Origin of the sequence: Pseudomonas sp., assembly GCF_040514055.1 — a bacterium.
Lineage (GTDB): Bacteria > Pseudomonadota > Gammaproteobacteria > Pseudomonadales > Pseudomonadaceae > Aquipseudomonas.
Genome location: NZ_JBEVDL010000040.1, coordinates 1 through 47,304 on the forward strand (window position 1 = coordinate 1; position 47,304 = coordinate 47,304).

Below are 47,304 nucleotides of genomic sequence, written 5' to 3' on the forward strand. Positions count from 1 at the left end.
CGGCCGTGGAGGTGCTGTGGTGGAACACCACGCTGGATCGACTGGAACGCAGCAGCGTACCGGCGCGCACGTTCGAGGTGGCGGACAACCCCAGCCTGCTGGAGCCGACGACACTGGCCTCGCCCAGCGAACCGCTGGCACTCGAGCAGGCCGAGCTATGGCCCTGGCAGCTCAGCACTGCGCTGTTCGCCTGCACCAGCCTGCTCGGCTTTGTCCTCTGGTGGCGGGCTCGGCAACAACCGGCGGTGCTGCGCACCGCGCAGCAGGGGCCGAGCCCGCGCACCTTGCTCGACGACCTCCGGCGCGCCTGCCTGGCCAATGACTCCCAGGCCACCCGCCAGGCGCTGGATGCCTGGGCCCGCCCGCAGCCGGAAACCCTGGCCGACATGGCCGCGCGCTTCCCCGCCCTGTCGGCGGCCCTGGACGGCCTGAATGGCGCGCTGTACAGCGAAGCCGGACAGTACTGGCAGGGCGAAGACCTGTGGGGGGCGATTCGCGCCTTGCCGCCCCTGGAAACCGGTCAGGAGCTCGCCCAGGAACCCAGCCCCTTGCCGCCGCTCTATCCGCGTTGAATACTGGAGCGACCGCCGCCACCTCGGGATCGGCGACGGGATCCGAGGTTCGAGCCGTGAGGTCAGTCGTGCAGGAGAAAAGCAAGCGCATCGCACAGTTCTGGCGCGCCCCCGAGTTGTCCTTCCTCGAGGCGCGCGCAGTGGCCGACGGCCGCGCGTTTTCCCATGCCAAGCACGCCCACGAGACCTTCTCCATCGGCGCCATCACCGCGGGTCGCAGCACCTACCTCAATGGCCGGACCCGGCAGACGGTCGGTGCCGGTACCCTGGTGCTGATGAACCCGGGCGACACCCACGCCTGCAACCCGATCGCCGACCAAGACTGGTCCTACCTGATGTTCTATGTCGACAGCCACTGGTTGCGAGGACTGCAGGAAGAGCAGGGGCTGCAGGTCGGTCGCGACATGCGCGCCTTTGCCAGCACCCTGAGTACCGACGCCCGGCTCTACACCGGGCTGTTGCGGCTGTTCCAGGTACTCATCGCCGCGGACAGCGATACACTGCAACGACACAGCGCCGCGGTGGAATTTTTCAGCCTGCTGCAGCAAGGCCTGGATCCGGCGCCACTGGATCCGGACAGGGCCAGTCACAAGCTGCTGCGCGCAGCGGACTTTATCCACGAACACTGCCTGGCCTCACCCCGCCTCGAGGATATTTGCCAGGCGGCCGAGCTGTCCCCGTCCTACCTGATCCGCGCCTTCAAACAGCACTACGGCATGACGCCCCACGCCTTTCTGCTCAATCGCCGTATCCAGGTCGCCCGCACCCTGCTGCGCCAGGGCGCGCCGCTGGCGGACGTGGCCCTGGAGACCGGTTTTGCCGATCAGGCGCATTTCCAGCGGGCCTTCAAGCAGTTGCTGGCCGCGACACCCGGGCAATACCGCAGCGCCTGAACGGTCGCCGTGCCGTCCGCGTCGGCTGGTCACGGCCACAGCGAGCTCAGCTCCACAGCAGATAGGCCGCGCAGCCCACCAACAATACCGCCATGAGCCGGTTGAACAGCCGCACCCCTTGTGGATTGTTCAAGTAGGCCCGCAGAAAGGTGCCGACATAGGCCCAGCAGGCGATGGAGAGGTAACAGATCACGAAGTAGATCAGGGTGAACTGCCAGACCAGCAGCGCTTCGCCGTCAGAGGCAAAGGCGCCCATCCCCGCCACCGAGGCCAGCCACGCCTTGGGGTTGAGCCACTGCATGGCGGCACCGCCGAGCAGCGACGGGCCCTTGGCATTGTCATCCTCACCCAGGCGACCGTCGTCCGTGGCCAAGCGATAGGCCATATAGAGCAGAAACGCCACGCCGCCCCACTGGATATAGGTCGTCAACAGCGGCCAACGCGCCAGCACCTGGTTCAGGCCCAGCCCGGTCAACAGCAGCAGCAGGGTGAAGCCGAAAGTGGCACCACTGACATGGGCCATGCTGGCGCGCAAGCCGAAGCGGGCACCGCTGCTCAGGGCGACGATATTGACCGGCCCCGGGGAAATGGAGGCGGCCAGCGCGAACGCCGCCATGGAAAGCCATACAGTCAGGGTCATTGGAAGTCCTCTCTTGGTAATGACGAGGTTCCAGGGTAAAGGCCACGCACCGAGCGGTATTGAAGAAAATGCCCCTGGCGGTTGCGCGCGCAGGTGACCAGGGCTGGCTACAGTCAATGCGGTCGCGCAGTCCCATCAAGGAGCAGTCCATGAGCCAGCCCGATCTAACCGTTCGTTTTGAAGGCCTGGAAGAAGCCAAGCCGGGAGACAATTGCTACGACCCCAAGCAACCCTGGTATGTCCATGTCACGGTGCTCAACGCCAAGTACAAGGATTCTATCCAGGGTGGGCTCGACCCCAACGATCCCACAGGGCCGGCGGCGGCCTGCAACCTGATGTTGCAGGTGATGAAGGGCAAGACCCTGGCCTCGGGCGTCGCCTACAGCACTTACGTTTCGGTCATGGCCCTGGATGGCTATCCGGCCCAAGGGGTCTTTGAGCTGGGCCTGTCGATCCAGTTGCCGCTGGCGGTCAAAAAGGCTGAGCTGGGCACCCTCTTCGCCTTCCGCATCGAAATCGACAGCGGTAAAACCGTGCCGGAAAGCGAGGAAGGCAACAATGTCTTCGTCTGGGAAAAGGGTACGCCACCGCCACTGTTCAAACTCGGCAGCGGTGAAGTCAACCCGGCCCCCCAGCCGGACGAGCACCTGGCCTTTATCGACACCGCGGCCGTCAGCAGCTCGGAGAAGCAGCTCAAGGTGCAGGTTCAGAACCTCGGTTCCCTGCCCTCGCAGCCCATGCCGGTCTACCTGCGGCTGTTCGACAAACCCACACCGGGCACTCCCGTGGGGCGCTCCTATCTCGGCGCAATCGGCCAGGTGCCGTCCCTGGCGCCGGGCAACAGTCTGTGGATTCTGCTGGAGTCGGACACGCCCTTTGTCCATCCCCACGCGCCAGCAGTGCCCCGCCGCTCGCGACGTCCGGCCCAGCATATACGGCTACGCCGCGGCGCCGGTAACGTAGGCGGGCTGGTGGAGGTGCAGGACTACCGCCTGGTCGACCGAGGCGATGATTTCGACGTGCTGATTCCCTTCACCCTGGCCTTCTACCATGGCTTCGGCACGCTGGGGTTTGGCGGTCCCGCCATTGGCAGCCGGAAGGGCCCGATCCGGATTCCGGGCAAGGGATAAACCTGGCCTGCCTGCTCACGCATAAAAAACCGCGGCCAGGCCGCGGTTTTTTATGGAGCCAGGCTGAGGTCAGTGGGCGAACAGCGAGTTGCCCACCTTGCCGGCCAGTTTCTCCGGCTTGATCAGGAACCGCGCCAGGGCCGGTAGCAGCCACAGCGCACCGAACATGTTGACGATAAACATAAAGGTCAGCATCAGCCCCATGTCGGCCTGGAACTTGATCGCCGAGAACATCCAGGTCGCCACCCCGATGGCCAGGCACAGGCCGGTGAACAACACCGCCTTGCCGGTGGATTTCAGGGTCTGGTAATAGGCTTCCTGCAGGGTCATGCCAGCGCGCAGGAAACTCTCCAGGCGGCTGTAGATATAGATGCCGTAGTCGACACCGATACCCACCCCAAGCGCGATCACCGGCAGGGTCGCGACCTTGACGCCGATGCCCAGCGCGGCCATCAGCGCGTTGCCCAGCACCGAGGTAAGGATCAACGGCAGCACGATGCACAGGGTCGCCGGGAAGGAGCGGAAGGTGATCATGCACATCACGCCGACGCACAGGTAGACCAGCGCCAGGATCAACAACTCGGACTTGCTGATCACTTCGTTGGTGGCCGCTTCGATACCGGCGTTACCGGCCGCCAGCAGGAACTCCAGGCCGTCCTTGTTGTGCTCGGTGGCGAAGGTCTGGGCGGCCGCGACTGCACGCTTGAGGGTGGCGGCCCTGTGATCCTCGAGGAAGACCAGCACCGGCGCCAGGGAACAATCGGTGTTGTACAGGCCATCGGCACGGGCGATGGAGTTGTTCAGTACGTCCTGGTTGCGCGACAGGGTTTCCCATTTCAGGTTGCCCTCGTTCATGCCCTTGATCACCTGCTTGGAGACGGTGACCATGGAAATGGCCGACTGCACCCCCGGGGTGTTCTGCATCTTCCACATCAACTCGTCCATGGCCGACAGGGTGCGGAAGGTCGAGCAGCCCTCAGGCGCGGTTTTCACCATCACCACCAGCACATCGGAGCTGGTCGAGTAGTTCTTGATGACGAAATCGTTGTCCTTGTTGTAGACCGAGTCAGGACGCAACTCCGGTGCCCCCTGGTCAAGGTCGCCGATCTGCAGGTTCTGCTGCTGGTACCAGAAACCGCCGATGCCCGCGGCCAGGGCGATCACCACCGAGATCGGTGCCACCACCGGGTGGGCGAAGTTCGACAGCAGACGCCAGAACGGGTGGTCGCGCACCGCATCGCGCTTGCTGCGCTCGATCGCCTTGCTGCTGATGCCGACATAGGAAATCGCCACCGGCAGCAGGATCAGGTTGGTGAAGACGATCACCGCCACACCGATGGAGGCGCCGATGGCCAGCTCGCGGATCACCCCGATATCGATCAGCAGCAGGGTGATAAAGCCCACCGCATCGGCCAGGATCGCGATCATGCCGGGCAGAAACAACTGACGGAAGGTACGCCGTGCCGCGGTCAGGGCGTTGTCCGCCTCACTCGACTGCAAGGCGATGCCGTTGATCTTCTGCACCCCGTGGGAGATGCCGATGGCGAAAATCAGGAACGGCACCAGCATCGAATAGGGGTCAAGCCCGAAGCCGACGGTGTGCATCAGGCCCAGTTGCCAGCCCACCGCGATCAGCGTGGTGAACAACACCGCCACGGTGCTGCGAATGCACCAGGTGAACCAGTAGAGCAGCACGAAGGTGATCGCCAAGGCCGCGCCGAAGAACATCACCACCATGATCAGGCCGTCGATCAGGTCGCCGACCTTCTTGGCGAAGCCGATGATGTGCACCTGGACGTTGGGATTCTGCGCCTGGTACTTGCTGCGGATCTTCTCTTCCAGCTGGTGGGAGAACTCCTGGTAGTTCAATTTGATCAGCTTGCCCTGGTCCTTGGGATCCGGGTAGGCCTCCAGCAGCGGCACGTCGACGATGCTGGACTTGAAGTTGTTCGCCACCAGCCGGCCGATCTGCCCGGACTTGAGCACGTTGTTGCGCAGCTCCTCGAGGCTGGCGGCGCTGCCGTCATAGGTCTGCGGGATGACTTCGCCGCCGGCGAACCCCTCTTCGGTCACCTCGGTCCAGCGAATGCTCGGGCTCCACAGCGACTTCAGGCCGGAACGGTCGACACCGGGAATGTAGAACACCTCGTCGTTGATCTGACGCAGGGTCTCCATGTACTCCTTGGCGAAGATATCACCGTCCTTGGACTCCACCGAAATCCGCACGGTGTTACCCAGGTTGGCCAGGTCGTTGCGGTGTTCCATCATCTTCTGGATAAAGGGATGGGTCAGCGGAATCATTTTTTCGAAACTGGTCGACGGGCGCACCTGGGTGGCCTGGTAGAACAGAAACACACTGACCAGCAGGCAGATCAGGATCACCGCCGGCCGGTTGTTGAAGATCAGGCGCTCGAGAAAAGTCGCCTTGTCCTGGTGATGGTTACTCATCAAACACTACCCCGGCTTATTATTGTTCGCCCAGTTTGGCGCCAGTCGGTGCGGCGGCGTGCACGCCACCCTGCCCCACCAGGATCAGGTTGCCCTTGCTGTCGCTGCTCACACCGGCCAGGGACAGACGATCGGGGCGGTTCAGCACGCTAAAGCTGCGACCGTTGTCGCTGCTCTTGAGCACGCTGCCGCCGTGTCCGACCACGACCAGGCTGCCGTCGCCCAGCAAGGTACCGTTGGCCAGGCCGAACTCCAGCGCGCCACTGGTCGTCTTCAGCGCGATCGCCTTCCAGCTCTGGCCAAAGTCTTCCGAGCGAAACAGGTTACCGCGCAAGCCATAGACCACCAGGGTCTTGGCTTCGGCGGTACCCAGCACCCCGAACAGGGAACCCTGGTAGGGCCCCTTGAGGGTTTCCCAAGTCTGGCCCCAGTCGGCCGAGCGGAACATGCTGCCCATCTCGCCGACGGCGAACAGGCCGGCGTCCTTGACCGCGCCGATGGCATTGATGTGGTAGCCGTCTTCGTTATCCAGACGATCGCTGGCATCGTCCCAGGTCTTGCCACCGTCGGTGGTGGTGAACAGGCCGCCGTAGGCGCCGACCACAAAACCGTTGGACGCGTCCTTGAACCAAACATCCAGGAAGGGGGCACCCTCCTCACGTTCGAGGTCGCTGAACTGCTGGGTCCAGGTGGCACCGCCATCCTCGCTGGCGAGGATTTGTGCATCGTGGCCGACCGCCCAGCCTTTTTTATCGTCGACGAAAAACACCGCGGTGAGCAGTTGGGTAGTTGGCACCTTGGCCTGCGACCAGGTCGTGCCGTCGTCGTCGGAGTAGAGGATATGGCCGCGATCACCCACCGCCACCAGGCGTTTGCCGGCGTGAGTGATGTCCAGCAACAGGCCTTGGGCCGCCTTGGGCGACTCGATGGAATAGGTGCTCGTCGCCGGCTTGCTGTCTGCCGCCTGCACGGTCGACACCAGGCTCAACGCCGACAGCAGCGCACAACAGGACAGCGCCTTGACCAGTGGAGAACGCCTGAACGACAGCGGAGCGCCTGAGACCTTCCCCGCATGGCCGGACTGGGTGCGCCACAGAACGGGCTCACTCATACACCTTTCCCCCTTTATTGTTATATGGTCGGTCTGTCATGGAGCAGACCGCCTATGCTATCCAGCTTTGGAAAGACCTGACAATCGACCTGACGTTATGTTTTGTTACGCCAAACCCGCGTGATTGACAGGTTATACAGGATTCACATGGACAAAGGCCGCTACCAGGGTAGCGGCCTTTGTTTAATACCACATCGGGCTCATCGTGTACCGCGTCGGCGCAGGGCGGCAGGCTTGAAATAACCATCGTCGGGAATCGCCTGGCTGAAGTCGACCGTGCTCGACTCCTCGCTGTCGAGGTTCTGCACGTGGTAACGACGCGCCTGCAGGTCGTGGAACACGTCCAGCGCCGACCAGGTGGTGGGCAGCTCATAGAAGTTCTTCAGGTAGGCCAGCGACACCCGCCACAGCTCACCACGTCCGTCGTACTGGTCGACCACCGCGGCCTGCCAGCTGTCCTCGTCGAGGAACAGGGTGCGCTTGGAATAGATATGCCGGGCGGTGCTTTTCAGCGTGCCCTCCACCACCCAGACCCGGTGCAGCTCGTTGCGGGTCAGCGCCGGATTGAGGTGCCCGACCTTGAGCAGGTCGTCGTACTTGACCCCCGGCGCGGATACCTTGTAGTTGTTGTAGGGAATGTAGATTTCCTTCTTGCCCAGCAGCTTCCAGTCATAGCGGTCCGGCGAGCCGTTGATCATGTCGGTGTCGTCGGCGGTGCGCAGGCCGTCGGCTGCGGAAATCGGCGTGTCATACGCCAGGTTCGGCGCACGGCGCACCCGGCGCTGACCGGCGCTGTAGGCCCAGGCCTGGCGCGGCTCCTTGACCTGATCCAGCGTCTCGTGTACCAGCACCGCGCCACCGGCCAGGCGCGCCGGGCTTTTGGCGAAGGACAGGTAGTAGAACATGACGTTGTTCAGGTCGGCGTACGAACCCTTGGGATCATAGAACTTGAACAGCGCCTCCTGTTGCGAAGTCACCAGGCTGAAGGCACCGTTGCGCTGCACGGCCACCTCGGAGGCACGGCGGACAATGTAACTGCCGCGGTAGCGGGCGATATGGTTCCACAGCGCTTCCACGCCGCTTTGCGGAATCGGAAAGGGGATGCCGCCGTAGGCGTCGGCAAAACCGTTGCCACCGTCGAGCAGTTGCGCGCTGCTGGCGTTTTTAAGGGTGTTGTCGTACACCCACTGCGGCGCCGACCCGGAGCGCCGACTGGGGTAGATCGGCATCTGATAGGTGTCGGGATAAGATTTGAACAGGGCGATCTGCCCCGGGGTCAGGTTGGCCTGGTATTGCGCCAGGTTGGCCTTGGTGATGGTGAACAGCGGCTTGTCGTCGGCGAACGGATCCGGGTGCTGCTGTCCCGCGGTCTTGTACGCAGCCGGGGGCTGGGTGATGCCGCCCGTCCAGGCCGGAATGGTACCGGCGGCATTGCCGGCTTTTTCCGCGCCAAAGGGCGTCAGGCTGCTGCCCAGCTTGGCCGCGTCCTGGGGCGACACGGCGGCCAGCGTCGTGGTGGACAGGGCCAGCGCCGCGGCGGCGCCGATCAGCCGGTAGGTGTTGAACATGGTGATTCTCCGTGATCCAGCAGCCGCCGCCGGAAACCCTGGCGACGGCTATCGGGTGAGTCGTATTAGAAGGAGTACTTGACGTTGATGCCGACGTTGTCGCGGTCGCGGCCACCGTCGTTCTGCCCGGCGCCGTAGAATTCGGTGTATTGCACCTCGGCTTCCAGGCTGTTCAGGTAGGCGGCGCGCAAGCCCAGGGTATAAGCCTGGCGACCCTCGATAAAGTTGCCGGTCTGGTGCGAGTTGCCCTTGAAGTCCTCCTTGTACACGGCAAAGGGCGACAGGTTGACACCGGCATAGACATCGTTCCAGGTGCCCGAAAGTAACAGGGTGTAGCCGTAGGCGTCGCGGTTGATCTGGTCGCCGCGGTCATAACCCGACACATAGGAGCCGTTGGGCCGACCGGCATAAGCCCGCTCGTTGCCCTGGTAGTCGGTGTAACTCAGGCGGCTGCCGCGCACATGCTCCGAGGCGAGTTCGGCCAGACCGAACAGCGAGTCGAAGGTCAGGCTCGGACCGAAGTTGTAAATGGTGCCCAGGGACGCGTTGAAGGCTTCCACCCGCTCGACGTTATGGATCTGGTCGCGCAGGCTGACCTGGCTACCACCGATATTGATCGGCCGGCCAGCCGCCAGTGGAGCGGCCTGGCCCAGCAATTGACCAAGCAGGTCGTTGGTCGCCGCCACGCCGATCGGCAGATTGGGTCGGTAGGCCAGGTCGCCGAACACCGACGCCTCGCCCAGGGTGGTGTTGAAGCTCAGGCCGAACATGCGGATGTCTTCGGCGTATTCCCGCCGTCCGGTGACCTGGTTGGCCACGTCGACCGCCGCCGCGCCGTTGACCAGTCCCAGCACGGTTTCCGCCAGCGGGTTACCCGCCGCATCGGCGGCGACCAGCGCATCGTAATCAGGGAACAACCCGCCGAGGCTGGCCAACTGGTCGATGTCCAACCCGGCGTAGCGGCTGTTCAGGTCGGCATAGATGGTCGGCTCCTTGGCGTGATAATTCACGAAGTAGAAGCCGAATTCGGTGGAGTTCAGTTCCTCGGCGATATAACGCAAGGCGAGCCCGTATTGCCCATCATTTTTTGCGTTCAGGTCCGTACCGATATCGGCCACCTTGAACACCCCACGGCTGTCGAGGTATTGGGTGCCCTGGATACCGGCGAACTGGCTGCCCACCGGAAACAGCCCCAGCACATTACCGCCATTGACCAGGGTGCCATAGGCGCTCTGGAAGCTCTCCGCACCCAACGCACCGACCGTGGTATAGGCCGTGTTGCCGCCCTCGGCGAACAGGTCGGTTTCGGAAAAGAAGGTCCCGGCCGGATCGATCGCGGTCTCCTTCCAGTTGAACTGGTAGAAGGTCTCCAACGACAGGTTGTCGCTCAGGCCGATGTTGAAACTCAGCGCCTCGACCGGCACCAGGACTTCCTTGAGTTCCGCCCCGGGCAGGCGGAACTTGGCGGCGTCCAGCGGGTTGGTGGTGTTCACCCCGCCGCGGTAGAACACGCCCTCGCCCCAGTTGAACACCTGCTTGCCGACGCGCACGGTGAGCGGCATGTCGGCCACGTCCCAGTTGCCATAGACATAGGCATCGAGGATTTGCGCGTTGCGCCCGGCGGCATGCCGGGTATCGCGGGTGAAGCGATCGTTGTCCGGAAAGCTCTGGCTGGGCTGCTGCGGGCTGTTGTTGTCGTTGTAGTCGTTGCGCTTGTCCATCAACTGGGTGTCGTAGAACGCCGTGCCGCGCACGAACAGCCCGTAGTTCTGGTAGGTCGCCTCGAGGTCCGAGGTGAACTTGTAGACTTCCGACACCAGGCCCGTATCGAAATTGCGGTTGCCGTCGTTGGTATTGATGTCGTCGTTGCTCTTGTCTCGCCCCTGCACCCGCCAGAGCTGGCCGTACGACACCGTGGTGTCGAGCGAACCGCTGACCTCGCCATCCAGGTAGCTGAACTCCACCGCTTGCGCCGGCGCGGCCAGCAGCAGCGGCAGCCAACCGACCAGGAGGAAACCGGCGCGGGCCGGGGCGGTAAACAAGGCGTGATGACGGGGCATGCTGAGCATCAAAAGGCTACTCCAGGGATACAACGGGTCGACGGGCCAGCGCGACACGCGCCCGGTTCATCCGTAGGGATGACGACTTATTATTGGAATGATCGGGATCGGCCCACGACGAGACCCGGAACTGGCCGGAAACCCCGTCGCGACACGACGCACTGGCTTATTGCAACCATGGTGCCAACAGCGGCGCTATCGCCGCCTGGGCAGGGACGATTTATGCCGCCCGGCGCGGCACTTTATGACTGGTCATTCACTGAACAACCGGAGCGGGATTCAGCGGGAAAACTTCCGAATCCGTCCTACGATCTGGCGCACTTGGTCAGTGCATTGTCCGGTCGCTTGGGCGGGGGCTGGCGCAGCGGCGATGCCCCCACGAGCAGCCAGCACGACACCACACTTGTCGCCCCGCCAAAAAGACCGGTTTTCAGCGCCATAGGTAACGAACAGCTGTTACCCGAGGGGGCCGGGTAACAGTTCGCGCCATTCGCCGGGGTTAGGCCAGACTCTTGCTGACCACCTCATAGACGTCGCTGGACAACTCGCCGGACGCGAGGATCCGCTCCAACTCGGCCTTCATCAAGGCCTGCCGAACGCCGTCATACTTGCGCCAGCGGGTCAGCGGCGCCAATTGCCGGGAGGCGATCTGCGGGTTCAGCGCGTTCAACTGGATCACCAGGTCGGCCAGAAAACGGTAACCGGCGCCGTCGATCCGGTGGAAGTTCACCAGGTTCTGCCCGGCAAAGGCGCCAATCAGGGCACGCACCTTGTTGGGGTTTTTCAGGTTGAACGCCGGGTGCGCCATCAACGCCTGCACCCGCTCCAATCCACCCGGCAAGGCACTGGCGGCCTGCACGCTGAACCACTGATCCATGACCAGGGGATTGTCCTTGAAGAACTCGGCAAAGGCCTCCAACGCCTTGGACCGCTCCGCCTCGAACGGCGAATTGACCAGCACCGCCAGGGCGGCCAGGCGCTCGGTCATGTTGTCGCACGCCTCGTACTGCTCGAGTGTCGCCGTCAGCACCTCGGGGCGAGCGCTGAGCATCAGGTAGGACAGCAGGATGTTCTGCAGGCTGCGCCGGGCAAAATGCTCGGCCTCGGCGACATAGGGCTGCTGGCGGGACAGGTCGCGATACGCCTGGTAACGCTGCCACAAAGGATCGAACAGGGCAGCGGCCAGTTCACGGCGGGCAAAGTCACGGGCGGCGTGGATGGCATCGACATCCGCCACCTCGCTGATCTCGGTTAGGTAGGCCTCACCGGGCAGCGACAGCATCTCGGCGACCATGGCCGGGTCCAGGCGGCTGTCGCCCAACACCGTGCCCAGCGCCTGCACCAGGCGCTGGTCCAGTACCAGCGACTCGCCCCGCTGATGCTGGCCGATCAGTTCCTGCAACACCTGCACCGCCAGTTGCTGGCCGGCCTCCCAGCGGTTGAAGCCATCGCTGTCGTGCTGCATCAGGAACATCAACTGGTCGCGGCCGTAGGGGAAACACAGCTTGACCGGTGCGCTGAACCCCCGCAGCAGGGACGGCAGGGGTTTTTCCGCCAGGCCGACGAAGGTGAAACTCTGTTCGGCCTGGTCCAGGGTCAGCACGCGCTGGGTGCCCAGGGCGCTGGCCTCGCCTTCCAGGCGCAGCGGCAGGTCGCGGCCCTGGCTGTCCAGCAAGCCGAGTTCGACGGGAATGACAAAAGGCAGTTTTTCCAGCTGCCCCGGGGTCGCCGGGCAACTCTGCACGAAGTCCAGGCGGTAGCTGCCGGCGGCCGCGTCATAGTGCTCGGTCACCGCCAGACGGGGCGTACCGGCCTGGCTGTACCAGCGCTTGAATTGACCCAACTCGACCGTGTTGCTGTCTTCCATGGCGCGAATAAAATCGTCGCAGGTCACCGCCTGGCCGTCGTGGCGCTGGAAATACAGGTCCGAACCGCGACGAAAGCCCTCGGCCCCCAGCAGCGTGCGCAGCATGCGCACCACTTCGGAGCCCTTTTCATAGACGGTCAGGGTGTAGAAGTTGGAAATTTCCATAAAGGCGTCAGGCCGCACCGGATGGGCCATGGGGCCGGCGTCCTCGGCGAACTGGTGGGTCCGCAGGTAGGCCACGTCCTCGATACGCTTGACCGTGCGCGAGTTCATGTCGGCCGAGAACTCCGCGTCTCGGAACACGGTGAAGCCCTCCTTGAGCGACAACTGGAACCAGTCGCGGCAGGTCACCCGGTTACCCGACCAGTTGTGGAAGTACTCGTGGGCCACCACGGCTTCGACGCGCTGGTGGGCGGCGTCGGTGGCGGTCTCGGCACGGGCCAGCACACAGCTGGAATTGAAGATGTTCAGGCCCTTGTTTTCCATGGCGCCCATATTGAAATCGTTGACCGCGACGATCATAAAGATGTCCAGGTCGTACTCACGGCCATAGACCTCCTCGTCCCAGCGCATGGATTTCTTCAGGCTGTCCATGGCGTGCTGGCACTTGTCGACGTTCTCCGGCTCGACATAAATGCGCAACGCCACCTCACGCTGGCTCTGGGTGGTAAAGCTGTCCTCGATCGCCCACAGGTCACCCGCCACCAGGGCGAACAGGTAAGCCGGTTTCATAAAGGGATCTTCCCAGGTCGCCCAATGCCGGCCATTGTCTTCCGGGCCGCTGGCGATCGGGTTGCCGTTGGACAACAGTACCGGGTAGTCCTTCTGCGCCGCACTCAAGGTGGTGGTGAAGCGACTCATCACGTCCGGGCGATCGAGGTAGTAGGTGATCTTGCGAAAGCCTTCGGCCTCGCACTGGGTGCAGAACAGCCCGCCGGACTTGTACAGCCCCTCGAGGGCCGTGTTGCTCTCCGGGTGGATGCGCACCGTGCTGTCCAGGGTGAAGGTGTCGGCCGGTGGCGTCAGGCTCAGATGGTTATCATCCACCCGGTAGTCGCCGGCCTGCAGGGCACGGCCATCCAGGCTCAGGGACAACAACTCGAGCTGCTGGCCGTCCAGCACCAGCACTGGCAGGCCAGCGCCACGCACCGGGTTGCGGCGCATGACCAGTTGCGCATGGACCAAGCTGTGGTCCTCGAACAGCTCGAAGGTCAAGTGGGTCTCGTCGATCAGGTAGTCCGGCGCCTGATAGTCCTTCAGGTAGATCATCTTCGGTTGTTCGGTGCGCATGGCTTGTGGCCCTTATGTTGGGTGAGACACGGCGGTGGGTGGGGCCGTGAACAGATAAAAGCCGCGCTGGCACAGCGGCTCTCTTCAGGCGTTACTCATGCACGGCAAGCTGGTACGCCGTGTACTTGCGAATGTTGATCACACCGGTATCGAACAACAGGTACTGCCCCTTGATGCCCAGCAACGTGCCCTCGGCAAGGGGGTTCTTGTCCAGGTTGAAGCTGTTGATTTTGGCCGGATAGCCCTGGATCGGGTAACGAATTTCGATGGGCTGCGCGTCGTTCAAAGGCTGAATCGCCTGTAAGCCAAAACGCTGCTGCAAACCCAGCAGGCCGTCGGCGCAATGCTCGAACAACTGCGCGCGCACCGCCGTCAGGTCGACCGGCGGCGCATCGCCCTTGAGCAACACCCGCCAGTTGGTCTTGTCGGCCACCTGGCTGCGCAGCAGGTCCTCGACGAAGCCGGACTGCTGGCGCGTGGCCACGCGCAGGATCGGCAACGCCTGGGTCGCGCCCTGGTCGATCCAGCGCGTCGGCACCTGGCTGGCGCGGGTGATGCCGACCTTGACCCCGGAGGAATTGGCCAGGTAGACCACATGCTCGGTCATGCAAAACTGCTCGCCCCAGGCCGGCTCGCGGCAAGTCCCGGCGTCGTAGTGACACCGCTCAGGGCTCATGATGCAGAGGTCACACTGGGCCAGCTTGCTCATGCAGGGGTAACAGTAACCCTGGCTGAAGCTGGTCTTGGTCTTGCGTCCGCAATGGCTGCAATGGATCGCACCCAGGTATTCCAGGCGCAGCGTCTTGCCGATCAAGGGATTGACCGGCACCTCCTGCTCGCCCAGGCGAAACGCGTACTGCACCGGCTCGCCCAGGCGCGCCGCCATCTTGCTCAGGGCACCGCGGCCCAGCTCGCTCATCGAAAGACGACCATCAGTGCAGCGTATCCGAGGTGGCGAAGAGCAGGTTGGGGATCGGCTCGGCCTTGGAGGCGCAGGCCTGCTCGCCCATATAACCGGTGCGCTGGTCCTCGGGCAGGTTCTGTAGCTCCCAGGCGATGACGGCCTGCAAGCTCAGCTCCTTCTGCTCCAAGGTCAGCTTGCGGCCATCGGGCCATTTGCCGATTTCCACCGCCAACTTGAGGTTGTGGTAGATCTCGGGGGTGATGTTCTCGATCATTTCGGCAAAGGACGACATGGATGTCTCCAGAATCAAAACGCCAGTTTACCGAGCTTGCCTTTGATCCGCACCGGCTAGCGACCCGTTGACCACGCAAAAAGCGTTCAACCCAAACTTGATCCCCGCCCATGCGCCGGCTGAAAACGCGCCATGCACTGCAGCACAACCCCTCCATTCAGATCACTAGAAGTCCTTGGACAGGCGCACTTGGGACAGCTCCCTCTCCAGCGACTTCCTGAATAATTGCGGACCGGCAAAGCTGTAGAGTACGAAACCCAACCACGCCCACTCAATAGCGTTCGCCAGCAGCGGCTGATCCTGCTGAGTGACCGCGATCACAGTTATGCGGTAGACGACGTACATCGCCAGTAACACCACAATGGCGCGAACAGCTCCGAGCTCCTGCATCCAGGAATTCCAGCGCCACCACCAGCCTAGGAAAATATTGCTGCGCGCCTTGATCGCTGCAATGAGATAGAGCGCGGCTACATCATTGGCGTTCTCTTGCAGCGCCCAGACACCGTGCTCTTGCGCTGACTGCAGCGCTCCTTGCCGGAGTAGCAGGTGCCCCATGGTGACTAAAGCCCCCGGGTGGTTCGGCTGTATCGTCAGCGCCTGCTTGGCGAAGAACTCGGCCTTGCCCACCTCACCCCGCGCGCGGTGGTGCTCGGCCAAAGCAGTCAGCGTTTCAGGACTCTCAGGCTCGAGCTGTAAAGCCCTGGACAGCAGCGGCAAAGACTTTCCGGACCGCCGCGAGAGCCCGTAAAGCTCGGCGAGAGCCCGATAATAAGACGCCTGCAGCGGGTCCAGATCAAGCAATAACAGCAGGTGGTGCTCTGCCTCCTTGAACCTGCGGGCGGCCATCGCGGCGCGAGCCGTTGCAAAATGTCCTAACGCAAGACCGGGTTCCAACCTGAGTGCCTGTTGCGCCTCCCATCGGGCGGCGTGCAGGCGTCGCTGGCTAAGCAGACACAGTGAGAGCAAGGCATGAGCTTGAGCGCACTCGGGATCGTCACTGAGCAGCTGCTTCAGGCTACTGATAGCACCTTCAGTATGACCCGCGTCCAAACGTTGGTACGCAAGGGTTAATAGATAGGATGGATTCATCAACTCACAACCAGATACCAAAGGGGAGAAGACAGCAGTCCCAGTACCACCGGACGCAATACAAAAGCGCCGACCAGCATCACCGGCAAGCCAAACCGACTGAGCACTCCCCCATAATACCGGTAGAGCTCAATCGTTTCGCTTTGCAAGCTGAAAAGGGCATACCCCAGGCTAAGTTTCCACACGACCAACACCAGCAAGGCATATGGCAGCACGTTCTCAGACGGGATATAACCAGCCTTCAGGCCGTGCAACAAACCGAGGCCAAGTGCCAGACTGCCTAATACCGCCGTAGTGACGAGCAGAAATTCACGTTTTTTAGTCGGGCTACCTACCGCCACCGCGTTAAGGGCGAGCCATGGAAAACCCAACCAGGCACCGGCCAGCATCAACGCCAACAGCGGCCATAGCGGCTCCACCGCAAGCTTGGCCAATACCCCCGGTTGCGGCTCATCGCGAAGCCGGTAGACAGATCGTCCACCACTCATCGATTTTTCTCATGTCGCTCGAGAAAGGCCAGCACGTCATCGTACTGCCCTCCCTCATTGGCATAACGCGCGTAGTTGCGCGCAGTGGTTAACCACTCGAGCGTCGTGGGACGAACCTCCTTCAACGCGCCCTTGAGGTGGCGATCCGCCAACGGCTGCTCAATACCGGCGGCGATGGTCTCTTCGATAGCTTCGTCAACGCCGGTTTCAACCAGCTCTTTAAGGTCGGCACCGGAAAAACCCGAGGTGTTTTTCGCCAGAAAAGCAAAGTCAATATTTGCTTCACAGGGCCGACCGACCACCAGCAGCTTGAGTAGGCTCTCGCGGGCGGCGCTATCGGGCGGCGGTACAAACAGGACGCGGTCGAAGCGACCAGGGCGCCGAAATGCCGCATCAACGGACCAAGGCACATTGGTTGCCGCGAGAATCAGAACCCCGTGGTTGGCCTGGGAAAACCCATCCATTTCAGCAAGAAACTGGCTCACCAGTTTGGATGACGTAGCTTCCCGCGTATTGGAACGTTTTCCGCCCAGAGCCTCGACCTCGTCAAAAAATAGAACTGCAGGTGCATTGGCCCGTGCTTGTTCAAACAACGCGTGAAGCTTGCGCTCCGCTTCACCAATGTACATATCCAGCACATCAGAAATCGCCACGTTGAAAAAACGGGCGTTGCACTCCCCCGCAGTAGCCCTGGCCAGCATCGTCTTGCCGCAACCTGGAGGGCCGTACAGCAGAATACCGCCGCCCACCCGCTTGCGAAAACGCTGGAACAAGCCAGGCTTTTGATAGGGCAAGATAATTTTCTTGTGAATGGTTTTCTTCAGTTCATGCAAACCTCCGACATCGGCAAAGGTCAGCCGCGTTTGTGGGGGTTCAAGCAGCCGCCGTGCTTCCAGCTTATCGGTATCGTCGTTGGAAATGACCCGCAGCCGCGGGCGCCCCGAGGCGCTGGAATAATCCTCGGCGCAAGCGCTCAAGCGCCTGTGCAAGGCTACATCTTCCAGTCCGGGGCTACGCTCAAGTACCGCCAGGTACTCGGCCAGCCCCTCCTCCATCCGCTCCAGATCAGCCAATGCCTTGGCCCTGAGCATGCCCAAAGCCGGGCTGTCGCCGGTCGCCCAGCGCATGGCCCGAGTGGGCTCCCCCGCGCCAAGGCACAACGCCGCAGCCAGCTCCCGAGCTGGCTCCCCGCCGGCGAACAACGGCGGATCTTCCGGCAGCCATTGCAGCGCTCGCGCGTACTCGCCGCGTTGCAAGTAACCGCCCAGCAAGACCGTCAGCAGGGCGATATTTTCAGGCGTGGCGTGCAGCGCTGCCTCCAATTGTTCGAGCGTCGAATCGTCCATTGCGTACGCAATCACCTGTAGTTGAATTGAGGTTCGAGTGGGTCAAACCGAACTCGGTGTCACCTGTCGACCCGAGGGGCGCCTCGCTATCGCGGCGCCTCTGGTCGTTCCACCTCGACCCAGACGAACTTGGCCGGATCGAGGCGAGTTTCCTGGTCCAGCCGATAGGCCACCAACTTGCCGTACATCACCGCGCTGTAGTCCAGGCAGGCCAGGTTCGGCCGGATCGGCGCCGGCTTGCCGCGCCGCCAATAGTGGCCAACGAACAGCAAGGGTTCGTTGGCCCCGTAGACCAGCAACTGCTCCTTCTCCAGTTCCGACAGCGGGGTCTGCGCGGCCAGCGCCGGCAGCGCATCGGGTTGAAAGACCACATCGCCATAGGTCTGCGGGTCTTCTTCCCAGAACTTGGTGCGAAAGAAACGCCGGGTAAAGCCCTCGTCAGTGGTCAGGGACAAGCCATGGGGCAGGCGCATGTCGGTGCCGCGCAACAGGCGGTCGAACACCGTGCTGGCGAAGCTGCCTGGCACGGCGGCCGCCTGGATAAAGGCCTCGTCGACCCGACCGTCGGCGAACAGCCCACGTAGCGGCGCGATCAGTTCGGCGTCCCAACAGGCGTGCACCAGGCGAAAGCGCCCGGCATCGATAAACAGCGGCAGCTGGTAGAACCAGTCGAGAAACTCGCGCCATTCGACCGGATAAGCCTCGAACTGGCTCAGCGTCTCGTGCAGCAGCCGGGCATGCCGGGGCGTGTGCTCGCGCACGAAACGCTGGCCGCTGCCCGGCAGTGCCGGGGTGCTCCAGCCCAGGGCGTTGAATTCATGGTTACCCATTATGCACAGGGCCTGGCCGTTCTCGACCATGTCCCGTACCAGATGCAACGCCTCGCGAATGCGCGGGCCGCGGTCGATGATATCGCCGAGAAACAGCGCCATGCGCCGGGGGTGGCGCCAGCTGCCTTCCTGCTGGCTATAGCCGAGCCGCTCGAGCAGGCGCTCGAGGGTGCGGGCACAACCGTGTACATCCCCGATCAGATCGTAACTGCGTGTCGGGTCCAGCAACATGATCACTCGCCTCCGCGGCCGAGCCGACTGCCCCAACCCAGCTTGGTCCGGCAGACTTCGTAATAGTTGTGATCCAGCGGGTGAATCAGGCAGAGCTTCTGTGGGCGCTTGTTGATGGTCAGGGTATCGCCTGGGGCACAGGTAAAATGGTTCTGCCCATCACATGAGACCAGTGGATAGATTTGCAGGTCCTTGGACACGACGATTTTCAGCTCGCTGTTGCCATCGACCACGATTGGCCGGCTGGACAGGGTATGCGGGTACATCGGCACGATGACGATCGCATCCAGCTTGGGATGCATGATCGGCCCGCCCGCCGACAGCGCGTAGGCGGTCGATCCGGTCGGCGTGGCAACGATCAGGCCGTCGGCCTTCTGGCTGCAGACGAACTGGCCGTCGATAAACAGCTCGAACTCGATCATTCGGGTCGACTTGCCCGGGTGCAGCACCACGTCATTGAGGGCATCGCCCTGGCCGATGGCCTCGTCGTGCCGGCGCACCTCGGCCTCCAGCAGGAAACGGTTCTCCACCAGGTAACGCCCTTCCAGCACCTCGGCGACCTGGGTTTCCAGCTCATCGGGCAGGATATCGGTGAGAAAGCCCAGGCTGCCGCGGTTGACCCCCAGCACCGGCACCTTGTGCCGGGCCAGGGCCCGTGCCGCACCGAGCATGCTGCCATCGCCACCGACCACTATGACCAGGTCGCAGACCTCGCCGAGGATCTTGCGCGAACAGGTTTGCAGGCCATGGCCGGGCAACACTTCGGCGATGGTGTCTTCGAGGATCACATGCAGGTGACGCTCGAGCAGGAACTTCTTCAGGCGGCGAATGGTGTCCAGGACATGGGGACTGCCCAGGCGACCAATGATGCCGATATTGCGAAATTGCTCCATGGAGGCTCTCTGCGGCGGGCGTGAATGGCCGATTATGGGTGAAAGCCGGGAGCGTCGGCAAACTCGCTACCGGCGGGGCAAGACGGCTATCCTCGCAGCATGATGCCTTTCAGCGACTTGCTCGACCTGCCCCAGCACCTGCAGCAGCCCGCGGTGCGCGATCTCGCCTGGGTGGTGCTGTCACCGCCGCTGTTGCAGGCCGCGCCCTGGCCGCAACGCCACCCACTGCAAGGCAGTGATTGGGTGAACCAGCCGCAGCTGCTGCGGGCCTGGCTGCAGCAGCTGGATCGCGACAGCGGCCCGCTGCTGCAGTGGCTGAGCCAGGGCTCGATCCGGCGCCTGGGGCTGTATTACGAACGCCTCTGGCAATTTGCCCTTAGGGCCGCGCCCGGTATCGACTTGCTTGTCGCCAACCTGCCGATCCGCGTGGGCGGCCAGACCCTCGGCGAACTGGACTTGCTGCTGCGCGACGGCGAAGGCCTGCATCACCTGGAGCTGGCGATCAAACTCTACCTCGGGCCCCAACAGGGTGGCGGCGCGGATCCCGCGCACTGGCTCGGCCCCGGCAGCCACGACCGCCTGGACCTCAAGCTCGATCACCTGGCTCGCCACCAACTGCCCCTGTCGGCCCGCCCGGAAGCGCAAGCGTTGCTGGCAGGCTGGACGAGCGAGCCGCCCAGCGCCGAGCTGTGGCTCGGCGGTTACCTGTTCTACCCCTGGCCGGGTCACTGCGAAGCCCCCTTCGGCAGCCATCCGCAGCACCTCTCGGGACGCTGGCTGCGGCGGCGGGACTGGCCGGCCTTTCTGGCCCAGAGCCGCGCCGGGCGCTGGCAACCGATCCCGCGCCAGACCTGGCTGGCACCGGCGCGCGTCCAGGCCGAGCACACCTGGCCTGTCACGCAGTTGGAGGCCTGGCTGCTGGCGCTGGACCCACTGGCCCAGGCCCAACTGCTGGTGCGGCTGGAAGCAGACGACAGGGGCGATTGGCGCGAAGCCGAGCGGTTGTTTCTGGTGTCGGACGCCTGGCCGCACCCGGGGCTGCCGGCGGAGCGCGAGGCCGGCAGCCGGTAAGCGGCCTCAGCGGCTGCGTTCTGTGCGCCCACCTGAACGGGCCAGGTAACCCGAGCCACTCTCGCACAGCAGGCCGTCACGCAGCACCGGCGGCAGCGCATCCAACCCGTCGCGCAAGGCGTACACCCGGAATCCCAGCTGTGACAGCAGGAACACCGCGCTGGCACTGCGTTTGCCGCTGTCGCAGTAACACAGGTAGGTGCGGCTCTTGTCCAGCAAGCGGGTTTTCAGCCGCAGCAACTGCAGCGGCATGTTCAGCGATTGCAACGCATGAGCGCGCTCGTACTCGTCCTGCAAGCGCACGTCCAACCACTGGGCGCCGCCGGCCAGCAAGCGGGCCGCCTCGCCCAGGGACACCTCGTCGACCACCGGCGCCTTGAGCAGGGAGAAGAAATCCTGGCGGTTCAGGCGCAACACCGTGCCGGCCTCGAGCAGGGTGACGGTGGCATTGCGCGGTCGATCGGCCAGCAGGGCCTCTTCGCCGAAACAGGCACCGACCTGCAACTCCGCCAACACCTGCTGGGCGCTGTCGACACCGCGAATAACCTCGGCCCGACCGCTTTTCAGGAAAAAACAGCAATCGCCCGCCTCACCTTCACGCAACACCGTACTGCCGGCGGGCAGGTCGATGGTTTGCAGTCGCGCGAGCATGGCCCGCACATTGGACGGCGGCACCTTGGCGAACAGCGGGTTTTCCAGCAGCTGCTCGATCCACTCGACATCTTCACCGCTCTGACCCAGTTCCAACAACAGGTCGTGGTAGACCAGCCGCCAGGTCAGCAACCGCGCCAGGGTCGCGCTGTCCAGTGCCAACAGGCTGACATCGGTCAGCGCGCGCGCCTCGTGCAACCGCGGCAAGGTCGGGGACAGGGGATGGCAACTGGCCTCGCTGCCTGCGACCAGACGCTCCTGGCCGCCGTCGACGGTGCGCAGCTGAAGTTCGCCGGCCAGCAGGTAGTAGGTCAGGCGCGCGCGGTCGCCCTGGCGGAACAACAGCTGACCGGCCAGCAAGGGCTGCGGCACCAGCTGGCTGCGCAATTCACGCCACTGCTGCTCGGACAACACGTTGAGTGGCGTCAGGCTGCGCAGTTGCTCGGGATTCAGAGGCTCACTCATGGACTATCCAGGCTCCGCTGGTCTGGACTCAGTGTAGCTGGCTGCACGTCCGGCCAGAAGCATTACCCGCGCGATCGATGCACGTCGTCCCTGCAGCCCGCCGGTGTGCACAAAAACCAGGCGGCTGCCAGCTGCAAAGTAGCCTGCCCGCACATGATCGCGCAATGCCATCAACGCTTTGGCGGTATACAGGGGCTCCAGGGGCAGGCCCGTCTGTGCCTCGGTATCGAGCATGAACTGCGCCAACTCGGTATCCAGCTTGGCAAACCCCCCGCGACAGGCATCGAGCAGGTGATAACCCGCGCCGTCCGTTGCAGCGCCGGCCTCGCCCAGCACCGCCTGCACCTGGCGCGCCGCGCCGTGGCCGGCGGGCAACGCCAGGGCGCCATAGACCGGGTGCCTGCCCCCTTCGGCCAGGACCAGACCGGCCAGGGTCGTCCCGGTGCCCACCGCCAGCCACCAGGCGTGGTAATCCGGCCAGCCCACCGCCGGCAGCTGTACGCGCAGCGAGTCGAGTAATACCCCACAGCCCTGGGCACCGAGCAGCCCGCCGCCGCCCTCCGGCACTATTGCCAGACCGGGGTAACGCGCCTGCCAAGGCAGCCAGAAGTCCGCCTGATGCCGCGCGCGGTAGCCCCCGTACCCCAGCCAGTGCAGCTGCATGCCAAAGGCCTGCAGGTCGCGCACGGTCGGGGTGTCCTGGGGTTCGCCGCGCAGCAGCCCGACGCAGGGGAAGGCGCCGCCGTGACCCGCCGCGGCGAGGGCATGCAGATGGTTGGAATGAGGACCGCCGAGGCTGATCACCCCCTCGGCGCCGCGCCGGGTCGCCGCCTCGAGATGCGGCGCCAGCTTGAACCATTTGTTACCGGTGATCAGCGGATCGACCCGATCCAGCCGCAGCACGGCGACCTCGACCTCGGCCTGCGTCAGCCAATCGAGCCTTAGCGGCTCGAGGAGGACCGCGGCGGGCGGGCGCGGCAGCCGCACCGGAAGGCGATCAGCTTACGGTGCGCAGGCGGCTAGCCGAGGCCTTGTGCCGGGCGCAGCAGTTGGAATCGCCGACCACGAAACGGCTGGGGTTGTCGATCCGGTCGATGGGCATCGCGCAGCGCTCGCCACTGGGTAAAGGCGCTTCGCAGCTGGGTTGCTGGTAATGCATCAGCCACTGGCGGTACTGGGTTTCCGAAACAAAACACTTGGCCGCTGCATAGACCATGGGATTGTCCTGGTAACGGGCGATATCCTGCAGGGGAATGGTCAGGTGGCCGGCACCCGGGTGATAGACGACGAAGACCATGCCCAGCTTGGCCAGTCGCTCGAGGATCTGGTCACCGCTCTGGCGCGCCGATTCTTCCCGTTCGCGCCGCAGGCGCTCCAGTTCCTGCTGGACCTGGGCGTCCTGCTCGTTGCGGTAGGCCAGCTCCATATCGCGAATGGCGATCTGCTCCTTGTACTCCACCACCGCGGCCGCCACCTTGGCCTGGCTCTCGGCCTCGAACTGGGTGCGCAGGATATCGGTCTCGGTACGCCCGTGGGTTTCGATCGCGCGCAGTTGGCGGGTCATTTCCTCGCGGCTTTTCTGAAAGCCGTCCGCCTGAGCCACCAGTTGCGCCTTGAGGCTGGCGTTCAGTTCCTCTTGCTGGCGCAGTGCCTGGTGCAAGCCATGGATCTGTCCCTGCAGGTTCTTGCTCTGCTCCTCGCTGGCCAATTTGAACTTGGCCAGTTCGTCCTCGGCCTGCTGACTGAGGCTGGTGATGCGCAGGCGTTGCTGCTTGATCAGTTGCGCGGTTTTCAGGCGGTGTTCCTGATCCAGTTTCTCGCTGAGCTCCTCCGCCACCTCCCGCGCCGGGTCTGGCGCGTGCCAGGTGTCCTCGGACGCCATCTGCAAGCGCTCAGGTGCGACCGATTGGGCCGAATCGTCCTCGACCAACAAGCCCAAGGCATTGCGTTTGGCCGCGTCGCGCAGCAGCACCAGGTCGTTATTGCCGGGGGCCAGGCTGGGATCCCACAGGTGCATCTGGTGCCACGACACCGGGCACTGGCTGCGACAGGCCAGTCGAATCGGCCCCGCCCCAAGGTCCGGGCCGCGTCCGGCGCGCTCGGCGAGGTGGCGCAGCGGCAGGTTCCAGCCACTGTCAGGCGAACCTTTCTCGTCAAAGTCGAGGTAGAAAAACACCGCGGCCCTGATCAGCAGGCGCGGATTGATCATCACGAACACGACGCGCATCTGCTCGTCAGCGAATTCCGGCATGTTCACCACACCGTCGAGCAAGGCCTCAAATTCAGGAAAGAGCATCTCCTTGCAGATGCCGCGTTCGCTGAAAAACATCACGGCCTCCACCATTTGAGGCTTGATCTGCATGCTCATCGGTTTACCTCTAGGCCAACACGGTGATAGTCCGCCGGGGCGGGCAACGTTCTAACGTTCTAGGCTGACAGCACAATGCGTGCGGAATCAAGCGCGAACCCTGGTCGGGCCAAGTCTAGGGGAAAACGGGCGGCGGGCAATGTGACTGGGTTGGCAGTGGCTCTGCCAGTGCCGAAAACCGACGCCAATGGCAGACCAGAAATGTGACGTGCTTGGTGGAACCGGCCTAAAGTTTGGCCGCCAGAAGCGCAGCCAAACGGCGATGCACCGCCTCACCGAAGCCGGGCAGGCCGCTCACCGGCCGAACCCGAGGATCGTGAAGCTCGCTCGCGTCGTCGACGCGGAGCCGATGGGCGCCCTCCAGTGCCCGTTCGCCCGGGCGTTGAACGCCAGGGCAGGCGAAGGCCACCAGCAGACGCCAGCGGCCGAGCCGGGTCCTGCCTTCAGAGGATGGCGGCCAGACGCGACCCCTGGTCGATCGCGCGCTTGGCGTCCAGTTCGGCGGCGACGTCCGCTCCGCCGATCAGATGCACCTGTTGCCCGGCAGCCAGCAGCGCCTCGTGCAGCTCCCGCAGCGGATCCTGGCCGGCGCAGATGATCACCGTGTCCACCGGCAACAGCTGCGGCTCGCCCTCGCCGATGCGGATATGCAGGCCGGCATCGTCGATCTTCAGGTACTCGACGGCGTTGAGCATCTGCACCTGTTTGTTTTTCAAGCCGGCGCGGTGAATCCAGCCGGTGGTCTTGCCCAGGCCGTCACCGACCTTGGTTTTCTTGCGCTGCAACAAAAACACCTGACGCGCGGGCGCATGGGGTTCGGCCTGGATACCGGCGACCCCGCCACGGGCGTCCAGCGCGGTGTCGATACCCCACTCCTTCCAGAACGCCTCGCGGTCCAGGCTGGTCGCCACGCCCTGGTGGACGATGAACTCGGACACGTCGAAGCCAATGCCGCCGGCGCCGATTACCGCCACGGTCTGCCCGACAGGCTTGCGCTGCAGGATAGCGTCCAGGTAGCTGATCACTTTCTTATGCTCGACCCCCGGAATGGCCGGGGTGCGCGGGGCGATACCGGTCGCCAGGATGATCTGGTCATACCCGCCCTGCGCCAGTTGCGCGGCGCTCACCCGGGTATTCAGGCGCAGGTCGACCTCGGTGGTTTCCAGCTTGCGCTTGAAATAGCGCAGGGTTTCGAAGAACTCCTCCTTGCCCGGCACCCGTTTGGCGACGTTGAACTGGCCGCCAATTTCGGCGGCCGAATCGAACAGGGTCACCTGATGCCCGCGCTCGGCGGCCACCGTGGCCGCCGCCAGACCGGCCGGGCCGGCACCGACCACGGCGATCTTCTTCACCTGGGTGGTGGGGATATAGTTCAGCTCGGTCTCGTGGCAGGCCCGCGGGTTGACCAGGCAACTGGTCAGCTTGCCGCCAAAGGTATGATCCAGGCACGCCTGGTTGCAGCCGATGCAGGTGTTGATCTCGTCGGCCCGACCGGCCGCGGCCTTGTTGACGAACTCCGGGTCGGCGAGGAACGGCCGCGCCATGGAGACCATGTCGGCATCCCCTTCGGCCAGCACCTGTTCGGCGATTTCCGGGGTATTGATGCGGTTGGTGGTGATCAACGGAATGCTGATCGAGCCGCGCAGCTTGGCGGTGACCTTGGTGAAGGCGGCGCGCGGCACCTTGGTGGCGATGGTCGGAATCCGCGCCTCGTGCCAACCGATGCCGGTGTTGATCAGGGTCGCACCCGCCTGCTCGATGGCCTTGGCCAACAGCACGATTTCGTCCCAGGTGCTGCCGCCCTCGACCAGATCGAGCATCGACAGGCGATAGATGATGATGAAGTTCGGGCCAACCGCCTCGCGGACCCGGCGGACGATTTCCACCGGCAGGCGCATGCGGTTGGCGTAGCTGCCGCCCCAACGGTCGGTGCGCTGGTTGGTATGGGCGGCCAGGAACTGGTTGATGAAATAGCCTTCCGAACCCATGACTTCCACGCCATCGTAGCCGGCCACCTGGGCCAGGCTGGAGCAGGTGACGAAGTCCTGGATCTGTTTTTCGATACCCTCTTCGTCAAGCTCGCGCGGCTTGAACGGGTTGATCGGCGCCTGGATCGCGCTGGGGGCCACGGATTTCGGGCTGTAGGCATAACGCCCGGCATGCAGGATCTGCAGGCAGATCTTGCCATCGGCCTCATGCACCGCGCGGGTGACGATCTTGTGTTTCTCCGCTTCCTCCAGCGTGGTCAGCTTGGCCGCCCCGGAATACACCCCGCCTTCCTCGTTCGGCCCGATGCCGCCCGTGACCATCAGCCCGACCCCGCCGCGCGCACGCTCGGCGAAGTAAGCGGCCATGCGCTCGAAGCCACCCGGTTTTTCTTCCAACCCGGTGTGCATCGACCCCATCAGGGTCCGGTTCTTCAGCGTGGTAAAGCCCAGGTCCAGGGGGGCCAGCAGGTGCGGGTAGTGAGCGGCGGTCATGGTGTCTCCAGATCGAGCGGTGTATTCACGGAATGCCGCAGCCTCCTGGGTTGCTCCGGGGCCGCGGTCGGTTATGCCTGCACAATAGAGGGCGGCCGCAGCCCGCTCAATGATCGTAACTAACAAGTTATTGATCGAAATGCGCAGGGAGGCTTGGCAAGTCAGGCCGGGATGCCTACCCTGTGCGCACCTCTCCATAACCTGTCTGCCATGCGCCTATTCAAGCTCTGCCTGGTGCTCCTGCTGCTGATCGGCGGTCTGGGCGCCTTCCTCTATTGGTCCGCCCAACGTCCTTCGGCCCACTACCTGTCGGACCTGCGCAGCGCCGTGGTCGCGCCGGCGACGTCGGCGGCGACCGAACCCCAGCTGTTGCTGATCCGCCCGCAGCTGTTCCCGCTGGATTACCAGAGCCCGGCCCACCTGCGCCTCAAGCTCGCCGCGGCGTTGGAACAGGCTCGCCAGGCGGGGCTGTTGCCGCCCGGTAGCCTGGTGGCATTGCCTGACCATATCGGCACCTGGCTGATCGCCCGCGGCGAAAAAGTCGAGTTCTACCAGGCACGCACCCGCAAGCAGGTGCGCGATTGGCTGCTGCTGGGCAATCCCTGGCTGGCGGTGAAGGTCCTGCTGCTCAACCTGGACGCCCATCGCCTGGACGAAGCCCTGCTGCGCATGAAGTCGGCGCAAATGGCCGAGGACTACCAGACCCTGTTCGCCGGCCTGGCCCGCGACTACCGAATCACCCTGCTGGCCGGCTCCATCCTGCTGCCGGCACCGCGGGTGGAGAACGGCCAATTGCGCAGCGGCACGGGACCGCTGCGCAACCTCAGCCTGGTATTCGGCGCCGACGGCCGCATCCTCGGCGAGGCCTACAGCGAAGCTTGGCCGCAGCCTGCCCTGGACACCGAGCCGCAACGGATCGAGCTGGCGGGACAGCTCTGGCGGGTCGAACGCGACGGCGCGGCAGGTCACCCGCAAAGCCGCTTGTTGAGCCCCGACGGCCAACGCAGCGAGGCCCTGTTCCTGCGCGGCAAGTTGAGCTGGCCCATCGGCGGCGCACCCCGCGGCATGGACTTGATTCCTGAAGATGCCCAGGGCTCCGCGCCCCCCGGCAGTCACCTGCTGCACAGCGGATCCCCCCCACGGTGAACACCCGACGGGTACGCCTGGGCGACCTGTCCGTTGGGGTGGTCGACGGTTTGGCGGATGCCGTGCGCGCCCTGGGCAGCGCTCCCGCGCCGCTGCTCGAGCAGTACGGCCTCGACGCCGCACGCCTGGGCGAATCCCGGGCGCGCCTGTCCATTCCGCGTTATATGCGCCTGGGTCACGCCGCCATCCAGTTGACCGGTGAGCCCGCCCTCGGCCTGTGGATGGGCCGCCTCAGCCGCCTGAGCCAGGTCGGGCTGGCCGGCGTGACCGCCGCGCAGGCACCCACGGTGCGCGAAGCGGCCCGTGCCCTGATTCGATTCGAGCCGCTGTACGCCTCGAACTACCGGGGGCAATCGAGCTTCCACGAAGACGCCCAAGGGGCTTGGCTGCGTTTTTATTCGATCAGCCCCTATAACGCCTATAACCGTTTTGTCATCGATTCGGTATTGGCCGGCTGGTTGTGTCAGCTGAGGGCGTTGGCGGGGCAAGCGCTGCAGCCGGTCAAGGTCGAGATCGAGTTCCCCGCCCCCGCCTATGCCGCCGACTACGCCGAGCTGTTTGGCGCGCCGCCGGAGTTCGGCGCCGAACGCAACCAGCTGCGCCTCGACCAGGCAAGCCTGGGTCTGCGCAATCCCCTGCACTGCCCCAGCACCTGGGCGCACCTGCTGGAGATTTGCGAACGGGAGCTGGAGCAACTGACGCGCACGCGCAGCCTGCGCGAGCGGGTCACCCAATTGCTCGGGCCGCTGTTGAACGGACGGGAACCGGACCTGGAGGAAGTCGCCGCGCGCCTGCAATTGCCGACCTGGACCCTGCGCCGCAAGCTGGCCGAGGAAGGGGCGCAGTTTCGCGGCATCCTCAACGACACCCGCCGCGACCTGGCGATGGCCTATATCCGCGACACCGAACTGGCCTTCGGCGAAATCGCCTACCTGCTCGGTTTTGCCTCGGCGGAGGCGTTCCAGCGGGCCTTCAAACGCTGGAGCGGCCAGACACCCGGGGAATTTCGCCGCGCCCAGCGCCTGCTCGGCTGAGACGCCACGCGGCGCTCAGGCCCTGCCTCGCCTACAGCTCGGTGGCATCTTCCGCAGGCTCGGGCGGATCCTGTTCCACCGCCCGCCGTTCCAGCAACTCTTCCTGATACTCGTCCATGCAAACCTTCCTCGTATGATCCTGGACTGCGTCACTGGGGCCAAGCCTATCGGGTGTTTATGACGGCCCCATGACGCCCATTCCGACTGGCCGCGCGGCGAAAAGTTCGCCTGCCCTGGGACCCGTTGACACCCTGGCGCGCTGCCCCTACAGACTCACCACCAGCTCATGCTGGCCTGCGTCCAAGCGTACCCGCACCCGCCCTTCGTCGCAGGCCAGCGGCACACCATCCAGCGACGCCTGGCGCAGGCCCTGGCAGCGTTGTTCGGGGTTGTCCACGCGGATCCGGTACTCGCCGCCGTTGAGGCAGACCGTGGCGCTGAACCCCGGCCAGCTGGCACTGATGCACGGATCGAGCAACAACCAGTCGCCTTCGCGGCGGATGCCGAGAATACCGCCAACACCGGCCTGGTACATCCAGCCGGCCGCCCCGGTGTACCAGGTCCAGCCGCCCCGCCCGGTGTGCGGCGCCACGCCATAGACGTCGGCGGCGACCACATAGGGCTCGACCTTGTACACCTGGGTCTGCTCGGGGGTGCGGGCGTGGTTGATCGGGTTGAGCAGGTTGAACAGCGCCTGGGCCTGGTCGCCGGCGCCCAGCTTGCTGAACGCCAGGATCACCCACACGGCGGCATGGCTGTACTGCCCGCCGTTCTCCCGCAGGCCCGGCGGATAACCCTTGATATAACCGGGATCGTGTTCGGTCTGGTCGAACGGTGGGGTGAACAGCAGCGCCAACCCCTCCGCCGGTCGCACCAGGTGCTGCTGCACCGAGTCCATGGCCATGGCCGCGCGCTGCGGGTCGGCGCCACCGGAAAGGACCGCCCAGGACTGGGCGATGGAGTCGATGCGGCACTCCGGGCTGTCCTTGGCGCCCAGCCAGGTGCCGTCGTCGAACGTCGCCCGCCGGTACCACTCGCCGTCCCAGGCTTCGCCTTCCAGCGCCTGCTGCAAGGTCCCGGCGTGCCGGCGCCAGCGCTCGGCGCGGGCCAGGTCGGCCGGCGTCCCGCGCTGCTCGGCCAGCGGCGCGAAGAGCCCGAGGGTGCGCAGCAGCAGCCAGCCGAGCCAGACACTTTCGCCCTGCCCAGCCTCGCCGACCCGGTTCATGCCGTCGTTCCAATCGCCGCTGCCGATCAACGGCAGGCCCAGTACCCCGGTCAGTTGCAGGCACTGGTCGAGGCCGCGCGCGCAGTGCTCGAACAGGCTGGCGGTCTCCACGGAGACCATCGGCTGGAAGAAGGCGTCATGTTCGCCGGCGCCCAGCAAGGGCCCTTCGAGGAACGGCACCGGCTCGTCGAGCACCGCCACGTCGTCCGCGCCGAGGATATAGGTAGCGGTGGCAAAGGCCAGCCAGACCCGGTCGTCGGAGATGCGTGTGCGCACCCCCTGCCCCGAGTGCGGCAGCCACCAGTGTTGCACGTCGCCCTCGGCGAACTGGCGGCCGGCCGCGCGCAACAGGTGGCTACGGGTGGCCTGGGGCTGGGAAAAGGTCAGCGCCATGCCATCCTGCAACTGGTCGCGAAAGCCATAGGCGCCGCTGGCCTGGTAGAAGGCCGAACGCGCCCAGACGCGACAGGCCAGGGTCTGGTAGAGCAACCAGCCATTGAGCATGATGTCCATGGCCCGGTCGGGGGTTTGCACCTGGACCGAACCGAGGGCGTGCTGCCAGTGTGCCGTGACCTCGGCCAACACCGCATCCAGGTCGGCGTCGCGGTAACGGGCGACCAGGTCGCTGGCGTCCTGCGCCGAGGCGCACTGGCCGATAAACCCGACCAGTTCCACGCTTTCGCCCGGCGCCAGTTCGACCTGGCACTGCAGCGCCGCGCACGGGTCGAGGCCGGCGCCGCAGTTGCCGGACAGCGGCACGCGGCCGAGCAAGGCCTGGGGCGCGGCCAGGTCGCCTTGGCGACCGATAAACTCGCCGCGATCGGCGCTCCAGTGGCTCTGCCGACCGCCCAGGTCGGCAAACGCGACGCGCCCGGGAAACGCCAGGCTCCAGGGGTTATGCGCCAGCAGCGCGCCACTGGCGGGGTCGCGCTGGGTAACGATAAAGGGGCCCGAGGCACCCCGGGAGGTGCCGAGCACCCACTCGTTGAAAAGGGTCACCGACAGCCGGCGCGGCACATCGGCAGTATTGCGCAGGGTCAGCCGGGAAATCTTGATCGGATCCTGCAGCGCCACGTACTGCAGCAGTTCCAGCTGCAGGCCGTCGACCTGATGCTCGAAACGGCTGTAGCCCCGGCCATGCCGGGCGATATACAAGCCCCCATCGCGGATCGGCTGCGCCGTCGGGCTGTACAGCGCCAGGCTGTCGTCGTCACGGATGTAAAAAGCCTCGCCACAGGGGTCGGTGACCGGATCGTTGGACCAGGGCGTCAGCTGGTTCTCCCGACTGTTCTCGGCCCAGGTATAGCCACTGCCCTGGGCTGAAACCTGGAAGCCGAACCGCGGGTTGGCGATCACGTTGATCCAGGGCGTCGGCGTGGTGCGGCCTGCGTCCAGCAGGATCACGTACTCCCGCCCGTCACAGGCGAAGCCGCCCAGGCCGTTGAACAGCTCCAACCCCGCCGCGTGGCTGGCCAGATTACTCGGGACGACTGCCGGCGACGGGCCGGCCAGGGATTGCACCGCCGCCGGTGTAACGGCGCCGCTCAGGTGGCGCGCCAACTGGCCACTGATCGGCCCGCGCCGGGCGATCAGGGCGACACGGGCAACCGCCCGCAGCAGGGCCCGCGTCTCGACGCTGAGCAGATCGGCACGCAATACATAGACCGAGCCCTGGGCCAGTTCGGCGCCAAAACGCGGGCGCGACTGGCTGCTGCGCACCGCGGTCTCGATGGCGATCTGCAGGTCCTGCAGGTAGGACGAGGCGTGTTCGTTGAGGATGACCAGGTCGACGCCCAGGCGCTTCATCCGCCAGTACTCGTGGGCCCTCAGCAGCTGGCGCACCTGGGCCATGTCCTGGACATCGTCGATACGCAGCAGCACGATCGGCAGGTCGCCGGAGATGCCCTGGGACCACAGCCCCGACTGGGCGCCTGCGCCGGCGATGATCGCCGCCGAGGGCGCGCGGAAGCGCGGATCGGCATAGAGGATAGGTGCCGCCAGGCGCTGGAAGTCGGCCGCCTCGGCGGACAGCACGTCCAGGTGGCGCAGTTGCACCTGGGCTTGGGTCCAGGCCAGGGTCTTGGCCCGTTCGTAGGCGCTGCGGTCGTGGTGTTTGTCCACCAGGTCCAGCAACTGGCTGCGCGAGGCGGCGACCAGGGTCCAGAAAGCGACGCGCGCCACCTTGCCTGGCGCGACCTTGACCCGGTAGCGCAGGGAAAAGATCGGGTCGAGCACGGTGCCCACGGTGTTGGACAAGGCCTTGCCGTCGACGATCACCGCAGCAGCCGCGACAGTGGGCCGCTGGCCGATAAACCGCGCGCGGTCGGATTCGTACTGCGGATCGGCCACCACCTCGCCTTCCACCACCGCGAAGTGCGCGGCCCAGACCTGCGCCTCGCCCTGGGAGCGCGGCCGGCGGGTGGCCAGCAGCGCGCCGAACTCGGCCAGGTATTCGGTGACCACAAACAGCTTGGCAAAGGCCGGGTGGGCGTTGTCGGCCGAGGCGGCGGCCAGCACCACCTCGGCATAGGAGGTCAGCTCGATGTCGCGAGTACGCCGACCGCTGTTGGCCAGCGAGACCCGCCGCACCTCGCCGTCGTCCTCACCGGAAACCAGCACGTCGAGGCTGGTGACCAGGCTACCATCGTGACGGATAAATTCGGCCTGGTCCTCGCCGAACAGCACCTCGTGACGGTCGGCCCGGCTGCCCAGGGGCTGCCCGGCCGCCGGCCAGACGATACCGGTCTGGGTATCGCGCAGGAAAATAAACGAGCCCCAGTCGTCGCGGGTCGAATCCTCGCGCCAGCGGGTCACGGCGATATCGCGCCAGCGGCTGTAGCCTCCGCCCGCCGCGGTCAGCATCACCGCGTAACGGCCATTGCTCAGCAGCTGGGTCACCGGCGGCGCCGACGCCGAAACGCTCAGGCGGCGCACGCTCTGCAGTTGGCTGCCCTCCTCGGGAGCCCGCACCTTCACTTCCTCGGCCCGCGGATGGGCGATGGCCACATCCCGCGGCATGCGCTCCTGCAACAGCAATTCACAGGCCTGGATCATCGGCTCGCGGTGGAACCGCGCGCGCATGCGCCCGCCCTGCAGAGTGTTGGCGATGGCGACCAGGCTCATGCCCTGGTGGTGGGCCATAAAGTTGCGCACCAGGGCGAAGGGCTGCTCATCCGGCAAGCGGCTGCGGGTGAAATCCAGCGCCTCGTAAAACCCGTAGCGGCCCAGCGCGCCCATGGCGGCCAGGCGTCGGTAATTGAGCAAGGCGCCATGGGGATCGACCATGGTCGCCAGCCCGGTGGCATAGGGGGCGATCACATGGTTCTCGGCCAGGCCGCGCTTGAGGCCCAGCCCCGGCACGCCGAAGTTGGAATACTGGTAGGTGAACTCCATGTCGCGGGCGCTGTAAGCCGACTCGGAAATGCCCCAGGGCGTGCCATTGGCGACCCCGTAGGCCTGCTGGCGTCGCACCACCAGGCGGTTGGTCTGCTCCAGCAGGCTGCCGGCCGGGGCACGCAGCACCAGTGAGGGCATCAGGTATTCGAACATCGAGCCCGACCAGGAGATCAGCGCCGAGCCCTTGCCCAGCGGCGTGGCCGTGCGGCCCAGGCGAAACCAGTGGCGGGTGGTGACATCGCCCTTGGCGATGGCGAACAGGCTGGCCAGGCGCGCCTCGGACGCGAGCAGGTCGTAACAGCTGGAATCCAGGCTGTTGTCGGCCAGGGAGTAACCGATCGACAGCAGCTTACGTTCCGGGTCCAGCAGGAACGCGAAGTCCATGGCCAGGGCCATTTCCCGGGCGGTCTGCGCCACCGCCCGCAGGCGTGCCTGCAGCGCCGGGAGGGCCTCGCTCGCGGCCTGGCGGTCGCGGTTGTGCTCGCCAAGCGTCAGTGCCAGCGCCTCGATCCAGAAGCTCAGGTCGGTCGTATCCTGCTCGCCGCTGGCGAGGTCCTGGGCCAGGCGGGCCGCCTTGTCGACCAGGCGTTTCAGGGTGGCCGCGAGGGTCTCCACCGCTTCGGCGGCCTGCACCTGGGCCTCGAATTCATCGAGCAGCTCCAGCAGTAGCCGACCGCGCTCGCTACCGACGCTGGACGCGGCATCGAGGGCCTGGCGCGCCAGGCCCAGGGTATCCAGCAGTCCCTGCAGCGCCTGGGGGGCGCGCGGCGCGGCGCACCACTCCTCGCAGGTATTGGCCACGACGAGCAGGTGCCCGGCCAGATTGCCGCTGTCCACCGAAGACACATAGGCCGGTTCCAGGGCACGCAGGTCCTCGGTGGCGTACCAGTTGAAAAAATGCCCCTTGCAGCGCGGCAGATTAAGCATGGTCTCCAGTGTGGCCTCCAGCCGCTCGACGGTCTGCAGGGTACCGGCCCAGCCGAAATCGCGGGCGGCGATGGCCGACAGCAGGTAAAGGCCCATATTGGTCGGCGAGGTACGCCGGGCCACCACTGGCTTGGGATCTTCCTGGAAATTGTCCGGCGGCAGCATATGGTCGGCGGCGGTGACAAAGGTCTCGAAGAAGCGCCAGGTGTGCCGGGCGATCAACCGCAACTCGCGCGCCTCGGTCGGTGCCAGCGCCTGGCCGCCAACGACCTTGGGCGCCCGGCTGACCCACTGCGCCGCCAGCGGCGCCGCCAGCCAGAGCAGCGCGAACGGCAGCACCAGGGGCCAGGACGCCGGTGCCAGCAGCAGCACAGCGACCGGTACCAGCGCACCGAGCACCACCCCGCCGAGCATGCCGCGGTAGAAACCCAGTACCCCCAGGCGCGGACTGATTACCGATTGCGCGGCCGTGGTCCACTCCAGCAGGTTGCGCCGGGTCAGTGCCAGGCGCGTCAGGCTGCGGCCGATGGCGTCGAGCATGCGCCAGGCCTGGTCGGGCAGGAACACCAGGGACAGCAAGGTTTGCCACAGGGCCAGGCGCAGGTCGTCGAACAACCGGCTCAAATGACTTTGCGGCCGGATGCCGGGACGCTGCGGCCAGAGGGAAAACAGGATCGGCAACCAGGCCGGCAGCGCCGTGGCCGCCAGCAGCAACAGGGTGCCGGTCAGCGCCAGCGGCAACGGCAGCAGCCAGCACAGCGCCAACGCCAGCAAGGTCAGCGGCGCCAGCAGCGAGCGGCGCAGGTTATCGAGCATCTTGCAGCGGCCCACGGCGGACACCGCCTGGACTCCGCGCCAGTGTCCGCAGACCCAGGGCAGCAGCTGCCAGTCGCCACGGGTCCAGCGGTGCTGGCGCTTGCCCGCCACGTCGTAGCGCGCGGGAAACTCCTCGACCACCTCGACATCCGAAGCCAGGCCGGCACGGGCAAAAATGCCCTCGAACAGGTCATGGCTGAGCAAGGCGTTTTCCGGCACCCGGCCGTCCAGGGAAGCCTCGAAGGCGTCCAGGTCATAGATCCCCTTGCCGGTGTAGGAGCCTTCACCGAACAGGTCCTGGTAGACATCCGAAACGGCCGCCGCATAGGGGTCCATGCCGCCCGGACTGGAAAACACCCGCTGGTAGAGCGAGCCTTCGCGACCCACCGGCAGCGAGGGCGTGACCCGCGGCTGGAGGATGGCGTAGCCGCGGGTGACGCGCCGGGACAGGGGATCGAAGCAGGCGCGGTTCAGCGGGTGGGCCAGCTTGCCGATCAGGCGCAGCGCCGCGTCCCGCGGCAGCCGGGTATCGGCGTCCAGGGTGATGACATAACGCACGTCGGTCGGCAGCTGCTGGTCGCAGCCGTCCAGGGGCATAAATGAGGTGTCCGTGGCGCCGCGCAACAAGCGATTGAGCTCCTGCAATTTGCCGCGCTTGCGCTCCCAGCCCATCCAGCAGCCCTGCTGCGGGTTGAACAACCGGCGTCGGTGCAGCAGCAGAAAACGCGAACCGCCGGGTGCCGGTCCGTAGCGTCGGTTGAGCTCGGCGATGGCCTGCACCGCCACATCCAGCAAGTGGGCATCGCCCTCGAGCACCTGTTGCTGGGCATCCAGGCCATCGGTCAGCAAGGCGAAGGAAATATCGCCGCTGGCGCCGGTCAGGTAATGCACCTCCAGCCCCTCGATCTGCTCGCGCAGGTCGGCTTCGCTGGTCAGCAAGGTCGGCACCGCCACCAGGGTCCGCAACGCGGGCGGTACGCCGTGGCTGAGCTCGAGGCCCGGCAGGGTCATGGCGCCGAAACTCCAGGTGACCAGGCGGTTGACCAGCGCGGTGGCCGCCTCGGTGGCCGGCAAGGCGCCCACCAGCAGCAACAGCGCCAGGGCGACGCCGCCCAGGGCCGGCAGCGCCAACGCCCAGGCGGCGCCCAGCAGCAACAGCGCGGTCAGGGCAAGGATGCTGCCGACATAACCCGCCATGCCCAGGCGCAGGTGCAGGCGGTTGATCAGCACGCGCAACGGCGGCTCGAAGCCGATACGCTGTTCCAGCGCCAGGCGCCCTTCGGCGATCAGGTGAAAGCCCGGGTCGCTGGCCCGCTCGCTGTGCGGCCCGGGTACGGCCTGCGCCGCCTGCTCGGCGGCAAGCAAGGCCTGATCGGCGATTTCCAGCTCGGAAATCGGCGCGCCGCGGGCCAACTGCTCGATGGCGCTGCGGTACAGGTTGCGCGTCGGAAAATCCATCTCACCGAAGGCGCTGGCCGCGCGCAGGCGCTCGTCCACCAGGCTGACGCTCTCGAACCATTCGCTCCAGTCGATATCGGAGATCAGCCGCATGCTGGTCATGACATTGCGCACGCTGAGGTTGGAAGCACCCTGACGTTGCTGGATATGCTGCACCACCTCGTCGATGGAGGTGCCCTGGGTGCCGAGCTGCTCTTCCAGCCAGCCCAGTGCCGGGGTCGTCAACGGGTCGTGGTTTCTCAGGCGCTTGGCCAGCTCGGCGGCAAAGGGATCGGACAGCGGCTCGGCCGGACGCCGGGCGATCTCCATTTGCAGGGTGCCGCGCGCCGCGCCTTCGTCGAGCAGGCGGTTGGCCAGGGCATCGGCCTCGGCCCGGGCGGCACGCCCGGCGCTGATCTGGTCGGCCAGGCGGCGCAGGTTCTCGATCAGCACGATACGCAGGGTGATCGCCACGGCCCACAGCTCGCCGATGGTCAGCGGCTGGACCTGTTGATAAGCGGCGATATAACGCCGCAGGGTATCGGGGTCGAAATGGCTGTCGGTGTGGGCGACAAAGGCCCAGGCCAAGCCAAAGACCCTGGGATAACCGGCAAAGGGGCCCGAGGACAGCTTGGGCAGTTGGCGGTAGTAGCCTGGCGGCAGGTCATCGCGGATCTCGCGGATCTGCGCCTCGACCAGGTGGTAGTTATCCAGCAACCACTCGGCGGCCGGGACCACGCTGCGCCCGCACTCCAGCTCCAGGGCACTGGCCCGGTAGGCCGCCAGCAGCACCGCGGCATTGGCGTCCAGCCGACGTTGCAGGGACAACACCCGCGGCGGCCACTCGGTCACCGGTTGGGCGGCGGCCAGGCTCTGGGCATGCTGTTCCAGGCGTTCGACACCAAACAGCTCTTCACGCACCGGCGCCGTATCGGCCCAGGGTGCGGCAGACGCCGGGGTTCCGAACAAGGAACGAAAATCGAGGTTCATGAAAGCCCTGCTGGCGACATTGCGTACGCGATAGGCGTCGATGGGCTGAACCTACCAAAAAAGCCCTGGGCCAAGGATCAATCGACCGACGACGCGCCCTTGCGGGCCGATCGCCTGGCCGGTGAACCGGCGCCCAGGGCATGGGAAACCCTGTGTGGCAACGCTGGCCGGAGCAGTCCATGGACCCGGTTCGGGCTCACCCAGCAAGCGTTCATAAGACTATGGACCCTGGCGGGGGCCAGAGGTGCGAGTTAATACCGGCGGAGTCGCCCAGCACAGCCCCGCCGCACACCGGCTGCGGATAAAACCGTGTGGGTCGCGAGCCACCGGGTCGACAGCCAGCAGAGTCCGCGGTGCGGCATCGCCAGGGCCTACGCCCAGGCATGGGTGACGCCCCTACAGCTCGATCAAGGGCAGCCTGACCACAAATTGGCAGCCACAGCCGCTGCCTTCGCTGCTGGCCACCACGCTGCCGTCATGGGCCTCCACCAGCTCACGCACCACGGTCAGCCCGATGCCCAGTCCCACGCCGTTAAACCCTATGGCCTGGGAGTCCTGGACAAAAGGCTGGAAGATATCGGGCAAGGCGGCGGCGCTGATACCAATGCCGCTGTCCACGACGCTCAAGACGATTTCCTGCTCCTGGATGCTGACCGACAGCGTGATGGTTCCGCCATTGGGCGTGTATTTCGAGGCATTATCCAACAGGTTGCTCAGCACCTGGGTCAGCCGCAGCGGATCGCCGAAAACGCCCAGCGCAGCATTCGGCAGATGTACGCTGAACAGCTGCAAGCGGGTATCCATGGCCGGCCGGCAGGCGTCGAGGGCCTGGTCAATGCACACTGCCAGGTCCAAATCCTGGCGCTCGATACGCAATTTACCGGTCTGGATCCGTGACACATCCAGCAGGTCCTCCACCAGCCGGACCATTTGTTGCACCTGGCGCTCGATCAGCGCCTGCATGCGCGGCAACTCCTCCTTGCGCACCCGATCGAGCCGCCCCGCCGCGATGCTCAGCGGCGTCAGCGGGTTACGCAACTCATGGGCGACCATGGCCAACAGGTCTTTCTGCTGACGCAGCGCCTGCTCCGAGGCGGCGAGCAATTGTTGGGCGCCCAGCGCCGCCAACAGCAGGTTTTCATTGGCTTCGCGCAATTGCAGGTGCTGACGCTCATGCTCGGCCTGGGCCAGTTCATAGTGGGTGACCAGGCGTTTCAACGACGCAAAGGTCTGCGGCTCCAGCTGCGGTTCGTTGCTGGGTTCGTCGCCGTAGAAGACATAACTGCCCAGGCCCAGGCGCTTGGCCCGGTACATGGCCGCATCGGCGTGATCGATCAGGGTAGTACTCTGCTCGCCGTCCTCGGGAAAGAGGCTGATGCCAATGCTGGCGGTCAGCCTCAGCACATGCTCGCCCACCCGCCGCGGGGCGCCCAGGGCCGCGATGATCTTTTCCGCGATCAGGGCGGCGTCCGCGGCTTGCGACACCTCCGACAGCAGGATCAGAAACTCGTCGCCGCCATGGCGGCTGACGGTGTCGGCGTCGCGCACCGCGCCGACAAAACACTCGGCGGCGCGTTTGAGCACCTGGTCGCCCACGGCATGGCCCAGGGTATCGTTGATCTGCTTGAAATTGTTCAGGTCGAGAAACAGCAAGGCCAAATGGCGATTATGACGGCGCGCCACGGAAATCGCCTGCTTGACCCGATCCAGCAGCAGGCTGCGATTGGGCAAGCCGGTCAGGGCGTCGAATTCGGCCAGGTGCAAGGCTTCCTTGAGCTGCCGTTCGGTCTTGTCGACTCGTACTTGGCTGCGCAGCATGGAGACCACCAATTGCGCGTTGGCCTCCACCAGTTGGCTGGAGCTGGTGATCACCAACCGATTTTCGGTGGCGGCCACATGCTGCTGCAGCAGCGCCAATACGCCCCGCGCCTCGTCGGTTTGCTCCAGCAGGTGCGCCAGCTCCCGCGCGGCCTTTTGCGCGGCGCGCTCGCTTCTGCCCGGCAGCTCGTTCACTGCCCCGGCCTGTTGAGATCAGGCATTTTCGTCACCCTGGGCCTCGGCCCTATGGACTGCTCGCTTGCGGGTTGGCCGACCGCCCAACAGGCCTTCCTGGTCGGAAAGCCGCTCTCCGATGCGGATGCCGCTGTCGTCGATGGTGAATTCACGCAGCTGGTCGGAGTGGGCGCTGCCGCGCACCTTGACCACCGCCATCAGCCGCCGCAGCCGACTCTCGACTTCGATATAACGCTGCACGATGATCGCATCGGTGAGAAACGCCGTGCCGTAGGGGCTGAACCGCAGATCGGTGTAGCGGTCTTCCAGCTCGGAGGTCATCAGCACACTGACCCCGGTTTGCGCCAAGGCGGTGACCAGACGCGCCAGCGACTCGCGAAAGTCCTGGCGAAAGGATGGCGCCAGGGCCAGTTCGAACCCCGAGAGCGAGTCGATCACCACCCGGCTGGCCTTGAGCCGCTGGATTTCGGTGATCAACAGCAGCACCACCTCGTCGATGGACAGGTCGGGGGCGCGGCTGTCCACCACGCCCACCTGGCCGCTGGCGATCAACTCGGCCACCTGAGGGCTGCGCAGTCGGTTGGGGCGCTGCTCGAACACCGCGATCACCCCGGTCTCGCCAGCGCGCGCGCCCTCGGCCAAAAAGGCCGCCGCCAGCATGCTCTTGCCCGACCCCGAGGGACCGGCCACCAGCAATGAGTAACCGCGTGGCAGGCCGCCGCCGAGCATCTCGTCAAGCAGCGGCACGCCCATCCGCAGGCGCCCCACTGGCGCTGTCAGCGGTTCCTGGTGACTGCCCTCCAGGCTGGCGACGGGGGCGAACACCTGGATACCGGCCGGCCCGATGCGAAAGGTATGCAGCCCGGGCAGGGTCGGCTGCCCACGCATTTTCATGATCTCCATCTTGCGCACCATGGAATTGCGCAGGACGCTCTGGCGCAGCCAGATCAGGCCATCCGCCACGGTAAAGACCGGGCTGGAGTCGGTCTCGGTGAAGTACTCGCCAATCAGAAAGGTGGTGGCTTGCCAGCTGGTCATCAGCATGCCCAACTGCTGGACGAACTGCGGCAGGTTGTTGTTGGGATTGGCCTGGGTTTCGCTGGCCAGCACCACCGAACGAAAGGAGTCGACGAATACCAGGGCCGGCGCATGGCGCTCCACCTCGGCGACGATCCGCCGCAGCACCTGGTTAAGGTCGCCCGCCTGGGTATCGTCGCCCAGGTTGATATAGTGGATCGCGCCGTTGACCGCCTGGCTGTCGAAAAACGCGAACTGCTGCTGGTAGCGCAGCATTTTCAGCGGTGGTTCGCCGAGCACGGTGAAATACAGGGCGGGGCGTTCCGGCGTGGCCAGTTTGAACATTATCTGGTGGGCCAGGGTGGTCTTGCCGCAACCCGGCGGGCCGGCGATCAGGTTGAAGGAAAACTCCGGCAACCCGCCCCCCAGCACCTCGTCCAGGCCGGGCACGCCGGTGGCCAGGCGATTGATTGTCACTTTACTGCTCATGGCGAGGTGTCCTGGGCGAACGGGCCGTTCGAAGAGTTTTCCCACACGCCGCGCAGCAAACGCTCGGTGAGCGAGGGGCCGATCAGGCTGACCAGCAATTGGTGAAATGTTTGTAGCAGGGCCGCGCCAGCCACCGCGGCACTGGCCGCGCTCTGTGCGGCGAAGGCCGTTTCGAGCGAGGCCAGGTCCAGGCCAACAGCAGATTGTTTCAGGCTGTCGACCAACCAGGGATGACTGGCCCCCGCGAGGTGCAGGCTGCGCTTGTAAAGGGCGACCACACCGCCCGGCCCGATGATCGGGCTCAGCGCGGCTTCGATTTCTTGCAGTATGCCGGCCATGGTCGCCGCCAGCTGCTGGGCGTCTGCCTGGTCGCCGGCCCGGCAGGTCAAGCATACGGCGAACCCGGGCCCCTCTTGACTATCCATTTGCGAAAGGCGACCGTGTGGGTACTTGAACCCCTGACTATATACCTTTTTTTGCACATAATAATATAAATCTGCCAACCCCAAGATATTCGCGCCGCGCCTTATATTTAATGACAGCAGCGCCATTAAAGTGCCGACCCTTGCATTTCGCTGTCATTAGTTATTAGCAACAACCTGAAAAATAGATCATTAATTAATATAAGATGGCACTTTACTGGCTCGTTATTGCCTAATCGCGAATTAATGACCCAAGGTGAAATATATTTACCACACCGCTGCTCCGTCCATTTACGCCCAGCCCGGTGGCTGCGGCCCCTTGTGCGAGGCATGGCCGGGCAAGTGATAACGCAGGTTTTGCCGCCGCGCATAACAGGCAATATTTACCTGCAGTTTCCAATAACGGATATCCAGCAGATCCAGGACCTGCGTTGCCTCGGCCATTTCCAGCAAGCCCCTGGCCCGGGCGGTATCGGGTTCCGCCGAATAGGAAATCAAGGCAATTTCTTCTTCGATCAATAGAATCGCGGCCGACTTTTTCGTCTTATCGTTATTCATCTGGGCCTCCATAGCCTGTGTCGAACGTCCCTGAACATCCTGTATCAGAGGGCGGTAAAAACCGAACGACCCGCAGTATGCGCTTCCCCCGGCAGAAGCAAGTCAAAAAACTCCTCTTTATTTTTAAAGTCGGCGGGTGGACGATTAATGGCGCCGGTATTTAGCGCCTGGCAGAAAAATAACGCCAATAAACACCCAGGTACTTAAACCTTCCGGCGGAGTCCGCCAATAAGTCAGCGCGAAGTGAACAGAGGGCACCGCACCCCTGACTTGTCCAATGCTGACTTATGCAAACCACATCAGCCCTAGCCCAGCCGCTGGATCTTGCCAATCAGCCACTGCAGGGCCGGATCCCGCTCGCGCAAGGCCGGACTGGTGATCTCCAGGTGAAAGGGCCCCAGGTGGAACGGCAGCTCGTACAGCTGCAGCGGCATCAGTCCGGCGAAATAACGCGCCAGTTGGGTCGGCAATACCGCCACCAGGTCGGTGCTGGCGACGATATGGGCGGCTTGCAGGTAGTTGGGAGTGGTGTAGGCGATCCGTCGCTGCAAGCCCTGCCCGGCCAGCCATTGATCGACCATGCCACGGGTCTGGCCGCCATGCACCCACAGGTGCCGCAGCTTGAGGAACGCCTCCAGCCCAGGCGGGCCCTGCAGCTGGGGGTGGTCGCGACGCACCACCAGCTGCAGGGTTTCGCTCATCCAGGGGCGCCGCACAAAACGCTCGGGCACCTCCTCGAAGCGACCCAGGGCCAGGTCCAGCTCGGCCTGGTCCAGCGCCTCGACGGGCAGCCGCGGGGACAGGTGCTGGATCTCGATCTGCAGCCCCGGCGCCTCCAGCGCCAACTGCTGCAACAGCCGAGGCATGCAGATCAGCTCGACGTAATCGGTGACGGCGATACGAAAGCACCGCTGGCTGCTGGCCGGATCGAAGCGCAGGCCTTCGCCCAGGCTTTCCTGGATCTGCTGCAAGGCGGCGCGAATCGGCGTCTCCAGCTCCAGGGCGCGGGGCGTTGGTTGCATGCCGCGGCCGACGCGCACCAGCAGCGGGTCGTCGAGCAACGCGCGCAAGCGGCCGAGGGCGTTGCTCACCGCGGGCTGGCTAAGGGCCAGGCGTTCGGCGGCGCGGGACACGTTGCGCTCCTGCAGCAAGGCATCGAGCACGCGCAGCAGGTTGAGGTCGAACGTCGATATATTCACTTTATGAATACTAACCATCACAAGACTAAATTTCAAAAATAGTATCGCCTTGCCTATGGTGGCGGACGACGTTGTTTATGCCGCCGGAGGCAGGGGATGACCAGCACTGTAATGCCCATTCAGAAGACTGCCGTGATCGGGGCGGGCACCATGGGCCGCGGAATCGTCATCAGCCTGGCGAACGCCGGTCTCGCCGTGCAGTGGCTGGACAACAACCCGCAGATGCTCGAGCAAGGCCTGGCCTCGATTGCCGAGACCTGGGCCCACGGCGTGCGCCAGGGTCGCCTCGACGATGCCCAGGCCGCCGAGCGCCGGGCCTGTGTCAGCCCCGCCGCCGACTACGCCGCGCTGGCCGATGCCGATCTGGTGATCGAGGCGGTGTACGAGAACCTCGCGCTCAAGCAGCAGATTTTTCGCGACCTGGATGCCCTGACCAAGCCAGCCGCGATACTCGCCAGCAACACCTCGGCGCTGGACATCGACGCCATCGCCGCCGTGACCAGCCGCCCGCAACAGGTGCTGGGCCTGCACTTCTTCAGCCCGGCGCACATCATGAAACTGCTGGAGATCGTGCGCGGCGCCCAGACCGCGCCCGCGGTGCTGCAGGCGGCATTGGCGCTGGGCCAGCGCATCGGCAAGGTCAGTGTGGTGGCCGGCAACTGCCCCGGGTTTATCGGCAACCGCATGCTGCGCACCTACGTGCGCGAGGCGCGGCTGTTGCTGCTCGAGGGCGCCCTACCACGGCAGGTGGACACGGCGCTGCAGGCCTTCGGTTTTGCCATGGGCCCGTTCCGCATGTACGACGTGGTCGGTATCGACCTGGAATGGCGAGCCCGCGAACTGGCGGGCAGCGGCCAGGACGAGCCGACGGTGCAGGTCGACAATCGCCTCTGCGCGCTGGGCCGCTTCGGCCAGAAAACCGCCCGTGGTTATTACCAGTACGCCGAGGGCAGCCGCCAGGCCGAACGGGACCCCGAGGTGGATGCCCTGGTGGTGCAGGTGGCCGAACAGCTGGGCTTTAGCCGGCGCGCCATCGACGACTCGGAGATCCTCGAGCGCTGCCTGCTGGCGCTGGTCAACGAGGGCGCGAAAATCCTCGAGGAAGGCATCGCCGGCAGCAGCCAGGACATCGACCTGGTCTACCTCAACGGCTACGGTTTTCCGGCGGCCACCGGCGGCCCGATGAGCTGGGCCGACCGCCAGGGCACGGCCGACCTGCTGGCACGCCTGGCAGTGCTGCGGCAGCGCTTCGGTGAGCAGTGGCAAGCGGCCCCGCTGATCGAACGCCTGGCCGCCAGTGGCCAGACCTTTGCCTCGCTTCAGCAGGCTCGCGCATGAGCTACCAGGCCCCGCTGCGCGACATGGCGTTTGTCCTGCACGAACTCTTCGACCTCAGCGCCCATTGCGCCCTGCTCGGCCATGATCTGGACCGCGCGCTGATCGACGCTGTACTGGAACAGGCCGCGGCCTTTACGGGCGAAGTGATCGCCCCGCTCAATCGCCCGGGTGATGAACAGGGTTGCCAGCTGCACCAGGGGCAGGTGAGCACACCGGACGGCTTTCGCGCCGCCTACCAGCAGTTCGTCGCCAACGGTTGGGCGAGCATGACCGGGCCGGTCGCCTTCGGCGGCCAGGGCCTGCCCCAGCTGCTGGCCTGTAATGTCCATGAAATGCTGATGGGCGCCAACCTGGCGTTTCGCGTCTATTCGGGGCTGACCGAAGGCGCGGTACTGGCCCTGCACACCCATGGCAGTGCCGAACTGCAGCAGCGCTACCTGGGCAAGCTGGTCAGCGGCGAATGGGCCGGCACCATGTGCCTGACCGAGCCCCAGGCCGGCACCGACCTGGCCTTGCTGCGCACCCGCGCCGAACCCCAGGCGGACGGCAGCTACCGGGTCAGTGGCAGCAAGATTTTTATCAGCGGCGGCGACCAGGACCTGACCGACAATATCGTCCACCTGGTGCTGGCACGCCTGCCGGACGCACCGCCCGGGGTCAAGGGCATCAGTCTGTTGCTGGTACCGAAGTTCCTGGTGAATGCCGATGGCACGCTGGGGCCGCGCAACGCCCTGAGCTGTGGCGCGCTGGAACACAAGATGGGCATCAAGGGCACCTCCACCTGCGTGATGAATTTTGACGGCGCCAGCGGCTGGCTGATCGGCGAGGCCCACCAGGGCCTGGCCGGCATGTTCACCATGATGAACGACGCGCGCTTCCAGGTCGGGCTGCAGGGTCTGGGCATCGGCGAGGCGGCGTTCCAGGGTGCGCTGGGCTACGCCCGCGAACGCCTGCAGTCGCGCGCCCTGGGCGGTGCCACGGCGCCGCAGCAGGCCGCCGACCCGATCATCGTCCACCCGGATGTACGGCGCATGCTGCTGACGCAAAAGACCCTGGTGGAAGGCGGCCGCATGCTCGCCGCCTACACCGCGCGCCAACTGGACCTGCAGCATGGCCACCCGCAGGTGGAGGCGCGCCGGGCGGCCGGCAGCCGCGCCGCGTTGCTGATCCCGATCGTCAAGGCCTTTCTCACCGACATGGGCCAGGAAGTGGCCAGCCATGGCGTCCAGGTGTTCGGCGGCCACGGCTATATCCGCGAATGGGGCATGGAGCAGCTGATGCGCGACAGCCGCATCACCCAGTTGTACGAGGGCACCAACGGCATCCAGGCGCTGGACTTTATCCGTCGTAAGGTCCTCGTCGACAGCGGCGCCGAACTGGCGGCGCTGCAAACCGAATTCCGCCAGCTGGCCCAGGCGCAGCAGGCCCGCCCTGCCCTGGCCGCCATGGCCACCCCGGTACTGGAACGCCTGGGCGAGTGGCAGGAGCTGGGGCGCGAAGTGATTGCCATGAGCCGCGGCGATGTGGAGGAAATCGGTGCCACGGCGGTGGATTTCCTCCAGTATTCGGCCTATGTACTGCTCGCCGGTTTGTGGCTGCAGGCCGCCGCCCGGGCCCAGGACGCCCTGGACGCAGGCCGCGGCGAGCCGGCCTTTTACCAGGCCAAGTTGGCCAGTGCGGCGTTTTACCTGCGGCGGGTGTTACCGCGCGCCAGCAGTCATCGCGAGGCCCTGCTGGGCGGCGCGGCCTGCCTGCTGGCGCTGCCGGCGGAGCACTTCGCCTTCTGAAGCCGAGCCGCTGTCCTAGCCCGTTCCTCCCGCCCCGTCCCACCGCGTCAAGAAGGAGCCAGCATGCAGGCGTTCAGCTTTGCCACCACCGCCCAGATACTCTGCGAAGCCGGCGCCGCCCGGCGCCTGGGCAGCCTGTGCCGCGAGCGCGGCGCGCAGTCGGTGTTGATCGTCACCGACCCGGGCATCACCCGCCTCGGTTTGCTGGCGGCGATACTTCCGGGTTTCGCCGCCGAAGGCGTGGCGGTGCAGGTCTTCGACCAGGTACTGGCCGATCCGCCGGAAGCCGTGGTGCAGGCGGCGGTCGAACAGGCCCGTGCGCAGCAGGTGCAACTGGTGGTCGGCTTTGGTGGCGGCAGCTCCCTGGACGTAGCCAAGCTGGTGGCGTTGCAGGCCCACCCGCTGTGCTTGCAAAGCCTGGCGGACATCTATGGGGTCGGCAACGCCAAGGGCCAACGCCTGCCGCTGATCCAGGTGCCGACCACCGCCGGCACCGGCTCGGAGGTGACACCGATCGCCATTATCACCACCGGCGCCACCACCAAGATGGGCGTGGTCTCGCCCCTGCTGCTGCCGGACCTGGCGCTGCTGGATGCCGAGCTGACCCTGGGCCTGCCACCGGCGGTGACCGCCGCCACCGGCATCGACGCCATGGTGCATGCCATCGAGGCCTATACCAGCAAGCTGAAGAAAAATCCGCTGTCCGACCTGCTGGCCCGCGAGGCGCTGCGCCTGCTGGCCACGAACTTGATGACGGTGGTGCACGACGGGCAGCAGCGCGAGGCGCGCCAGGCCATGCTGCTGGGCGCCTGCCTGGCCGGCC

Annotated in this window: 32 protein-coding genes; 9 read left to right on the forward strand and 23 right to left on the reverse strand. The window is 65.2% G+C overall.

Going from position 1 to position 47,304, the window contains the following annotated elements; all coding sequences use genetic code 11:
• Both ABWY06_RS10315 and ABWY06_RS10320 read left to right on the forward strand, forming a co-directional pair.
• Positions 1–572: BatD family protein (locus ABWY06_RS10315; RefSeq protein WP_502948181.1), on the forward strand; the 572-nt coding region annotated here is incomplete at its 5' end.
• 56 nt (positions 573–628) lie between these two features.
• A complete protein-coding gene (locus ABWY06_RS10320) occupies positions 629–1,465 on the forward strand; it encodes an AraC family transcriptional regulator (protein WP_353925480.1) in 837 nt (278 codons plus the stop codon).
• Between the two features lie 46 nt (positions 1,466–1,511).
• On the opposite strand, the gene ABWY06_RS10325 is transcribed toward ABWY06_RS10320, so the two are convergent.
• Positions 1,512–2,105, reverse strand: a complete 594-nt coding sequence (locus ABWY06_RS10325) for a LysE family translocator (protein ID WP_502948182.1) — start codon at positions 2,103–2,105, stop codon at positions 1,512–1,514.
• Positions 2,106–2,254: 149 nt separating this feature from the next.
• Between ABWY06_RS10325 and ABWY06_RS10330 the strand changes: the two genes are divergently transcribed.
• On the forward strand, positions 2,255–3,235 hold the full coding sequence (locus ABWY06_RS10330) for a hypothetical protein (RefSeq protein WP_353925481.1): 981 nt from the start codon (positions 2,255–2,257) through the stop codon (positions 3,233–3,235).
• 69 nt (positions 3,236–3,304) lie between these two features.
• Here the strand turns inward: ABWY06_RS10330 and ABWY06_RS10335 are convergent, their stop codons facing one another.
• From ABWY06_RS10335 to ABWY06_RS10390, 12 genes are all read right to left on the reverse strand, one after another.
• Positions 3,305–5,683 (reverse strand): efflux RND transporter permease subunit, encoded by a 2,379-nt coding sequence (locus tag ABWY06_RS10335; protein WP_353925482.1) that lies wholly within the window; start codon positions 5,681–5,683, stop codon positions 3,305–3,307.
• 19 nt (positions 5,684–5,702) lie between these two features.
• The gene (locus ABWY06_RS10340; protein ID WP_353925483.1) at positions 5,703–6,794 is read right to left on the reverse strand and encodes a WD40/YVTN/BNR-like repeat-containing protein; all 1,092 of its coding nucleotides are present in this window, start codon (positions 6,792–6,794) and stop codon (positions 5,703–5,705) included.
• Between the two features lie 200 nt (positions 6,795–6,994).
• Positions 6,995–8,362: a DUF1329 domain-containing protein gene (locus ABWY06_RS10345; RefSeq protein WP_353925484.1), complete on the reverse strand. Its 1,368-nt coding sequence runs from the start codon at positions 8,360–8,362 to the stop codon at positions 6,995–6,997.
• Between the two features lie 65 nt (positions 8,363–8,427).
• Entirely contained in the window at positions 8,428–10,431 is a 2,004-nt protein-coding gene (locus ABWY06_RS10350; RefSeq protein WP_353925485.1) for a DUF1302 domain-containing protein, read from the reverse strand.
• Positions 10,432–10,921: 490 nt separating this feature from the next.
• On the reverse strand, positions 10,922–13,579 hold the full coding sequence (gene pepN, locus ABWY06_RS10355; protein WP_353925486.1) for an aminopeptidase N: 2,658 nt from the start codon (positions 13,577–13,579) through the stop codon (positions 10,922–10,924).
• 91 nt (positions 13,580–13,670) lie between these two features.
• A complete protein-coding gene (locus ABWY06_RS10360) occupies positions 13,671–14,498 on the reverse strand; it encodes a DUF2797 domain-containing protein (RefSeq protein WP_353925487.1) in 828 nt (275 codons plus the stop codon).
• A gap of 13 nt (positions 14,499–14,511) precedes the next feature.
• Complete coding sequence (locus ABWY06_RS10365) at positions 14,512–14,775, reverse strand: YeaC family protein (protein ID WP_353925488.1); 264 nt, start codon at positions 14,773–14,775, stop codon at positions 14,512–14,514.
• Positions 14,776–14,940: 165 nt separating this feature from the next.
• Entirely contained in the window at positions 14,941–15,864 is a 924-nt protein-coding gene (locus ABWY06_RS10370; protein ID WP_353925489.1) for a tetratricopeptide repeat protein, read from the reverse strand.
• Entirely contained in the window at positions 15,864–16,352 is a 489-nt protein-coding gene (locus tag ABWY06_RS10375; protein ID WP_353925490.1) for a hypothetical protein, read from the reverse strand. Before ABWY06_RS10375 ends, ABWY06_RS10370 begins: the two co-directional genes overlap by 1 nt.
• On the reverse strand, positions 16,349–17,698 hold the full coding sequence (locus ABWY06_RS10380; RefSeq protein ID WP_353925491.1) for an AAA family ATPase: 1,350 nt from the start codon (positions 17,696–17,698) through the stop codon (positions 16,349–16,351). The genes ABWY06_RS10375 and ABWY06_RS10380 overlap by 4 nt, the downstream gene beginning before the upstream one ends.
• A gap of 86 nt (positions 17,699–17,784) precedes the next feature.
• Complete coding sequence (locus tag ABWY06_RS10385) at positions 17,785–18,756, reverse strand: metallophosphoesterase (RefSeq protein WP_502948183.1); 972 nt, start codon at positions 18,754–18,756, stop codon at positions 17,785–17,787.
• Between the two features lie 5 nt (positions 18,757–18,761).
• Positions 18,762–19,652, reverse strand: a complete 891-nt coding sequence (locus ABWY06_RS10390; protein ID WP_353925493.1) for an NAD(+) kinase — start codon at positions 19,650–19,652, stop codon at positions 18,762–18,764.
• 99 nt (positions 19,653–19,751) lie between these two features.
• Here ABWY06_RS10390 and ABWY06_RS10395 point away from each other — a divergent pair, with 99 nt between their 5' ends.
• Positions 19,752–20,723 carry a DUF1853 family protein gene (locus ABWY06_RS10395; RefSeq protein ID WP_353925494.1) on the forward strand — a complete coding sequence of 324 codons (972 nt, stop codon included), beginning with the start codon at positions 19,752–19,754 and terminating at the stop codon, positions 20,721–20,723.
• A gap of 6 nt (positions 20,724–20,729) precedes the next feature.
• On the opposite strand, the gene ABWY06_RS10400 is transcribed toward ABWY06_RS10395, so the two are convergent.
• The 4 genes from ABWY06_RS10400 to ABWY06_RS10415 form a co-directional block, all read right to left on the reverse strand.
• Positions 20,730–21,839 (reverse strand): cyclic nucleotide-binding domain-containing protein, encoded by a 1,110-nt coding sequence (locus ABWY06_RS10400; protein ID WP_353925495.1) that lies wholly within the window; start codon positions 21,837–21,839, stop codon positions 20,730–20,732.
• Between the two features lie 3 nt (positions 21,840–21,842).
• The gene (locus ABWY06_RS10405) at positions 21,843–22,826 is read right to left on the reverse strand and encodes a 1-aminocyclopropane-1-carboxylate deaminase/D-cysteine desulfhydrase (RefSeq protein WP_353925496.1); all 984 of its coding nucleotides are present in this window, start codon (positions 22,824–22,826) and stop codon (positions 21,843–21,845) included.
• A gap of 10 nt (positions 22,827–22,836) precedes the next feature.
• Positions 22,837–24,207 (reverse strand): chromosome partitioning protein ParA, encoded by a 1,371-nt coding sequence (locus tag ABWY06_RS10410; protein ID WP_353925497.1) that lies wholly within the window; start codon positions 24,205–24,207, stop codon positions 22,837–22,839.
• Positions 24,208–24,650: 443 nt separating this feature from the next.
• On the reverse strand, positions 24,651–26,687 hold the full coding sequence (locus ABWY06_RS10415) for an oxidoreductase (protein ID WP_353925498.1): 2,037 nt from the start codon (positions 26,685–26,687) through the stop codon (positions 24,651–24,653).
• A gap of 210 nt (positions 26,688–26,897) precedes the next feature.
• Here ABWY06_RS10415 and ABWY06_RS10420 point away from each other — a divergent pair, with 210 nt between their 5' ends.
• Positions 26,898–27,833: a carbon-nitrogen hydrolase family protein gene (locus ABWY06_RS10420; protein WP_353925499.1), complete on the forward strand. Its 936-nt coding sequence runs from the start codon at positions 26,898–26,900 to the stop codon at positions 27,831–27,833.
• The gene (locus ABWY06_RS10425; RefSeq protein ID WP_353925500.1) at positions 27,830–28,867 is read left to right on the forward strand and encodes an AraC family transcriptional regulator; all 1,038 of its coding nucleotides are present in this window, start codon (positions 27,830–27,832) and stop codon (positions 28,865–28,867) included. The genes ABWY06_RS10420 and ABWY06_RS10425 overlap by 4 nt, the downstream gene beginning before the upstream one ends.
• A gap of 265 nt (positions 28,868–29,132) precedes the next feature.
• On the opposite strand, the gene ABWY06_RS10430 is transcribed toward ABWY06_RS10425, so the two are convergent.
• The 6 genes from ABWY06_RS10430 to ABWY06_RS10455 all read right to left on the reverse strand — a co-directional run bounded on the left by ABWY06_RS10430 (position 29,133) and on the right by ABWY06_RS10455 (position 43,356).
• Complete coding sequence (locus tag ABWY06_RS10430) at positions 29,133–37,658, reverse strand: glycoside hydrolase family 94 protein (protein ID WP_353925501.1); 8,526 nt, start codon at positions 37,656–37,658, stop codon at positions 29,133–29,135.
• Positions 37,659–38,054: 396 nt separating this feature from the next.
• Positions 38,055–39,671, reverse strand: a complete 1,617-nt coding sequence (locus tag ABWY06_RS10435; protein WP_353925502.1) for a diguanylate cyclase domain-containing protein — start codon at positions 39,669–39,671, stop codon at positions 38,055–38,057.
• 18 nt (positions 39,672–39,689) lie between these two features.
• Positions 39,690–41,177 carry an ATPase domain-containing protein gene (locus tag ABWY06_RS10440; protein ID WP_353925503.1) on the reverse strand — a complete coding sequence of 496 codons (1,488 nt, stop codon included), beginning with the start codon at positions 41,175–41,177 and terminating at the stop codon, positions 39,690–39,692.
• On the reverse strand, positions 41,174–41,515 hold the full coding sequence (locus ABWY06_RS10445) for a hypothetical protein (RefSeq protein ID WP_353925504.1): 342 nt from the start codon (positions 41,513–41,515) through the stop codon (positions 41,174–41,176). The genes ABWY06_RS10440 and ABWY06_RS10445 overlap by 4 nt, the downstream gene beginning before the upstream one ends.
• A gap of 375 nt (positions 41,516–41,890) precedes the next feature.
• Complete coding sequence (locus ABWY06_RS10450) at positions 41,891–42,157, reverse strand: hypothetical protein (protein WP_353925505.1); 267 nt, start codon at positions 42,155–42,157, stop codon at positions 41,891–41,893.
• 305 nt (positions 42,158–42,462) lie between these two features.
• On the reverse strand, positions 42,463–43,356 hold the full coding sequence (locus ABWY06_RS10455) for a LysR family transcriptional regulator (protein WP_353925510.1): 894 nt from the start codon (positions 43,354–43,356) through the stop codon (positions 42,463–42,465).
• A gap of 96 nt (positions 43,357–43,452) precedes the next feature.
• Between ABWY06_RS10455 and ABWY06_RS10460 the strand changes: the two genes are divergently transcribed.
• The 3 genes from ABWY06_RS10460 to ABWY06_RS10470 form a co-directional block, all read left to right on the forward strand.
• Positions 43,453–44,694, forward strand: coding sequence for a 3-hydroxyacyl-CoA dehydrogenase (locus tag ABWY06_RS10460; protein WP_353925506.1), 1,242 nt, complete (start codon positions 43,453–43,455; stop codon positions 44,692–44,694).
• A complete protein-coding gene (locus ABWY06_RS10465) occupies positions 44,691–46,481 on the forward strand; it encodes an acyl-CoA dehydrogenase C-terminal domain-containing protein (RefSeq protein ID WP_353925507.1) in 1,791 nt (596 codons plus the stop codon). Before ABWY06_RS10460 ends, ABWY06_RS10465 begins: the two co-directional genes overlap by 4 nt.
• Positions 46,482–46,544: 63 nt before the next feature.
• A partial coding sequence (locus ABWY06_RS10470; RefSeq protein ID WP_353925508.1) for an iron-containing alcohol dehydrogenase occupies positions 46,545–47,304 on the forward strand: 760 nt, incomplete at its 3' end.

Coding starts and splice junctions, on each gene's coding strand:
- ABWY06_RS10460 (WP_353925506.1), top strand. CDS start 43,453: ATGACCAGCACTGTAATGCCCATTCAGAAGACTGCCGTGATCGGGGCG.
- ABWY06_RS10350 (WP_353925485.1), bottom strand. CDS start 10,431: ATGCTCAGCATGCCCCGTCATCACGCCTTGTTTACCGCCCCGGCCCGC.
- ABWY06_RS10465 (WP_353925507.1), top strand. CDS start 44,691: ATGAGCTACCAGGCCCCGCTGCGCGACATGGCGTTTGTCCTGCACGAA.
- ABWY06_RS10400 (WP_353925495.1), bottom strand. CDS start 21,839: ATGAGTGAGCCTCTGAATCCCGAGCAACTGCGCAGCCTGACGCCACTC.
- ABWY06_RS10445 (WP_353925504.1), bottom strand. CDS start 41,515: ATGGCCGGCATACTGCAAGAAATCGAAGCCGCGCTGAGCCCGATCATC.
- ABWY06_RS10430 (WP_353925501.1), bottom strand. CDS start 37,658: ATGAACCTCGATTTTCGTTCCTTGTTCGGAACCCCGGCGTCTGCCGCA.
- ABWY06_RS10440 (WP_353925503.1), bottom strand. CDS start 41,177: ATGAGCAGTAAAGTGACAATCAATCGCCTGGCCACCGGCGTGCCCGGC.
- ABWY06_RS10410 (WP_353925497.1), bottom strand. CDS start 24,207: ATGAGCATGCAGATCAAGCCTCAAATGGTGGAGGCCGTGATGTTTTTC.
- ABWY06_RS10330 (WP_353925481.1), top strand. CDS start 2,255: ATGAGCCAGCCCGATCTAACCGTTCGTTTTGAAGGCCTGGAAGAAGCC.
- ABWY06_RS10395 (WP_353925494.1), top strand. CDS start 19,752: ATGATGCCTTTCAGCGACTTGCTCGACCTGCCCCAGCACCTGCAGCAG.
- ABWY06_RS10370 (WP_353925489.1), bottom strand. CDS start 15,864: ATGAATCCATCCTATCTATTAACCCTTGCGTACCAACGTTTGGACGCG.
- ABWY06_RS10390 (WP_353925493.1), bottom strand. CDS start 19,652: ATGGAGCAATTTCGCAATATCGGCATCATTGGTCGCCTGGGCAGTCCC.
- ABWY06_RS10375 (WP_353925490.1), bottom strand. CDS start 16,352: ATGAGTGGTGGACGATCTGTCTACCGGCTTCGCGATGAGCCGCAACCG.
- ABWY06_RS10360 (WP_353925487.1), bottom strand. CDS start 14,498: ATGAGCGAGCTGGGCCGCGGTGCCCTGAGCAAGATGGCGGCGCGCCTG.
- ABWY06_RS10340 (WP_353925483.1), bottom strand. CDS start 6,794: ATGAGTGAGCCCGTTCTGTGGCGCACCCAGTCCGGCCATGCGGGGAAG.
- ABWY06_RS10325 (WP_502948182.1), bottom strand. CDS start 2,105: ATGACCCTGACTGTATGGCTTTCCATGGCGGCGTTCGCGCTGGCCGCC.
- ABWY06_RS10345 (WP_353925484.1), bottom strand. CDS start 8,362: ATGTTCAACACCTACCGGCTGATCGGCGCCGCCGCGGCGCTGGCCCTG.
- ABWY06_RS10450 (WP_353925505.1), bottom strand. CDS start 42,157: ATGAATAACGATAAGACGAAAAAGTCGGCCGCGATTCTATTGATCGAA.
- ABWY06_RS10365 (WP_353925488.1), bottom strand. CDS start 14,775: ATGTCGTCCTTTGCCGAAATGATCGAGAACATCACCCCCGAGATCTAC.
- ABWY06_RS10415 (WP_353925498.1), bottom strand. CDS start 26,687: ATGACCGCCGCTCACTACCCGCACCTGCTGGCCCCCCTGGACCTGGGC.
- ABWY06_RS10420 (WP_353925499.1), top strand. CDS start 26,898: ATGCGCCTATTCAAGCTCTGCCTGGTGCTCCTGCTGCTGATCGGCGGT.
- pepN (WP_353925486.1), bottom strand. CDS start 13,579: ATGCGCACCGAACAACCGAAGATGATCTACCTGAAGGACTATCAGGCG.
- ABWY06_RS10380 (WP_353925491.1), bottom strand. CDS start 17,698: ATGGACGATTCGACGCTCGAACAATTGGAGGCAGCGCTGCACGCCACG.
- ABWY06_RS10335 (WP_353925482.1), bottom strand. CDS start 5,683: ATGAGTAACCATCACCAGGACAAGGCGACTTTTCTCGAGCGCCTGATC.